The following is a 52667-nucleotide window of genomic DNA, read 5'->3' as shown; positions in this document are numbered from 1 at the left end:
ATTCGAACCCCCGCGCGGTCTTACCCGCCTGTCGGTTTTCAAGACCGATCCCTTCAGCCAAACTTGGGTATTCCTCCGTAAACACAAGACTTATTGTATCATGATTTTTTTCGTTTGCCAATACCTAAATTAAAAAATATGCATAAATTTTTTTAGAAGCGTATATCGCTAATTAGTAAAATTGGAGAAAGTTTATCAGTTCACATAATAGACTTATTTTAATAACATATGTTACAAAAAACGTTGCATCTGATTAAAAATAAACGTACAATTAAAGTATGTCTTATAACCAGAAGGTGGACTATAAAATGCAAGAAAAATTGATATCTAATGAGATTACGAGGCTTTTTTCGAAGGAAATTTTTCGTTTTGCCGAATTTTGGTTTGATAATTATTACAGTACAGGCATGAACGACCAAGTTTTGCAAGAGCACCTGGAATTTATGCAACTATATCGGACTACAATTGTCAGAACTGTCTCTAGCGGTTTAAGGGCCATTAGTGGTGGTGGTTATTCTCAACTAGATTATTATAATCTTGGGAAAGCGGAAGCGCAAAATGGGCTCAAGAAAGAAGATGCGTTGCGAAATCGTGATTCTTTTGAGGCGGCAATGGGGGCCTTTTTAATGAAGCGGAAACAAGAAGGTGCCATGGAAGTTACTAATCAAGAAATTAACTATTATTTAAACGAACTAAAGGCATTTCACGATACAATCATGCCGTTTATTCTGCAGGGTTATAGCGATTACGTAAAGGAATAGATGCGAAGAAGATAGCGCCAGATTATGCTCAGGCGCTATCTTCTTTTGTTCAACTATTAATCGTACTTGAATCCATATAAAATACTTCCCACAAATGTCCGTCCAGGTCTTGGAAACTCCAACTATACATAAATCCTTCATCCATAAACTCATTCGACTCGGTTCCGCCTGCAGCAAGCGCTTTTTTTACGAATTGGTCTACTTCTTCGCGACTATTGACTGAAATTGAGGTGATTGCTTCTGTTGTTGTACGTGAATCAGCAATTTTTTTCTTAGTAAATCCTTGGAAAAATTTCTCGGTTAGTAACATCAGAAATGCACCTTCATTAATAATCATACATGTAGCATCTTCATTGGTGAATTGTGGATTGAACTTAAATCCAAGTGCCGTAAAGAATTCGATGGACTTATCTAAATCCTTAACCGCCAAATTGACAAACAGCATATTTGGTTGGGCAGTCATGTTCTATACCTCCTCGTATATTGATTTACACCTATTAATATACCCGAAAATCAAGATTTCAATTCATGAATAAAAGCGTCTAGGCGGTTCGTGCTCTGAACATTACTACTACAAACGAGGCTATCTGCACAAATATACTGGCCAATCGCGCGAAAATTATCTGTACTTCCCTTTGTTTTAATATCTGCTTTAAACAGGCCTACACGCTCATTTTGATGGCAAAATGCACAGATTCCTTTTTTAGAAGTAGGGGTGAAATTGCCTTGAATGCCAGTTAATTTTCCATCATGTTTAGCGATAATAAATTTTTTCTGAGCGCTCGTATCATTCCAGCCAAGAAACACAAGCCGTTTTATTTCTTCATCAGATAGGGTAGGGAGCTTCAGTTTTTTCACTTTCGGGAACAGTTTTTTAATTGTAGCATCAGTCACAAGAGGAAAAGGAATCAGGAATTCTTGTAATTTTGCACCAAAAGCTTCGAGTTCTTCCTCTGAATGAATATGGAAGATTTCACCGATTAGTTGCTCCTGCTCCACCTCCAGTTCTTCAAAAATCGCCTGAGCCTTATCAATACACGAAAAACGTAAGGCATTCTTAACACCTTCATCGTTTGTATTTTGTGCACCGTAGAAAGCATTTGTAGCTTGTTTTACAATAAAATGATAATCAGCATTTGTTATAAAAGCGTTCATTTGTTACATCTCCTTTTGGACTCCTTGGAAGAAAAATCGCTCTGTTAAAGTAACAATCTGATCTTCTAGGACACCTTCTTTCAATAAATGGGCGAAGATAGCAGGATCAAATAAATGAATAAAATACGCAACTAAAAAAGGCGTAGGGTAAATAGCATGGAGCAATTTCTGCTCTTGTAAATGCGTAAATAGAGCGCCAAGCTCCTCCGTTATCTGCTCAAAAATCTTCACAAGTTCTGTTGTTTCGGTCATATCAGGTTTATTCTGCAAAACAAAGATAAAATAGGGGTTTCGAATAATCGTGCGAATCAATGTTTTCAATTTCATCATACTATCATCCACATTAATCATCGTCTCCCGCATCATCTGCAAAAAATGGTATGCATTCCTTTCCATAATCCGCGCGATAATCGCATCCTTATTCGAAAAATGATTGTAAAGTGTTCCCTTTGAAATACCAACAGCAAGCGCGAGTTCATCCATATTTAATTGGCTATCCACATTTTGAAACAACATATTTTCTGCCTGCGCTAGTATAAGTTGTTCTCGGTCGTACTTTTGTTTTTCCTTCCAATTCATTTAGAGGCCACCTTTAAACATTAAGTCATAATTTGACTTTAGAGTCATTTTTGTGAATAGTATAAAACGTGATTACTAAAATGTCAAGAATATCTAGCCATAGATACTAAATTTTGATAGGATAATAGTTGAAGAAGAAAGGGGTGTAACAGGTGTCAGAACAAGTGAGGAATATTACCTTTAGACAAGGCGTAAAAGATTGTATTCCAACGTTACTAGGATACATAAGCATTGGTATTGCAGCGGGTGTTGCTGGTGTGGCAGCCAAATTAAGTGTAATAGAAGTTACACTACTAGCCATCTTTATATATGCAGGAGCAGCACAGTTCATTATTTGTGCGATGCTTTTAACGAACAGTACGACGCTAGCGATTATTGTTACCACTTTTATCGTTAACTTTCGCCACTTTTTATTAGGTGCGACATTGGCACCACATTTTCAGAAAGATTCGATGCTCAAAAATATCGGAATTAGTCTTCTTGTTACAGATGAATCTTTTGGTGTTGCTGCGATGAAGCTGGCGAAAAAAGAGCCCATTTATGCATCCTGGATGAATGGCTTAAATATAACAGCTTATCTTGTTTGGATTGCCTCCTGTGCATTAGGTGGGCTCGTTGGTAAATTAATACCAAACCCAACTGTATTTGGTCTTGATTTTGCACTCACAGCGATGTTCGTGGCACTCTTTGTATTTCAGTTGCAAAGCGTACCAAAATTAAAGCTACGTCATATTTTATTCTTAATTCTGTATATGATTATCTTTATGATAGGCTTATCTTTCGTTGTGTCCACAAACGTTGCTGTTGTTTTATCAACGCTAATTGTTGCTACTATTGGGGTGGTGACTGACCGTTGAGCATTAGTTACGGATTTATTCTTATACTGGTAGGTTGTTGCCTCGTAACAGCAATTCCTAGAATGCTACCATTCCTCGTTATGCGGAATATGCAGATTTCTGAGTCAGTTCTCAAATGGCTAGGCTACATCCCGCTATGTATTTTCAGCGCACTAGTTATCGAAAGTTTCATATCAAATGGTGTCCAAGGATTTCAAGTTCATTGGCTAGAACTAATCGCGGTTATAGGAACTCTAATCATTGCACTGCTCACACGTAGCTTGCTTTGGACAGTGATTCTAGGCGTGGTGATGATGGCGTTGCTTCGACTCATTTTTTGAGAAATTATCATTAAAACCTTGCATTATTCTCGAATTCGTGCTATCATTAATGCCGTTGTTCAAAATAACATTATCGGTGGCGGAATAGGTAGACGCATTTAGTTGCAAAGAACTTCGAAGCAAAGCAACATTATAAAGTACATTTAAACAAGATAAGCTTTAAATAAGAGTTTGTGTGGTGCAAATCCACACCCGATGATCAATTAAAAAGATTAGCGAAGTTACTTCGCTAATCTTTTTTGTTAGGGAATTTTAAAAATATAAGATAGACAAGCGTCTGAATTACCATGAAACAAGCAATAAAATACACCATCTGATATGAAAACACAGCTATCATTTGCTGTATGGAATGAAGTGGGTCGGTGAACAGATGAACAGAGTGCAGTCGCGCAAATCGTCCCAAGTAAATCGCATACCCAGACAATACGGAAATACACACAAATGTAGCCCAATAAACCACATTATTCGTCGTTTTAAAACGAAGCAAGCACTCGTCCAACATCCATTTCAACGAAACAAACCCCGTATACAAACCGAAGCAAACGCCTACTGTCATCACGGTGAATCGTTCCCAAATGTAGGGATTATTCGAAAACACGCCAACCCCTGCTGCGTTAATGTGCAAATTCTCTAAGTGGAAAAAGTCCGTTAACAAATACGGCGAATTCGGGAAAAATAGTAACCATACAAATGCAATGGGCCAAAAAATATATGCTTTCCTTTCTTTTCGATAAACTAACACTGCTAATTCAAGAGGGATGTAGGCTAATGAAACATTCAGCACTAAAAAATAATAGCCATCCAAAATCAAAAATATATACATAACATACAAAACTAGAAAAAACCTACACCAATTCATCAATGGAATCACTCCTATCCTAGAATAGCTTACCAATAGAAATAACCCTAAACCATCGATTCACATGACAAAATAGGCTCTTGAAGTGACAAAATTGTAATAAAAAAAAGCAGTAGTAATAAAAAACCACCGCTCGCACTTATTATGCTGTTAATGATACCAAAAGTATGTCTTTATTTGAAATATCTAAGAAAGGCAGTTTTACACGTGTATCAAGACAATATGCATTATATAGGATTGGTTTTAGGTTGGTCTTTGTATTATCAACCGTACTAATAAAGCGAGTAATTTCTTGATACAGTATTTCAGGCTGCTTCAATGACGCAATTTTGGCATCAATCCGATTCTGACTGACATTCACATTTGAAACTTTAATCGCTTCATCAAACGCACTATTAATGGATTCGCGAGTCAGCTCAATCTGTGTATAACCATTATCTTCCCAGTCAATCTCAAGAATATGACAATCATCTAAAATCAGAAAATCACCGGTCCAAAGCTTTCCGTCCATCTCCACGACCATGCGTGTATTAGCAAAAAGCTCCTTATCAGCATATTTCTTCAAAACATAATCAAACATTTGTAAATGCGCGATTTCTTTTGTCATGTTAACATCTCCTTCATGTCTTTATTTTAACATGTTGTGATTATATGAACAAGTTTGAAAGTGTTAAAAATTGTGCGAAATAAGTAGCATATTTAGGAATTAAATAAAGTCTCATGTATAATGGAATTATGTGATAATAGGAGGGATACAATGCATACAGAGGTAAAGATAGAAACACACGACCAATTAGCGTTGCACGTACATATTTGGGAGCAAGTGACAGCACCAGTTGGTATTGTTCAAATTATTCATGGAATGGCAGAGCATGGTGCGAGGTACAGCCAATTTGCGACGTATTTAAATAAACAAGGGTTCATAGTGGTAGCGGATGATCATCGCGGTTTCGGTAAGAGTGCAGAAGATTCCTCTAAGCTCGGTCATTTGCCTTTTCCGGATGGCTTTGAAGCGATGGTGTCAGATGAAGAAATAGTCGCAACATTCATCAAAGCGCGATACCCAAATCTGCCGCACCTCCTCTTTGGGCATAGTATGGGAAGCTTTGTCACGCGTGTTCTTATCACACAGTACAAAGTAGATGCGGCGGTTTTAGCAGGTAGTGGTTTGCAACCAGATCCTCTGTTGAAATCCGGACTATTTTACGCTAAGCTTCGCGCAAAACAAAATGAAACTAAACGTAGCAAAATTCTGCATAAATTATCGTTTTATGGCTTTAATCGGGAGTTCATTGCAGAAAAACATCCATTTAGCTGGCTTTCTAGAGATAGAGCAGTACACGAAGCATATATGGAAGACCCGTTCGGCGGACAAGTCGTTGGTTCTCTAGGATTTTATCATAGTTTACTTTTAGGCGTTGAACGATCACAAAATCCAGATACTATCTCGAAAACACCAAAAAACCTACCACTGTTACTTATTTCAGGAAGTAAAGATCCGGTAGGTCACCTTGGAAAAGATGTACCTAAACTAGCAGTGAAATTTGAAAAAGCTGGTGTGGAGGATGTGACTTTAAAAATTTATGAGGATGCACGACATGAACTAACGAATGAAATCAATAAAGAACAAGTTTTTGAAGATGTTGCTTTTTGGTATAGAAAATATGTGTGAAAAACAGAAAACAGCAAATCAACTGGTAATCTGATATGCTCCCTATAAAGTAGACAATGGATAAAACAAAAATTCCAAATCTATTTAATAGGGAGCATATCAATCGCATTGTTGATTCGCTGTTTTTTTCTATTCTCGAATTTGGCCTTCTCCGTAAATAATATATTTTGTAGATGTCAACTCGTTTAATCCCATCGGACCGCGAGCATGTAATTTTTGAGTGCTAATGCCTATTTCTGCACCGAAGCCGAATTCAAAGCCATCAGTGAAGCGAGTGGAGGCATTGATATAAACAGCAGCAGCATCGACTTGCTGTAAGAATTTTTGACTCGTGAAATAGTTGTCCGTAACAATGGCTTCGGAATGTTTGGTGCCATATTTGTTAATGTGAGCAATCGCAGCATCTGTGCCAGAAACGACCTTAATTGCTAAAATATAATCGGCATATTCTGTTTCCCAGTCTAATTCAGTCGCTAGAATTACATCAGAAACAATGGAAGCGACAACCTCATCGCCGCGAATTTCGACATTCTCTGCACGCAGTTGGGCAATAATTGATGGTAAAAATTCGTGAGCTACAGCTTCGTGGATAAGTAGCGTTTCAGCGGCATTACAAACAGATGGACGACTTGCTTTTGCGTTTACGATGATTTTTGTAGCCATGCCCTGCTGCGCTTCACTATCAATGTATACATGACAATTACCTGTTCCCGTTTCGATTACAGGAACGGTGGCCTTTTCCAGAACAGTTTTGATTAAACGGGCGCTACCGCGTGGAATGAGCACATCGAGATAAGCATTTAGTGTCATCAATTGTTGTGCTGTCTCTCGTGATGTATCTTCTACAATCTGTACAGCGTCTGCAGGAAATCCAGAACTTGCTAGGGAGTCGCGAATCACGCGCACAAGGGCAAGATTGGAATGAAAGGCCTCACTTCCGCCACGGAGAATAGTTGCATTACCTGTTTTAAAGCAAAGAACAGCGGCATCCACTGTGACATTCGGCCGAGATTCATAAATAATACCGATGACGCCCAGTGGGACACGCTGTTTGCCGATTGTCAACTCAGCTTCGTTTTTCCACATATGCGTCACTTCACCAATTGGGTCAGCAAGAGTCGCTACCTGTTTTACGCCTTCTGCAATATCCACAATTCGCTCAGGTGTCAAGCGCAATCGATCGAGCATTGCATCACGAATACCGTTCTCAGAAGCAGTGGCTAAATCTTTCTCATTCGCTTCTAAAATCATCGTTGTGTTAGCGATTAGAGAAACGGATAGCGCCTGAAGAGCCTCGTTTTTTGCTTTTGTTTTTGCTTGTGACAAGATTAATGCTGCTGCTTTTGCTTGTTGTCCTTTCAAAGTCAGTTCACTCATCGTGTATTCTCCTCCTTCACGAGATTGTTCGTGGCAAACAATGTTCCAACCAAGTCGCCATTCATAATATCAAAAATAGTGCTAGGATTATTCCCGTTTGTTAGTACCATTTTCCCGCCATTTTTCAAAACTCTTTCAGCAGCATTGAGTTTAGTTAACATGCCACCAGTACCAAATTCAGAGCCTTTTCCGCCAGCTAAAGCCAACAATTCCGGTGTAATCTGATTCACTTCTGTGAACATTGTAGAATCTGGGTTTTCATTAGGATTACTATCATAAAAACCATCGATGTCAGACAACATAATCAACAAATCAGCTTGGATAACCTCAGCAACAATTGCAGATAAGCGATCATTATCGCCAAATTTTGTAAGATGTTCGATTTCTTCAATTGCAACCGTATCATTCTCATTGACAATCGGGACAATCTCGTTTTCTAATAGCTTGTTGAACGTATTAATAACGTTTTTGCGACTGACGGGATAATCAATGACATCACGTGTCAGCAAAACTTGACCAACTGTATGGCCGTACTCTCCAAAAAATTTACTATAAATATGCATCAATTCGCTTTGACCAACCGCTGCAATTGCTTGTTGTTCAGGAATCGTAGTAGGGCGGGTTGCCAATTGTAGTTTGTGACAACCAACACCGATTGCGCCAGAAGAAACGAGCACAACTTCTTTCCCTTCATTACACAGGTCGCTAAGAACCATCGCTAATTTTTCAATAGTTCGTAAATTTACATTCCCATTCGGGTACATGAGCGTACTAGTTCCGACTTTTATGACAATGCGCTGGCAGTTTTTTAAAGTTGTACGCATATAGTAATCTCCTTTTTAAGTCAAATTATATTTCATTCATTGTACACTATTTTAGCGTACAAAAAAACCCATTCTATCAAAAAAGATAGAACAGGTCGTGAATTTACGCTTTTGTAGGTTTTTTTTCTGAAATTTGACGTAAACCTTTGTTGATAAGTGAGAAGATAACGATCCAAGCCACAATGATAAGTAGGATTTGTTTGAAAGCGATTTGTGGCAGTGGGTTCCAAGGGCAATCCCAGACGAAATGTAGACCGATTGGAATGATGAACAGGCTAAGAAATGAACCAGTGAATATGTGGCGTATTTGAAGTTTTGGATCGGTTCCTTTTGCAATCATTAATGCTGCTCCAGAAATAGCGGCCCAAACGACATGCCCGCCAACTGACTGCCATCCACGAGAGAAGATAATATTTAGCATTGTATCACCTGCAAATTGGAGGTTTTTGAAAACTGCTGCTGCTTCAATGCTGTAGTTAAACGCATAACCGAGCGATTCAAAAGCGGCAAACCCAGCTCCCACAGCTGCACCAATTAGCAAGCCATTTAAAATATATTTCGGTTTTAATGCTACGATGAAAAGGGCGACAATGACCATTTTTCCAGTTTCTTCAATAATCCCAACTAAGAAAGCATTAAAGTAATTAAGTTTGCCAACTGGAATCAGATCATACAAGATTAGCGTAGCAACAAGCGCCGCAACTCCACCAATAAAGAACATTTTCAGTACATCAAAAAAACTAATATTCCGCGGAGCATTGATTTCGAAAAATAGAACGAGCACTGAAAAGGGCATTGTGAACGATCCGATGACCATTAGACCAGGAATCGTATTCGAGTTGGAAAAGAAGTAAGTACAAGCAAACAAAAGTAAATAAGTAATGGCTAGTGCGAAAAACACACGAGAGAATAGAAACGGTCTCGTCCATGAAGATGCTATGTCTGCTTCTTTCGGTGTCGTATAAGTGGTTCCTGCAATAAATACTTTTTCGCTGTCCGATTTTGAATGCTTTTTAAAAACATCAGCAAAAATATCGCCTAAACCTAAATGCTGTGCGCCTGTTTTTTTGTGCGAGTTGTGGTTTTGATTTGTTGGTTGTTTAGGTTCTTTTGTTGCATCGTGAATAGTTCGGAAGATAGATGTATCTTTTAATAGTAACCACGCTCCGTCTTTTTCTTGCCGTACATTTGTCTCGGCAGTTAATTCCTTTCTTTTGTAAAGTGTTCTAAGTTCATATTCTGTTAGTGGACCAATTGTCTTGTCATTTTTTTTGAAATACCAATGTGACAAGTGAGTCGCCTCCCTTTATTTATTATAGTCTCTACCTTCTTTCCACAAAACGAATCGGTTAAAACTTAATATATATAGAAAAACGAAGATTAATGGCTTTGTTAAAACGCTTTGTTGAGGTTTTTCGCCTGCTTCAACAGGAATAAAATCGTATCATTAATAAATTTAATAACTTCGGGATTCAGTGGCTTACCATCTAGGTATATATTGTCTTCAAAACGGAGATGTTGCCTAATTTGTTCGAGCTTTTTTGCGATATCTGGATGCTTTTCAACCTCACTCGGTTTGTAATCAGAATCCTCTTTTTGACCAACAAGATAATCAACAGAAACATCAAAAATCATAGAAATATGGCGCAACATGTCGATGTCGGGCTCGCGAATGCCGTACTCCCAATTACCGTATGTTGATGTTGCATTTAGACCGAGCCGCCTTGCTGTCTCTGCCTTTGACCAGCCTTTTTGTTCTCTTAAAATGGTTAATCGATGGCTTAACTTTGGCATCTTAATCACTCCTTTTAGAAGTTATTATATCATAATTTACACAATACAGCTATTTTGTTACACGAATTGAATCATATGCGTTTGACATAAACCATTAGAGTTGATATTATTGTTTTATAAACACAAATTGAGTAGAATGGAGCGATTCATATGAAAGCAACTGCAGACAAGAAAATCAATTGGGCGAAAGTGAGAAAGAGAAGAGAGTCTCTAGGTATTTCGCAAGCGTTTATTTCAAGGAAGCTTGGCTATAAGTACAGTTCTGGATACTCTAATTTAGAGAAGGGGATGGTTCGATTAACGGCTGAGAAAGCAGCGGTTCTAGCAGAAATTTTACGCTGTAAGCAAGAAGACTTTTTCAAATAGACTCCTTCAAATCGTCACAATTTGTCACGCTCAGATTGTAGGAAAGCTACTTTATAGATGTCCAACAGAATTCCAACGCGCAATAAATGATTGGATTTTAGGCGAAAGGAAGTACCAGCGTGAAGCATACTGGCGGGATAGCGCTGAAAATCGTGTATTAACAATGAAATGAATGTTTGCCGATATCTGGGCGTGACGATTTGTCACGTTTTTTTGTGTTCCAAAAAAATAAAACAAAAAAGAATATCAACTAGACAAAAAATCGTGTAAAATAGAGTCAAATGAAGACGCGAAAAGGAGCATTTATATAATTAAAGCGTTATGCGTTATAAAAATGGACTTATTCTGTGAGGGGTTTTTTTAGTTATGAAAGAGTCAAATATTATTTTCCCTACTATTGTAGAGCAGTTTCTAAAGAATGGCATCATGATTCTGAATGAAGATGAAGAATATACGGTACAGAAATTTTTAGAACAGGCGTATTTGGAACAACCGTGCAATGAAGAAGTAGTTTATGCACTGATTAAACTTTACAATGCTAAACAAGCTTTTGAAGAAGCAAAAGAGGTTGGGCAGGCTTTCTTAATGATGGATGGTTATAATAAGTCTATACTAGGAGAACTGTCGGCTACTTATTTAGCGGTAAACGAGATGGACACGTACTTTAGTTTGGTGAAACAGCACTTAGAAAAAGAGGCACAATTGAATGATTTTGAAACAAGTGGAATGCAAGCAGAAAGTAATGTCATTCCATTTCCGAAAAAAATCAAGCCGAGACGAAGTATTACGAATTTTTTTGAGTGGGGGACATCGGAGCAATTGGAATTTCTTCAACAGGCTCGATTTCATGATGTTGAGCCTTACTTAGAGTCTTTCACTTTATTTTTAAAAGATGCTACAACCTCACCGTTCGTGAAGTCAATGGTTTTTGAGCTACTACAGGAAAAAAAAGTGGATCAGAGTTTCTTAGTGAAGAAGATTGGAATGGAAGAACAGGTAAATCCGAGTGACATTCCGCTTCTGGGTGATGACACTTTTATTAAAGAACTGATCGAAAAGTTAGTGTGTCGCTGGGAGCATTCCAACCCAAGCCTTTTAGAACAGCTACAAGTGATTGTGCAGCAACATCTTTTTCTCATGTATCCATTTCAATTTCCGAAAACTGATACTAAGCTTTGGAGTGAAGCGTATAGCAAGTGGTTGTCACAGATGTACGGCGAATTTTGGCGGGACAACCCCGATATAAATCAGCAAGAACTAACAGAAGCAATCCAATTTATTGAGAAAATAGAGCAAGCACAGCAAAATTATCTGCTTTAACTAGTGGATAGTAGTTTTCAAGTAGATAAGTTTTATGTTATTATGGTGAGTGTGACTGAAATAAGTATTGAGGAATCAAGACTAATAACCAGTAAATAGATGTATGGAGGGAATACCATGTCAGTAAAATGGGAAAAAAAAGAAGGTAATGTTGGTACATTAACTTTCGAAATCAACCAAGATCAAATTAAAGTAGGGATGGATAAAGCATTCCAAAAAGTTCGCAAAAATCTAAATGTACCAGGCTTCCGTAAAGGAAAAGTGCCGCGTCAAATTTTCAATCAACGTTTTGGAGAGGAAGCATTGTATCAAGATGCCCTAGATATCATGTTGCCAGAGGTTTATGCAGCAGCTGTCGAAGAGTCTGGAATTGATCCGGTAGATAACCCGCAAATCAATGTAGAATCTATGGAAAAAGACGCAGCTTGGGTATTAACAGCAGAAGTAACTGTGAAACCTGAAGTGAAATTAGGCGACTATAAAGGTGTTGAAGTTGAAGCACGAGACGCGAAATTAACAGACGAAGAAGTGGATGCTGAACTTAAGAGCATGCAAGAACGTCAAGCAGAATTAGTTGTTCGCGAAGATGCACCTGCTGAGGATGGCGATACAGTTATTCTTGATTTTGAAGGATTTAAAGACGGTGTTGCTTTTGAAGGCGGACAAGCAGACAATCACTCATTAGAACTGGGTTCAGGATCATTCATCCCTGGTTTTGAAGAGCAAGTAGTAGGCTTAAAAGCTGGCGAAGAAAAAGACATCGAATTAACATTCCCAGAAGAATATCACGCAGAAGACCTTGCTGGTCAAGACGTTGTATTCAAAATCAAAGTGCATGAAGTAAAAACAAAAGAAGTTCCAGAACTTGATGATGAGCTTGCAAAAGACATTGACGAAGAAGTGGAAACACTCGTTGAATTAAAAGAAAAAGTAACAAAACGCTTACAAGAAGCAAAAGAAGAGAGCGTAAAACAAGCGAAACAAAATGATGCCATTGCAAAAGCTGTAGAAAATGCAGAAGTGGAAATTCCACATGCGATGATTCATCATGAAGCAGATCACATGATGAACCATTTTGCGCAAGATTTACAAGCACAAGGTCTAACTCCTGAGCTTTACTATCAATTCACTGGTCAAACAGAAGAAGCGATGCATGCACAAATGGAAACAGATGCTGAAAAACGCGTAAAAACAAACCTTGTTCTTGAAGCAATTGCTGAAGCAGAAGGCATTACGCCAGGAGAAGCAGACATTGAAGAAGAAGTAAAAACGCTTGCTGACAAATACAGCATGGAAGTAGAAGCAGTTCGTGCAGCACTAGGCGATATGAACGAATTGAAATCTGACCTTAAAATCCGTAAAGCGATTGATCTTTTAGTAGAAAATGCAAAAGAAGTAGAAGCAGCGGAGTAATTTTAAGAAATAAGACAATTCGCTAGTATGTTTGAGAAGGGGCATGAGTTTCGACTTGTGCCCTTTGTTTTGTTGCGACTCTTACGAAGCGAATTGTGCAGAGTTAGAGTCGCAATATGCATGAGAGCGAAGCGAGCATGTAATCCTTAAGAGACACTTACGAAGTGAACTGTGCTTCGTTAGAGCCGCAATATGCATGAGAGTGAAGCGAGCAAGTAATCCTCAAGAGACGCTAACAAAGCGAACTGTGCTTCGTTAAAGCCGCAACATGCATAAGAACGAGGCGAGCATATAACCCCCAAGAAACGCTTACGAAGCAAATTTCGCTAAGTCAGCCCCGCAACATACACGAGAACAGGGGAGTATGCAATCCGCTCAATGTTTCTTAATAGCATTTCTCACAAACTAGTGATATGATAAACGAACATAGGCTTGTTTTATAAGGCATAGAGCTTATGAAAACACTTAATTAGAAGGGGTGAAAACCTTGTTCAAATTTAATGACGAAAAGGGAACGCTGAAATGTTCTTTTTGTGGCAAAACACAAGACCAAGTTCGTAAATTAGTTGCAGGACCTGGCGTGTATATTTGTGACGAGTGCATCGAATTATGTAACGAAATAATTGAAGAAGAATTAAATGTGTCTGAATTTGTAGACTTTGGCGATGTGCCGAAACCTCAAGAAATTCGCCGCATTTTAAGTGATTACGTCATCGGTCAAGATCGTGCAAAAAAAGCGTTGGCAGTGGCAGTTTATAATCATTATAAGCGTATCAATTCTAATGAAAAATCAGATGATGCAGTAGAGTTATCTAAAAGTAATATTTGTCTCATCGGCCCAACTGGTAGTGGTAAAACATTGCTAGCACAGACGCTTGCTAGACTTCTAAATGTACCGTTTGCAATTGCAGATGCTACAAGTTTGACAGAGGCAGGATATGTCGGTGAAGATGTCGAAAATATTCTACTAAAATTGATTCAAGCTGCTGATTTTGATGTAGAACGTGCCGAAAAAGGTATTATTTACATTGATGAAATAGATAAAGTAGCGCGTAAATCAGAGAATCCATCCATTACGCGTGATGTTTCTGGTGAAGGTGTGCAACAAGCACTACTGAAAATTTTAGAAGGAACGGTTGCAAGTGTTCCCCCACAAGGCGGACGTAAGCACCCACATCAGGAATTCATTCAAATTGATACAGGGAATATTCTGTTCATCGTTGGTGGTGCTTTTGATGGCGTGGAGCAAATCGTTAAGAACCGCCTCGGTGAGAAAGTTATCGGTTTTGGTACAGAGAATGAGCAGTTGAAAGAGAATGAAACGTATCTTTCCAAAGTTGTTCCTGAAGATTTATTGAAATTCGGTCTTATTCCTGAATTTATTGGTCGTTTACCTGTTATTGCAACGCTTGAGCAATTGGATGAAGAGACTCTAATCTCGATTTTGACACAGCCAAAAAACGCTCTTGTGAAGCAGTATCAAAAAATGTTGGAACTTGATGATGTAGAGCTTGAGTTTACAGACGAAGCTTTATCTGAGATTTCCAAAGAAGCGATTGCTCGTAAAACCGGAGCACGCGGACTTCGCTCGATTATTGAGCATATTATGCTGGAAGTTATGTTTGAGATTCCTTCCCGTGATGATATCAAAAAATGCATCATTACGAAAGAAGCCGTTACTGGTGACGCTGAGCCTCAGCTACAATTAGAAGATGGCTCTATTATCCCAATTAAAACATCAGCTTAATGGAGTGAAAACGCTAAGTCCAGATTGTGGATTTTAGCGTTTTTCTTTTTGGAAATTGGGTAAACACTAGGTAAGATAGAGTTAGTAAATTAGAAATAGATTAGAATTACTCGAGCACGGTATATAATGCTGTTTTTTTTTAAGCGTTTCATGCTATACTTTAACTTGTGTTTAGTAGTAATTGTAGAGAGGAACTAGAGGATATGGATAGTGAGACTAATGAGACTAAAAAAACTGGTCGTGGCAAAGGTAAGGCAATATGGGGATGGGTTCAAGTAATCCTTGTGGCTGTAATTCTTTCTATGGCACTTCGCTATTTTGTGATTTCACCAGTTACAGTTTTTGGAGATTCTATGTACCCAACGTTGCATGATGGAGAGCACTTATTTATTAATAAAGTAACTGGTCCGGATCGATTTGATATCATCGTTTTTCCAGCTCCTGATGAGAAGGACACAGAATATATTAAGCGTGTGATAGGATTGCCAGGAGACACAGTGGAATATAAAGAAGATCAACTGTATATCAATGGTAAAAAATACGACGAACCTTATCTAGATGAAGCAAAAAAAGATTTGACGAATGGTTATTTAACAACCCTAAACGATGGTGCACAAGGTAATCCAAACTTCTCGTTGGGAACTATTCCAGCGTGTGGTGGAGCGACAAAGGTACCGGAAGGCAAATTATTCGTGCTGGGCGATAATCGTCCAATAAGCAAGGATAGTCGCTATATCGGCTTTATTGATGAAGATAAAGTGTTAGGAAAAGTCATCTCGTTTGGAAAATCGTTACAAAAATAAGAAATGCGGATTTATACCAGTTTTTGAAAAAGTTTGTGCAGATTATGTGCAAGCTTTTTTTATTTGTTTAGTGTATACTTAGAACTACGAGGATTAAGAAAATGATAAGTCTAGCAAGTGGTTTAGGGGAGATGGCAATTTGAGTGAGAAGACTTTAAAATTAGTATGGAGCTGGACTTGGGCGATTGTATTAGGTGTAATTTTAACGGTATTAATCCGCTTTTACTTTTTTGTGCCTGTCATGGTTGATGGTTCGTCTATGATGCCAACGTTGCATGATGGCGATCGGGTTATTATTAACCGCTTCGGGAATGTGAATCGCTTTGATGTAGTTATTTTTAAAGAAGACAAACGTGAATATGTGAAGCGAGTCATTGGAGTGCCCGGAGATAAAATAACGTATAAGAATGACGAGTTATTTATCAACGGGGAAAAGCAGGAAGAGCCCTACCTAGATGAGTATAAGAAGCAATTAGGCAATGCTTTATTGACTGATGACTTTAGTACAGAAGGCGCGCTTCCTGGTGGTGTTGTGCCAAAAGGAACAGTATTTGTTTTGGGGGATAATCGACGTGCTAGTAAGGATAGTCGCATTATGGGGCCAATTCCTGAGTCGAAAATACTTGGGACTACACCAATCTGCTATTGGCCGCTAGAACATGCGAAGTTTATACGATAAAAAGGAGTTTATTATGACAATACAATGGTTTCCGGGTCACATGGCAAAGGCCCGTCGTGAAGTAACAGAGAAATTGAAATTAGTGGATGTGATTTTTGAGCTGGTGGATGCGAGAATTCCTTATTCTTCGTCTAATCCGATGCTAGAAGAGATTATTCACCAGAAGAAGCGCGTAATCATATTGAATAAAGCGGATACGGCTGATGAGAAAGTGACACAGGAATGGATTGATCATTTTGCTGAGCGCGGGTTGCCAGCAGTTGCCGTGAATGCGCAAGAAGGAAAAGGAATGCATAAAATCGAGCGAGCTGCTGAGGCTTTGATGGCGGAAAAATTTGAACGTCAGCGCAGCCGTGGTATGAAACCAAGAGCGATTCGAGCGATGATTTTAGGTATTCCAAATGTAGGGAAATCGACGTTGATTAATCGCCTAGTAAAGAAAAATATCGCAAAAACAGGAAATAAACCCGGTGTAACGAAAGCACAGCAATGGATTAAAGTCGGAAAAACGCTGGAATTACTCGACACACCTGGGATTTTATGGCCAAAATTTGAAGATCAACGTGTGGGTTATAAACTAGCTTTGACAGGTGCGATTAAAGATGATTTGTTACATATGGAGGAAGTTGCTGGATTTGGTTTGCGTTTTTTAGAAGAAAATTATCCAGAGAAGCTACACAATTGGCTACAAATCGAGGTTTTACCAGAGGAAACAACAGAGGTACTTGCAATGATTGCTGAGCGTCGAGGTATTTTTGATCGATATCGTGATCCAGATTATTCACGGGCAGCTGAGCTATTAGTCAGAGAGATGCGGCAAGAGAAAATGGGACGTGTTTCCTTTGATTTTCCAAGTGATTTGTTAGCGGAGGACGATGAGAATGGCCGAGAAAATAGCGATAATTAAAGAACGATTGAAATCGGTTGCGTCCGAGTCTGACCCATTTTTCCAGTCCTGCCTTTTGGATGAGCGAAAAGGTGTGGCGAAACTAGTTGCTTCGTTTAGGCGGGAAAAGATGAAAAAAGAGGCACTACTTACGCAACTTGAGGACATGAAGTACTATGAAAAAGAAGCGAGAGCCAAAGGGTTTAACGCAATAGCTGGGATTGATGAAGTTGGTCGTGGCCCGCTTGCTGGACCAGTGGTTGCTGCTGCAGTCATTTTACCAGCTGATTTTGATGTTATTGGGGTCAATGATTCCAAACAGTTGAACGAGGCGAAACGCGATCAATTATTTGATGACATTTTGGCTAAGGCGTTAGCTGTTGGAATAGGTGTTAAGTCTCATGAGATTATCGATGAGGTGAATATTTACGAAGCGACAAAGTTAGCGATGGTTGATGCGATTGATTCGCTAGAACTGACACCTGATTTTTGTCTGATAGATGCGATGCCTTTAAATCATTGTAAACACGAGCTTTCCTTAATAAAAGGAGATAGTAAAAGTGTATCGATTGCTGCAGCTTCAATCATTGCAAAAGTCACACGCGATAGAATGATGGTAGCGTTTGATTCAAAATTTCCTGGTTACGGTTTTGCAAATAATATGGGGTACGGGACGAAAGTGCACCTAGAAGGGCTTTCAAAACAAGGAGTTTGTCCTATCCATCGTTTAACTTTTGCGCCAGTGAAAAATATTTTTTTAGCCCATAAAGAGTAGTTGAAAAAGCAGTGGAATAGCTAGAATTATCTTTTCAAATAAGGAGAGATGATTTTGCTGTTTGAAACTGCTTTTTTTCCATTGTTAACACAATTTACAAAAACGTAAAGGAGGAATAAGATAGGAGAAACGTAAAGGAGAGAACAGAGTATGAAAAATTGGTTATTGCAGATGAAATATTGTTCAGCGGTATCTGTTAAACAATTAGGCAAGTTGTGGCGAGAGCTTCCTAAAGAACAATTGAAAAGAATGGAAGCAGAGGAAATAGCAGAATATTTAGCGTTGTCTGCGCAACAAAGCGAGCGGTTTAAACAGGAATTTTTTGAATTCCGTTTAGCAGATGTATTGCTAGAGCTAGAGCATTATAAAATTCTGCTAATCTCTATTGAAGACTTGTGCTACCCTGAATTATTACAAGAAATATATGATCCACCACTACTTTTATTCGCTAAAGGTGACACGTCTTTGCTAGCGTCAGAAAAGCTAGCCATTGTAGGGACACGAAAGATGACGGATTATGGGAAGCAAATAATTAATCAACTTGTTGCGCCACTGTGTCAAGAATCGTTGACAATTGTTAGTGGATTAGCAGTGGGAATTGATGCTGAATCACACCATGAAGCTCTGCGCGTTGGAGGGAACACAATTGCGGTAATTGGTAGTGGCTTTTTCCAATTCTATCCTCTTGAAAATAAGCTGCTATTTGAAAAAATAATAAGGAATGGCCTTGTACTAAGCGAGTATGCCCCGCATGTTACGGCACGCAAATGGCATTTCCCAGAACGAAATCGAATTATTAGCGGTTTATCTTTGGGAACATTAATTGTACAAGCAGAAAAAAGAAGTGGCTCTCTTATTACAGCAGATGCTGCCTTGAATCAAAATCGAGAAGTCTTTGCAGTTCCTGGAAGTGTTTTTCAGCTTAGTTCTGCTGGGACGAATAAATTGATTCAAGAAGGAGCAAAATTAGTAATGGAAGCTTCTGATATAACGGAAGAATTGTGCTAATTAGGATAAAATTCTACATTTTAAGTGATTAGACTTGCATTTCTCGTGTATTTGATATAAGTTGGCTAGAGAATCATCGTTATTCCACATGTGCAAAAAAAGTAATTGGAATAAAATGAATTGACAAATAGCACAACTAAGGATAACATTTACTACTGATTACAAGTTTCGATATGTAATTAGAGTTGGAGACTATTTAAAATCGGAAGCTGATTGTCAGAAAAATATTCTGGCGCGCTCCGCCGTCTTAAATGCGTATCCCAAATTAGGGAGGAATGAACAATGGCTGATTATTTAGTAATAGTAGAATCACCCGCAAAAGCGAAGACAATTGAAAAGTATCTTGGCAAGAAATATAAAGTAAAAGCCTCCATGGGACATCTTCGGGATTTACCAAAGAGCCAAATGGGAGTAGATACAGAAAATAATTTTGAGCCGCGCTACATCACGATTCGTGGCAAGGGACCTATTTTAAAAGAATTAAAGCAAGCTGCAAAAAAAGCGAAAAAAGTCTATCTTGCAGCCGATCCGGATCGCGAGGGTGAAGCAATCGCTTGGCACCTTGCGACAAGTCTTGGTTTAGACCAAACAGACGATTTACGTGTTGTTTTCAATGAAATCACGAAAGAGGCAGTGAAAGAATCATTTAAACATCCGCGTAAGATTGATATGGATTTAGTAGATGCACAACAAGCGCGTCGTATTTTAGATCGACTAGTAGGATACAATATTAGCCCTATTCTATGGAAGAAAGTGAAAAAAGGTTTGAGTGCTGGTCGTGTTCAATCCGTTGCGCTTAAACTTGTTATCGATCGTGAGAATGAAATTAAAGCCTTTGTACCAGAAGAATATTGGACGATTGATGGCAATTTCAAAAAAGGCAAAAAAGAGTTCCAAGCTAATTTTTATGGTATAAATGGGAAGAAAAAGAAACTATCTACAGTGGATGATGTGAAAGAAGTCATGTCTACAATTAAAGGCAAACAGTTCGAAGTTATAGATGTAGTAAAGAAAGAACGGCTACGAAATCCGGCAGCACCATTCACAACATCTTCGTTACAACAGGAAGCTGCACGCAAACTTAACTTCCGAACACGTAAAACAATGATGCTAGCACAACAGCTTTATGAAGGGATTGCTCTAGGACGCCAAGGAACGGTCGGTTTGATTACGTATATGCGTACAGACTCTACACGTATTTCAGATACGGCTATTCAAGAGGCATCTACATTTATTACAGAAACTTACGGTAAAGAATTTGGACGAACCCAAAAGAGGAATGATAAGAAAGCCAAAACGTCCCAAGATGCGCATGAAGCTATCCGGCCAACAAGTGCTATGCGTACACCACAAGATGTGAAAGAATATCTAAGCCGTGATCAATTACGCTTATATCGTTTGATTTGGGAACGTTTTATAGCAAGTCAAATGGCTCCAGCAGTTTTGGATACGATGCGCGTTGATCTAGATAATAATAGTGTGATGTTTCGAGCGAATGGTTCGAAAATAAAATTTGCTGGGTTTATGAAAGTATATGTGGAAAGTAATGATGACAATAAAGAGGAGAAAGAAAATATCTTGCCCGACCTGAAAAAGGGTGATAAAGTAGAATCCCAATCGCTCGAGCAACGCCAACATTTCACGCAGCCGCCGCCACGCTTTACAGAGGCAAGGTTGGTAAAAACGTTGGAAGAGGTAGGGATAGGAAGACCATCAACTTATTCGCCTACACTTGATACAATTCAACGTCGTAATTACGTATCCTTGGATAATAAACGCTTCGTCCCAACAGAGTTAGGTGAGATTGTGCATGAATTGATTCGAGATTACTTCCCTGAAATACTAGATGTCCAGTTTACGGCTAATATGGAGGCAGAATTGGATGAAGTCGAGCATGGAGCAATACAATGGGTAAAAGTTATCGACCAGTTTTATCAAGGTTTTGAGAAGAACGTGGAACGTGCGGATAAAGAGATGGAGAAAATTGAAATTAAGGATGAGCCAGCAGGAATTGACTGTGACCTGTGCGGGGCGCCAATGGTTTTCAAAATGGGTAAGTATGGCAAATTTTTGGCTTGTAGTCGTTTCCCAGATTGCCGCAATACAAAGCCTATTGTTAAAGAAATTGGTGTGACTTGTCCAAAATGTAACGAGGGTCAGGTAATTGAACGTAAGAGTAAAAAGAAACGAATATTCTATGGTTGCGATCGGTACCCTGCATGCGATTACGTTTCTTGGGATAAACCAATTGCACGGCCATGTCCGAAGTGTAATGAAAAAGCACTTGTTGAGAAGAAACTTAAAAAAGGCGTCCAGATTCAATGTACGAACTGTGATTACAAAGAACAACCACAACAATAGAATGAGTTATAAAATAGCTAGACACAATAGCAACGCGCGATTAATCGTTTGTTGCTATTGTTCTGGATTGGAGAATGGAAATGGATAAAAAAGTAAATGTAATTGGCGCTGGTTTAGCGGGAAGTGAAGCGGCTTGGCAACTTGCAAAACGTGGCATTAAAGTGGATTTATACGAAATGCGCCCTGTAAAGCAAACACCAGCACATCATACGGATAAATTTGCAGAGCTAGTTTGTAGTAATTCACTACGGGCGAACACGATGACGAATGCAGTAGGTGTCATTAAAGAGGAGATGCGATTACTCGATTCGATTATTATCGAAGCAGCAGATCAAGCTTCTGTGCCAGCTGGTGGAGCTCTTGCTGTTGACCGCCATGAATTCGCAAGTTACGTAACAGAAAAAGTGAAAGAGCATCCGAATGTAACAGTGTACTATGAAGAAATCACAGAGATACCTGATGGCCCAACAATTATTGCAACTGGGCCACTTACAAGTGAAGCGTTGGCTGGTAAAATTAAAGAGCTTACAGGCGAAGAGTATTTATATTTTTATGATGCTGCTGCTCCAATTATTGAGCAAGATAGTATTGACATGGATAAAGTGTACTTGAAATCTAGATACGACAAAGGAGAGGCGGCTTATTTAAACTGTCCAATGACAGAAGAGGAGTTCAATGCATTCCACGAAGCATTGGTAACTGCGGAAACGGCCGAATTAAAAGAGTTCGAAAAAGAAATTTTCTTTGAAGGTTGTATGCCAATTGAAGTCATGGCAAAGCGTGGTATTAAAACAATGTTATTCGGTCCTATGAAACCGGTTGGATTAGAAGATCCAAAGACTGGTAAGCGCCCATATGCCGTATTACAGTTGCGTCAAGATGATGCGGCAGGAACGCTATACAACATGGTAGGTTTCCAAACACATCTGAAATGGGGCGATCAAAAACGTGTATTCCAAATGATCCCAGGTTTAGAAAATGCAGAAATCGTTCGCTATGGTGTGATGCATCGTAATACTTTCATTAACTCACCGAAAGTTTTGTTACCAACCTACCAATTAAAAGCTCGTCCAGAACTATTTTTTGCTGGGCAAATGACAGGTGTAGAGGGTTACGTTGAGTCAGCCGCTAGCGGTTTGGCTGCAGGAATTAATGCAGCGCGACTTGTTTTAGGCGAAGAGTTAGTAGTGTTTCCCCCTGAAACGGCGATTGGGAGTATGGCGTATTATATTACGAACACGAATACAAAAACGTTCCAACCGATGAATGTAAACTTTGGACTATTCCCAGACTTGCCAACAAGAATTCGAAATAAACAAGAACGAAATGAGAAACATGCGAATCGAGCAATCGAAGCTGTGAAGGAAGTAATTCCAAAACTATAAAAAATGAAGAGGTGCGGCTTTGTTGAAACAGAGCCGTATTGTCTTGCTTTAAAACATAAAAGGAAAATATTTCTGATAGAATCTAAACAAATAAAAAAAGTATTATTTTTCTAAATCGCATTAGAACAAGTTTTATCCTTTAATTTACACTTTCTCGGTTCAATTCGAAAGGTTGCGAAAAATGTATAAAATTATTGCAACATCATACCATGTGTGATACGATGGACTTGTTTGAGAGGTGTATAAATGTGGTGACTGGGCGAAATTGGGAGCAGGATTTTAGCAATTATTTAAGTACTGAGCGCAATTATTCAGAACATACTAATATTAATTATCTTCATGATATTCGCGACTTTCGTTCATTTATGATAGAAGAAGCCATTAATCATTTTACAGATGTGACATACACGGAGGTCAGATTATATCTCACATACTTACGCAAGCAGGAATTTGCCCGTTCAACAGTAGCTCGAAAAATTTCAAGCTTGCGCAGTTTCTACACTTTTTTAGTAAGAGAGAAAGCGATGACCGATAACCCGTTTGCATTTGTTTCGCACGCGAAGAAGCAGTTGCGATTGCCAAAGTTTTTTTATTCTAAAGAAATGGAGGCGCTATTTGATGTCGTTTACGCGAATAATAATCCGTTGACTTTGCGAGATCGTGCTTTGCTTGAATTATTATACGCTACAGGAATTCGGGTGAGTGAGTGTGCTGGGATTTTATTGCCTGACATCGATCAAACCTATCAAACTATTTTGATACGAGGAAAAGGGAATAAGGAGCGATATGTTCCGTTTGGGGCGTTTGCGTTAGACGCTGTGAATGATTATACAAAAGGTGGACGCGATATATTAATGCAACATCATGCGAAAGAGCACCCGGCGCTACTAATTAATCATTACGGCGATCCGTTGACAGCGAGGGGTATTCGTTATTGTTTGAGCAAAGTGATTGAAAAAGCTTCTCTTACAAGAAAGATTCATCCCCATATGTTACGTCATACATTTGCGACGGACTTGTTGAACAACGGTGCTGATATGCGAACAGTGCAAGAACTATTAGGACACGCTAGTCTCTCCTCAACGCAGATTTATACACATATAACAAAGGAGCATTTAAAGGAAACATATATGAAGCATCATCCAAGAGCTTAATTTTTTAAGAAATGGAGGCGTATCGAAATTGACAACGATTTTTGCAATTCGTCACAATGGCAAATCTGCTATGGCTGGGGACGGACAAGTAACATTAGGAAATTCTGTCGTGATGAAGCATACGGCTAAGAAGGTAAGACGCCTTTTTCATGATAGAGTGGTGGCTGGTTTTGCTGGTTCTGTTGCAGATGCTTTTACGCTTTTTGAAAAGTTTGAAGGGAAACTAAATGAATATAATGGCAACTTAGAACGAGCTGCGGTTGAACTAGCGAAGCAGTGGCGTAGTGATAATGTTTTGCGCAAATTAGAAGCGATGTTAATTGTCATGAACGATGAGAAGCTGTTATTAGTTTCGGGAACTGGTGAAGTTATTGAACCTGACGACGGAATTCTTGCTATCGGTTCAGGTGGAAATTATGCATTGGCTGCTGGGCGAGCTATGAAGCGCTTCGATGGTGAGCGACTGGAAGCGAAGGAAATTGCGAAAAATGCGCTAGATATTGCATCTGAAATTTGTGTCTTTACGAATGATAATATTATTGTAGAACAAGTGTAAGGAGGGCTAGATTTGTCAACTATTAATTTAACGCCACGCCAGATTGTAGAAAAGCTAGATCAATATATTATTGGGCAAACAGGTGCGAAAAAATCGGTCGCTGTTGCGCTTAGAAATCGTTATCGCCGTTCGCTGATGTCAGATGAGATACGAGATGAAGTCATTCCTAAAAATATTCTGATGATTGGTCCAACTGGTGTCGGAAAAACAGAAATTGCGCGTCGTATTGCTAAAATCGTTCGTGCACCATTTTCCAAAGTCGAAGCAACGAAATTTACAGAGGTTGGATATGTTGGACGTGATGTAGAGTCGATGGTTCGTGATCTCGTGGAGGTTTCCGTTCGACTCGTGAAAGAGGAAAAGATGCAACTTGTTCGTGTGAAAGCGGAAGAAAATGCGGAGAAACGATTGGTAAAGTTGCTTGCGCCGTCTAAGAAAAAACAAAAACAGTCCTCACAAAACCCTTTAGAGATGCTTTTTGGTGGTGGGAATCAGCAGCAAGAAGAAGAGGTGGAACCTGAGGACGAAACTGTACGCTCCAAACGTAGTCAAATCGAATGGAAGCTAAAAAGCGGCGACCTTGATAATGATTATGTAACTGTTGAGGTGAAGGAGCAACAAAATCCTATGGCTGATATGTTCCGAGGTACTGGAATGGATCAAATGAGTGGTATGCAGGACGCTTTTTCAGGTCTATTCCCATCAAAAATGAAAAAACGCAAAGTGACTGTAAAAGAAGCGCGCAAAATTCTTTTTGAGGATGAAGCATCCAAACTAATCGATCAAGAGGAAGTGTCCTCAGAAGGCATTTTACGTGCAGAGCAAATGGGTATTATTTTTATTGATGAAATAGATAAGATCGCAAGCGGTGGTCAAGGTGGTGGCAATGCGCAAGTATCACGTGAAGGTGTACAGCGAGATATTTTGCCAATTGTAGAGGGCTCACAAATTACGACAAAATATGGTACGGTGAACACGGAGTATATCCTCTTTATTGCTGCAGGAGCATTCCACATGTCGAAGCCATCTGATTTAATACCGGAATTACAGGGGCGCTTCCCAATCAGGATTGAATTAGACAAATTATCCCAAGAAGATTTCGTAAAAATTTTAACAGAGCCAGATAATGCGCTAATTAAGCAATATAAAGCATTGCTGAAAACAGAAGATATTGAACTTATTTTTACAAAAGAAGCTGTGGAGAGGTTGGCTGAAATTGCCTTTCATGTCAATCAGGAAACAGATAATATCGGTGCTAGAAGACTGCATACTATTCTAGAAAAACTACTAGAGGACTTGCTTTTTGAAGCGCCAGAGATTACACTAGAAACTGTCACGGTAACGGAAAGTTATGTGAACGACAAATTAGCTACTATTATGATGGATAAAGATTTAACGCAATTTATTTTATAAAAATTTTAGGAGGACTAATAATGAACTTATTAGCAAAAACACGAAAAATTAATGCAATGCTACAAAATGCAGCAGGTAAAACGGTTAACTTCAAAGAAATGGCGGATACATTAGCCGAGGTAATTGAAGCTAATACGTATGTCGTGAGCCGTAAAGGGAAGCTTCTTGGTTATTCGGAAGTTTTACCAATCGAAAATGCACGTATGAAGCAAATGCTAGTAGAGCGCCAATTCCCAGAAGAATACACGAACAGCCTTTTCAATGTGAACGAAACTTCTTCTAACTTAGAAGTTTCTAGTCAATACACTGCTTTTCCAATTGAGAACAGTGATCTTTTCGTAAAAGGTTTAACGACTATTGTTCCTATTGTTGGTGGTGGAGAACGCCTTGGCACATTGATTCTTTCTCGTTTGGAGAATGATTTCACAGATGACGACTTGTTGCTTGCTGAGTACGGAGGAACAGTTGTTGGTATGGAAATTTTACACGAAAAAGCAGAAGAAATTGAAGAAGAAGCCCGTAGTCGTGCGGTTGTTCAAATGGCAATTAGCTCACTTTCTTATAGTGAATTAGAAGCGATTGAGCATATTTTTGATGAATTAAATGGTAAAGAGGGACTTCTGGTTGCATCTAAAATTGCTGACCGCGTAGGAATTACCCGTTCTGTTATCGTTAATGCGCTTCGTAAATTAGAAAGTGCAGGCGTTATCGATTCTCGTTCCCTAGGTATGAAAGGTACATTTATTCGTGTCTTAAATGATAAATTCCTAGTAGAATTGGAAAAATTAAAAAATCATTGATTAAAATAATATATTTGAGAAACTTCTGCGATTATTATCATTGTGGAAGTTTTTTTGTCGTGGTAGAATGAGTAGTGTGAAGTGAGGAGGGAATTGTATGAAGTATCATGAGTCGACAATTGTTGTCAGATATGCAGAAACGGATCAGATGGGTATCGTCTACCATGCGAATTATTTGGTTTGGATGGAGATTGGTCGTACAGATTTTCTGGAAAGCATTGGACTGCGCTATTTTGACATGGAGCAAGAAGGTTACATCTCACCTGTTCTGGACGTGCACATTTCTTATAAACAGGCAATGAAATATGGGCAAAAAGCGGTAGTGAAGACGTGGATTAACTCTTATGATGGTTTTCGAATCGTGTATGGCTATGAAATTAGGCAAGAAGGCGGCGAGGAAATACATATTTCAGGTGAAACAGAACATATTGCTGTACGGAAATCTGATTTTAAGCCAGTGAGTACAAGACGAGCTTTTCCTTCATGGCATGAGGCTTATTTAAAAGCAATGAAATCGTAATGGTAGGTGAGGATAATGGCTTTTGGAGTAAAACGTGCGGAGCTTGAAGCGTGGAAAAAAAGAGCGGATAGTGGCGAAATAGCCTTTTTGACACATTATTGGTTAGATGAGCGTTTTCCTGATTCAAAAACAGTGACAAAGGTTGCTTGTGCAGATTTAGCAAAACTTGAGGCATGGGGGGCGGCATACGGGCTTAACCCGGAGTGGATTGATAGGCGCCACGGAGCTTATCCTCATTATGATTTATTTGGAGATATACAAAGAGCAGCATTAAAAAAAGAGGGCAAATGGGACCAAATAGAGCGGTTTCATTTGAATGGTGATGAATGATGTTAAGATTAGAAAATGATGCAATATTAGTAGAGCTAAAAGAAGACGGCGCGGAGTTAACACGAATACTCGATAAGAACTCGCAAAAAGAATTTTTATGGCATGCAGATGGTGCTTTCTGGGCGAGACATTCCCCTGTGCTTTTCCCAACAGTAGGTCGGTTAGTGGAGGATACGTATTTAGTTGATGGCAAGCCGTTTCATTTAGGGCAACATGGATTTGCGCGTGACCGTTTATTTGATGTTACGAAACAAGGCGAGCAGTCGATTACATTACGTCTTGAGGCGGATGCGAATTCACTTGCGATTTATCCATTCCGATTTGCTTTAGAGATTTCTTATCGCATTGAAGGCGGCACAATTAATGTTGGCTATCATGTAGAAAATTTGGATGATAAGACAATGTATTTCTCAATTGGTGCGCATCCGGCTTTTAATGTGCCATTTGTACCAGGTGAGGTGTTTGAGGATTATTATCTGGAATTTGGTGCAGAGGAGCAACTGGAGACCTTGACGCTTACTGGTCCGTATTTATCAGGAGAGAAGAAGAAAATTGCGAACGGAAAAAAAGTAGCGCTGAATTACGAGTTGTTTGGAAATGATGCTTTGATTTTTGAAGGATTGACGAAAAATGAAGTGACAATTCGTTCACGGAAAAATCGCCATTTTGTGAAGGTTACGTTTCCAGATTTTAAATATGTTGGCATTTGGACGCCTAAACCCGGTACACCGTTCTTATGTATCGAGCCATGGTTTGGTATTGCGGATGCGGCAGGTGAGTCTGTGGAATTAAAAGATAAGCGAGGAATAGAAGCATTGGATATTGGTGCTAATTTCTCAAGTGAATACACGATTACAATTGGGTAATATAAAAAGTAGAAGTTGGGCGCACTAACTTCTACTTTTTATATTACATCCAGCTTATTTTCGGTTCTTCGCCTTTTTTGATGCGTTTTATATTCGGTATATGGCGGTAAATGATGAAAATGGCGATGGCAGCTATAATACCAACTAAAATCCAGTCTTGGAAGAAGAGTGAGATAATTAGAGCACTTCCAGCAGCTATCATCGAGCTAAGAGAGACGTACTTGCTGATTTTTAGAGATAGGACAAAAATAACCAGCGCCACTAAAAACAGCCAAGGTGCGTAGGCTAGCACGACTCCTGCTGATGTTGCGACGGCTTTTCCACCTTTGAATTTTGCGAAAAGAGGAAAGCTGTGACCGATAATTGCGAAAACCCCAGTTAATAACCAAAAATGATGATTGATATCTAGTTGGAAAAAGAATGGTAGTAGTGTAGCGACAGTTCCTTTTAAAATATCCATCAATGTCACAATGATGCCGGGCTTGACACCGAGAACGCGAAAAGAATTCGTTGCCCCTAAATTACCGCTTCCAAAATTACGTATATCTTTTTTATAGAAAATTTTTCCGATCCATAAGCCTGATGGAATCGAGCCAAGAATATAGGCGATGAGACAAATTAAAATAATCATTTCCATTAGTTGAGAAACTCCTTTATTTCGAACTATGTATCTTTCGCCATTATAGCACAAAAACGGAACACAGAATACCGTAATTGCTTTTTTATTTCATGGACTTTTTTGATAAACTGGCGTAAAATAAAGAATTGGGTAGCTTTTATTTTGGTTTGAATAATTAGAAAATAACACAAAAAGGAGTGGTTTTGTATATGAAAATGGGAATTGCAAGCTTGCAATGGATGATTTTCATGATAGCGGCCGGTATTGTTGCACCGATTGCAATTGCCGATTTGTATCAATTAAGTCCAGTAGAGACAGCAGGTTTTATGCAACGGACAATCTTTGTTTTGGGGGCTGCGGGTTTGTTGCAAGGTTTGCTTGGGCATCGTTTGCCGATTCATGAAGGACCTGCGGGGTTATGGTGGAGTGTGTTCACGATTTATGCTGGATTTATTGGGGTTTTATACACGTCAAATATTGATGCATTGCAAGCTTTATCAGGTGGATTGCTCGTAAGCGGTGTATTCTTCGTTATTTTGGCTGTCACTGGGTTTATTGGGGTTTTGGCCAAATTATTTACACCAACTGTGACATTTGTCTATCTGATGTTACTCGTACTACAACTGAGCGGTTCCTTTATAAAAGGGATGTTTGGAATTTCAGCAGACCATCCGCTAATGGACCCTTGGATGGCGTTGCTAAGTATGATTGTTGTTATCGCAGCTTATGCTTTTGGCCGGTCGAAAGTGATGTGGCTTCGTCAGTATTCGGTGATTTTCAGCTTAATTCTTGGTTGGGGGTTGTTTTTAATAGCTGGAAAAGCACCAAACGTTGGAGAGGCGCATTCTTGGTTCAGTTTACCGAAGCTTTTTGTATTTGGAATGCCAACTTTTGATTCCGGTGTGATTACAACTGCTATTTTTATTACTTTGTTGTTAATTACAAATTTGGTTGCATCAGTACGTTTAATGGAGGGAATTGTAGCTGGGAATAAACCGAGCGATCCTAAAAAATATAAACGCGGTGGCTTGATATCAGGTGTTAATCAGTTATTAGGTGGCGGTTTTTCAGCGATTGGCCCCGTTCCAATTTCAGGAGCAGCTGGATTCGTTACACAAACAGGGCAGAAATCAATTAAACCGTTTTTGATAGGTTGTTTGCTTGTCATTGGAATTACCTTATTCCCACCGGTTATGAATATTATGAGCGCATTGCCGGCACCGGTTGGCTACGCTGTAACATTTGTGATTTTTTCTAATATGGTAGTTATGGCTTTAAAGGAACTAAAAAAAATCACAGCTGGAGAGGAAAATGCTTATCTTGTTATCGGAATATCGATGATGGTTGGCGTGGGTGTGATGTTCTTGTCTCCTTCTGCTACAAAAGGATTGCCAGCAGCAGTCATCGCTGTTTTAAATAACGGGCTTATTGTTGGAAGTGTTTTTGCTATGTTTTTAGAACAGTTTTTCTTATTTCGAGAAAAAGCGAATAGACAGCTAGAAAAATAATTCACTGTTCTCGCTTGCTATTTCGCCTTCTAATCCGCTATGATGGAAGTGTAGGAGGGGATTTAGATGGCAATTTTGAACCCTGAAAGAAGTGTTATCCATCAAATTTTAAAGCGGGCAAAGCGGATAGCGGTGGTTGGACTTAGTGATAATCCAGAACGTACATCCTATCAGATATCAGAACGGATGCAGCAAGAAGGCTACACAATTATTCCTGTAAACCCTCGTGTAGATGAGGTGCTTGGCGAGAAAGCCGTGGCAAGTCTAGCTGAAATCGAAGGCCATATTGACATCGTGGACATTTTCCGGAAATCCGAATATCTACCCGAGTTAGCTAAGGAATTCGACAAAATTGATGCCGATGTCTTTTGGGCCCAATCTGGTATATCGAGCGAAGAAGCTTATGATTTCCTTAAAGAAAGAGGCCATACAGTCATTATGGATCGCTGCATTATGGTCGAGTATTTGCTTTCTGACAAAGGATAGTGTTAGACTATACAAATAGCTTGTAAACGAAGCCTCTGTTAAAAGGGGCTTTTGACTTGCAAAAAATACATAAAGTTGCTTACCAATTCAATCCTAATTCACGATAAATCCGCGTGGGTGTCATAAAAGAAATCACTTGTGTCCTAGAAATGATTAGTTCCTTAGTCTCAAGAAAGACGAGATGGGTTTATTATTTGGATGTTAAGTGCTATTCTGTTAAAGTAGTTGTTGCCAACATATGTTTGGATAACAGGTTGAAATGGGTAAACAGCAAGGTATATAAGCAAAATCGGAAGGAGAAAAATAAAATGAGTCGTTCAAAAAATGAGTATAATGATGATTCGATTCAGGTGCTAGAAGGACTTGAGGCAGTTCGTAAACGCCCAGCGATGTATATTGGTTCGACAGATACGCGAGGGTTACATCACTTAGTCTATGAAATCGTGGATAATTCCGTGGATGAAGCATTGGCTGGATATGGTCATAAAATAAAAGTTGTTTTACACGCAGATGATAGTGTCAGCGTTTCAGATGAGGGACGTGGTATGCCTGTTGGAATGCATAAAACAGGAAAGCCGACCGTCGAAGTTATTTTAACAGTGCTCCATGCTGGTGGTAAATTTGGTCAAGGTGGTTATAAAACGAGCGGAGGCTTGCACGGTGTAGGATCTTCGGTCGTGAATGCCTTGTCAGAATCGCTTAAAGTAACTATTCACCGTGATGGTTTTACGTATGAAATGGATTTTGCAAATGGTGGGAAGCCAGTCGGAACATTGCGTAAGCTTGGTAAAACGAATAAAAGAGGGACAACGATTCGTTTTAAACCAGATAAAGCGATTTTTCCGATGACTTCTTATAATTATGAAACATTATCGGAACGTCTGCGTGAATCAGCATTCCTGTTGAAGGGGATGGAGATTGAGCTTGTCGATGAGCGTGTTGGAATGGAAGAGAAATTCCATTTTGAAGACGGTGTGAAAAATTTTGTGGAATATATTAACGAAGGCAAAGATGTGTTACACCCTGTTGTATCCTTTGAAGGAGACAACAATACGATTGAAATTGCGACAGCTTTTCAATTTAATGACGGGTATGCAGAGAACATTTTGAGCTTTGTTAATAATGTACGTACGCGTGGGGCCGGTGCGCACGAGGCTGGAATGAAGGCTGCGATGACGCGTGTGTTCAATGAATATGCTCGTCGCGTCGGTATGTTAAAGGAAAAAGAGAAGAATTTAGAGGGCAGCGATATCCGTGAAGGGCTCTCAGCGGTGCTTTCGGTCCGCATTCCAGAGAATTTGTTGCAATTTGAAGGACAAACGAAAGAAAAACTCGGAACGCAAGAAGCTCGACCTGCCGTTGATGCTGTTGTAGCAGAGCATCTAGGCTATTATTTGGCGGAGAATCCGGAAGTGAGCGCTTTGCTCGTTAAGAAGGCTGTGAAGGCGCGTGAAGCACGTGAGGCAGCTCGGAAAGCGCGTGAAGAGACTCGAAATGGGAAAAAACGCAAGCGCTCGGAAACATCACTTTCTGGTAAATTAACACCGGCACAATCGCGTAACCCGCAAAAAAATGAGTTATACCTTGTCGAAGGAGACTCAGCGGGTGGATCAGCTAAGCAAGGCCGTGATCGCCGTTTTCAAGCTATATTGCCGCTGCGAGGTAAAGTTATAAATACCGAAAAAGCAAAACTAGTGGATATTATGAAAAACGAAGAGATTAGTACGATAATCCATACAGTTGGTGCTGGTGTTGGTGCTGAGTTTGAAGTGGAAGATTGTAATTACGATAAGGTCGTGATTATGACTGATGCTGATACGGATGGCGCGCATATTCAAGTATTGCTCCTAACATTTTTTTACCGCTACATGCGTCCGTTAGTGGAAGCCGGCAAAGTATATATTGCATTACCACCGCTCTATAAGGTAAGTAAGGGTGTTGGAAAGAAAGAAGTGATGGCTTACGCGTGGACAGATGAGGAGCTTGATTTAGCCATCAAAAAAATCGGCAAAGGCTACATTATCCAGCGTTACAAAGGTTTAGGCGAGATGAATGCTGATCAACTGTGGGATACGACGATGAATCCTGATTCGCGAACGCTGATTCGTGTACGGATTGATGATATCGCTCGGGCTGAACGACGTGTGGCGACATTGATGGGAGATAAAGTAGAACCAAGACGGCATTGGATTGAGAAAAACGTGGAATTCTCGCTAGAAGAAGATCAAAGCATTTTAGAGAATGAAAACATGATTATTGAGGAGGCAGGCGAGTGAGTACTCCAGATGAAAAAATTCAAGACTTAGCCTTGGAAGAAGTTTTAGGGGATCGATTTGGTCGCTATAGTAAATATATTATTCAGGAGCGGGCGTTACCAGATGCGCGTGATGGTTTGAAACCTGTGCAACGTCGGATTTTATTTGCGATGCATGTGGAAGGTAATACCGCCGAAAAAGGGTTCCGTAAATCTGCGAAGACAGTCGGAAATGTAATTGGTAACTACCATCCACATGGTGATTCGTCTGTGTATGAAGCGATGGTACGGATGAGTCAAGATTGGAAAGTTCGAAATACCTTGATTGAGATGCACGGAAATAATGGTAGTGTCGATGGTGATCCACCGGCTGCGATGCGTTATACAGAAGCTCGCATTTCTAAAATTTCATCGGAGTTATTGCGTGATTTGGATAAGGAAACTGTTGATTTTGTATCAAACTTTGATGATACGGCAAGCGAGCCGACTGTTTTACCTAGCCGTTTCCCGAATTTATTGGTCAATGGTTCGACAGGGATTTCAGCTGGTTACGCGACCGATATTCCTCCTCATAATTTGACAGAAGTAATCGAAGGTGTTATCAAGCGCCTGGATAAGCCTGATTGCACGACGATGGATATTATGAAATTAATAAAAGGTCCAGATTTTCCAACAGGTGGTATTATTCAAGGTATTGATGGGATTCGTAAAGCGTATGAAACCGGAAAAGGGCGCGTGGTTGTGCGCTCAAAGACGGCAATTGAGGATATGCGTGGTGGACGTCAGCAAATTGTGATTACGGAAATTCCGTATGAGATTAACAAAGCAAATCTTGTAAAACGGATGGATGATTTACGAATCGATAAGAAGATTGAGGGTATTTCAGAAGTGCGTGATGAGACAGATCGCTCAGGACTCCGTATTGTGATTGAGTTGAAGAAAGATGCGAATGCAGATGGTGTACTGAATTACCTTTTCAAAAATACGGATTTGCAAATTTCCTATAATTTTAATATGGTTGCGATATTTAATAAGCGTCCGCAATTGATGGGTGTTCTCTCGATGCTGGACGCGTATATTGCCCATCAAAAAGAGGTTATTACGAAGCGCTCGGAATTCGATATTAGACGTGCCAAGGCGCGCCAACACATTATTGATGGTTTGATGAAGGCCTTATCAATTTTGGATGAAGTGATTCAAATGATTCGTGCTTCTAAAGACAAACGTGATGCCAAATTGAATTTGCAAACCACGTATGATTTTAGTGAGAAGCAGGCAGAAGCAATCGTTTCCTTGCAGCTATATCGTTTAACGAATACAGATATTACGCAATTGCAGCAAGAAGCAGAAGAACTAGCAAAACAAATTTCAGCTCTAGAAGCGATTTTAGGCGATGAAAAAAACTTGATTGCATGCTTAAAAGATGAATTGAACGAGATTAAGAAAAAATATAAAACGTCGCGGCTGACTGTTATTGAAAACGAAATTTCTGAGATAAAAATTGATACCGAGGTTCTTGTTGCAAGCGAAGATGTTGTTGTTTCAGTGACGAAAGAAGGTTATGTGAAGCGTACGGCAATGCGATCTTATACCGCCTCTAATGGAGAAGATTTATCGATGAAAGAAACAGATCATGCTATCTTTATTCAGACGATGAACACAATGGATTCGCTATTACTTTTCACGAACAAGGGAAATTATATTTATCGTCCGGTGCATGAGTTGCCGGATATCAAATGGAAGAGTTTGGGTGAGCATGTTAGCCACCTCGTTTCAGATACGTGTGGAGATGAAGAAGTAGTTGCAGCAATTTCGATGAAAGAATTTCTGGAAACCGACTATTTCTTGTTCGTAACGAAGCAAGGGATGATAAAAGCATCTGCCGTACTGAACTACAAGCCACAGCGTTACTCGAAAACGTTGATGGCGATTAATTTGAAAGGCGATGACAGTCTGATTTCGGTGGAAACGGTTATTGGGAATGAAGATGTATTTTTGGCTAGTCATAATGGGTATGGTCTACGTTATTCTATTAGTGAAGTGCCGCTATCTGGTGCTAGGACAGCGGGTGTGAAAGCAATGAACCTGAAAGAGGGGGACTTTATTGCTGGAGCTAACGTCATTGCTCCTAGCGAGAAACGTGACCTTGTCTTGTTAACACAGCGAGGCTCGGCTAAACGAATGAGGTTGGCTGAGTTTGAACCAATTTCTAGAGCAAAAAGAGGCTTATTAATGCTACGTGAGCTTAAAAATAGCCCGCACCGTTTTATTAGCTTGAATTTAGCTAGCGATAGCGATATTATTCATGTCGCGACAAATAAAGACGTTGTGGTCGACCTGAATGTTTCTAAATTACGTGTAACGGATCGTTATTCCAATGGCTCTTTCATTATGGATGAGCAGTTGGAAGGTGTGCCAGTAGAAACTTGGCTAGCACTTGCCACGATTACTGAAAGTGCGGTAGAATAATTTATTATATAGATTCCTAGGTAGGCAAGATTGAAGCGCTAGCCTAGGAATTTTTTAGAAGGGATGGATTATAGTGACTGAAAAAATGAATGTAGAGAGTTTTAACTTGGATCATACCCTAGTGAAGGCGCCTTACGTGCGTCTTGCTGGGCAAAAAACAGGGGAGCATGGTGATGAAATTTATAAATATGATATTCGCTTTATGCAACCAAATAAGGAGCATATGGAAATGCCGGCGCTTCACTCGTTGGAGCATTTAATGGCAGAACTGTCGCGAAATCATTCAGATAAAATTGTAGATATTAGTCCGATGGGTTGTCAAACTGGCTTTTATTTGTCGGTTATCAATCATGATGACTATGAAGATGTACTTGCTATTTTAGAAAAAACACTGGTGGATGTGTTACAGGCTAACGAGGTTCCGGCTTGTAACGAAGTACAGTGTGGTTGGGCTGCTAGTCATAGTTTGGAAGGTGCTAAAGAATTAGCTAAAAACTTCTTGGATAAAAAAGAAGAATGGCCTCATGTTTTTGGAGAATAGCCTGTAAAATCATTTACACACAAGTGAGAATGTGTTAAATTGTATATATATGCACGGGAATGAAGGTCGCTATGATGTGGCCTTTTTTTTATAGCGACTTGAAAGCGGAAACAATTACTTATATCAAGCAGTTTATGGAAAGGAAGATAATGATGAGAAATATGTTATTTATGCATCAAAATGAAATGGATGTGAAATTACGCAAATTTAATGATGCGATAAATAAATTACAAGAACTATCAAAAAAAGAAGCATATCCAAAAAAGCCAGGAAAATATATTGTAATAGAACCGTTTGAGTCAAACTTTGAGGGAGCAATAAAGCACAAGGATGCGATTGACTATAAATTTGGTAAATACTTGAAAGGGCGTATACATGTTGAAAAAGAATTATGGATTATTGCATCAATTAAGAATTTAATTGATTACGGGTATTTAAAAATAGAGGAGTAACAGTGCTAGAAAGGAATATTTTATATGGAATTAGAGCGTATTTGTCGATTGTTGAGGCAGCGTGGAGAGCGAATTATCGTGAAGGATAATAGTATTGAGACGTTTCATGAGCGCGATGAGGATTACTACCAATTAGAACGCGAACTGATGGGTGGTAGAGAGCAGTGGCATTATTTTTACGTGCGTAGTAAGTACGAAAACGTTGTGGAAAGAGAACATTTAGCGAGTTATACCGATGAGCGTGAAGGTGCAAGAATATTTTATTTATGGACAATGCGTCGCCACTACCGGCAAAAATACATTCGGAAAATTCACGAGTATTTGCGTGACACAAAATATGATATTAGTCCCGATGTCGCAACTGTGGAACGAGCTTTAGCGATTTTATCAAAATTACATATACCGAGGCATTTATATAGTCTAGAAAATGAACAAAAACCAGATTCAATCAACCTTGAAACGGATTTGGATTATGGTCGAAGTTTTTATATCGATTTAACAGGTAAGAATCACCGTGAAACATTGATTCGGCCGAAGAGCATCGCTGTTAGTATTGCTTTCGATAGGGTACTGATGTTGTATTTATTCTATCAAGAGCAAGATGCGTTGTTTCAATCTAATGAGATAAAGGCGCTTTTTAATGAGCAAGAGCGCCTCGTTTTTCTATAAATAAGTAAAAAATCCATCGAATCCGCTGTGAATAAAGGATTCGATGGATTTATTAATGTACCATTTTGTTCGTCAATAAACCAACATAGGCAGATACCCCTTTTTTCGTTAGATGAACGCCATCGCGCCCGAAGTACTCCGGATGATCGATAGCAAGGCTGTACCAGTCAACGCGAGTAACATTATCGTATTCGGCATCGATTTTGTCGATTGATTCATTGACTTCGGACTCCCATTGGCGTGGTACGCGGGTGTTTACGAGATAGATGCTTGCTTGATCAAACATTTGCACGAGTTCCTCCATTTTTTTGAGAGCAAAAGGGCCATTTGTGCCAAGTTCCAAAATTACTGCGCTTCCTTTGGCGTTATATTTCTGATACTGCGTTGCGGTGTTTAGTGCGTCAGCCATTTGGCGTCCCACCAAGCCGTCAATCGCGATATTTGGAACCGATTCTTCTAAGACGGGTTGAATGTCAATCATAAGCGAGTCGCCAATTGCCAATGTTTGTTCATACTTGATTTGATCCGGTGTGACAGGTGCTTTTGCGGCATTCTTTTTTTGTGTTTGCGTTGGTTCTTTTTTAGGCGTAGCTGGAGGTGTAGGCGTTTCTTTTTGTGGTGTTTTTACCTCGGTAACTGTTTTTACATGGGTTTTTTGTGTGCCTTCTGCGTTCGTTTTTACAGTAATCAGATTGCTCATACCGAGTGCGAAGAATCCAAGGATGAGAACAAGACTACTAATGAACGCCCATTTGCCAACAGGATAGCCTCGCCAATGTAGCAATCCTTTAAAATGGAAGGATTTGATATACGCGATAAAACCCTTTTTGCGAATTGGTGTTTCTACAAAACGATAAGATAGTTCTGCAATAGCCAATGTCGCTACTACTTGAAGTGCCGCACGTACTATGTTTGGAGTCCCGACTTCCGTAATAGGTGTTGTAAGGGTAATAATCGGGTAGTGCCACAAATAAATACCGTAGGAACGAGTCCCAACCCATCGCAGTGGTTTAAAACTAAATAATTTGCTTAGATAAGAGGCGGGGTGAGCAATTGTAGCAATCATGACAACTGCATTAATGGCGATTAAAAACATGCCTCCACGGTATAAAAAAGAATCGTATTCGTTTACTGTTGCGATACAAAACAAGAAGATGGCAACACTGGCTGTTCCTGCGAAGTTAACAGCGACTTTTGCAGATGTTGGTATGTGTGGTGACAAGCGAGTAAATGGCCATACGAAAGCAAGTGCTCCACCAAGTAGTAAGCCAAAAGCTCGTGTGTCTGTTCCGTAATAAACACGACTTGGATCACCATCTGGGGAATATAGAACTGCCATTAAAATAGCGGAAAGAATAGCTGCAATCACGATGATACGTAAAATAATCGTTGGTTTTTTGATGAACTTTAAAGCACCATATAAAAAGACGGGCCAAATAATATAGAACTGCTCTTCAATAGCTAAAGACCATAAATTTTTGATGGGAGATGCTGTTCCGAATGAATCAAAATAAGATACGTTGTGAAAAATGAACCACCAGTTGCTCAAGTAAAGGAAGGAAGCGGTAGCATCCCCTCGTAATGTTGCAAGAAGTGGTCGATTAAAAATAACAGCAAATACAACGACAATAATAATCATTAAGTATACAGCCGGGATAAGGCGCCTGAAACGACCTATCCAAAATTGTTTCAAATCAATACGTTCATTTTTTTCCCATTGTGATAGTAAAATGTTGGTGATTAAATAGCCTGACAAAACAAAAAAGATGTCAACTCCTAAAAAACCACCAGAAGCCCATCCAAAACTGAGGTGATAGGCAATGACAGCGATAACTGCCAGTGCTCGAAGCCCATCGATACTAGGTACATATTTTCTTTTATATCGAGCGGATCTCTCCATATAATCTCTCCTAACCGCAAATACATAAGGAAAGAAAGTTTCCTAATTTTAATTGCTCATAATAAGTAGTAGGAATAAAAGGTTGCTACTGAAACGATGTTGCTTATGTCCACTCATTCTCTACTTGACTTATCATAACACATGTTCTTGGTGCTGTAATTCGATAGGCGACAAAAAAACAGGAATTTAATAAATTTGAGACAATGGTCTTATTTATGTATAATAAAAAGAACAATATGTCACAGAAATGAGGTAAGAAATTTGACGGAAATATTTGCCCATAGAGGTAGTAAGGGAACGCATCCTGAGAATACGATACCAGCTTTTCTTGCTGCGGTTAGAGCTGGTGCAGACGGTATTGAGCTTGATGTACAGCTAACGAAAGATGGCGTTCCAGTTGTGATTCATGATGAAACAGTAAATCGAACAACAAATGGCTCCGGATTAGTAAAAGATTTTACGTTACGAGAGCTACAAAAATTGGATGCGCACCAAGGTTATAAAAAGCGATTTCGGGCATTGTTTAAGAAAACGAAAATACCTACTTTAGAAGAGGTTTTGGTTGTGCTGGGGCGTTATCCACTAATTTTAAACGTTGAGTTGAAGACGGATACATATGATTACGCGGGGATTGAGGAGAAAGTGCTAGAACTTTGCCGGAAAAGAGCAGGGAGGCTTACTTTTTTATTTTGTTCGTTTAATTTAGAGACGTTAGCGCGTTTACGGGGGCTGGATGCCACAATTAAGCTTTCTGCAATTACGAAACTGGATGTAGAAGAAGCATTAGCGCAGTTTGCTAGCTTACAGTTAGATAGCATTAATCCACCGTACTCTATTCGTAATCAAGAAGTACTTGAAAATGTTGCTACGCGTTGTTGGACTGCGAATAAGATTAGTCAGATGGATACCCTTTTTGATGAAAATGTTCGAGGATTCATGACTGATTTTCCAGAAAAGGCTGTAGAATTGAGAAGAAAGCGAAACAAATAGCTTTACATTTTAGGAACGACTGTACTATAATTGGAGACAAGTTAATATTAATCATTGTCTGAGATACGGAGAGACTACAAATAGCGAGCGCAATCGCTTGTTTTGTAGTCTCTCTTTTTTTGTGTAGCGTTTTAAATTCGCTGAAAAGTGGAAAACAGATGGTGATGTATAGACTTCAATCAGGTCCTAGAGGGGGAAAAAAGATGGTACAATTATTTTCAGCTTTTGACAGAGAAACAATTCAAACGAAGATGGCGGAGGAGACATTTGATTTAGTTATTGTAGGGGGCGGAATTACGGGTGCGGGAATTGCGTTAGACGCCGTTTCACGTGGCATGAGTGTAGCGCTCATAGAAATGCAAGACTTTGCTGCTGGAACTTCAAGTAGGTCGACAAAACTTGTTCATGGTGGCTTGCGTTATTTGCAACAATTTGAGATTAAAGAGGTAGCTGACTTAGGAAAAGAACGTGCAATTGTGTATGAAAACGGGCCACATGTGACAACGCCAGAATGGATGATGCTACCTTTTCATAAAGGTGGTAACATGGGGAAAGTGAGCGCTTCATTTGGAATTCGGCTCTATGATTATTTAGCGGGGGTGAAAAAAGATGAACGCCGTAAAATTTTATCAGCCAAAGAAACACTTGCTAAAAACCCTTTTGTGAGGAAAGAAGGTTTGAAAGGATCGGGTTACTATGTGGAATACCGCACGGATGACGCACGCTTAACGATTGAGGTTATGAAAAAAGCGGTAGAGCTTGGTGCAAAGGTGATTAACTATACGAAAGCTGAGAATTTTTTATATGATTCGAAAAAGCAGGTTAGCGGTGTTGTAGCACGCGATTGTATTACAGGTAAAGTCTTTGATATTAAAGGGCGTCGAGTGATTAATGCAGCAGGTCCTTGGGTTGATAAGGTGCGTAAAATGGATTATACAGTGAATAATAAACATCTACGCTTAACGAAAGGTATTCATCTTGTCATCGATAAAAAGAAATTCCCGATGGAACAAGCCGTTTATTTTGATACCCCTGATGGTCGTATGGTTTTTGCAATTCCTCGTGAAAAAAAGGTATATGTTGGAACTACGGATACGGTGTATGATGAAATGGTTATCAATCCAAAAGCGAATGAAGAGGATCATAAATATGTAATTAAGGCGATTAATTATATGTTTCCAGATGTTCATATTAGTGAAAATGATATCGAGTCAAGCTGGGCTGGTGTGCGTCCGTTAATTTATGAAGAAGGGAAAGATCCGTCTGAAATTTCGCGTAAAGACGAAGTGTGGTTCTCTGAAAGTGGCTTGATTACAATGGCTGGTGGGAAATTGACAGGTTATCGCAAAATGGCCGAAAAATTATTAGATGAAGTTTCCAAAGCACTTGCAAAAGAAACTGGAAAGAAATTCAAAACCGTGCAAACGCATCATTTACCAATTTCAGGTGGGGATGTTGGCGGCTCAGAAAATATTGATGCTTTCATTGAGAAGAAAGCTAAAGAAGGGAATAATCGGTTTGGCTGGTCATTAGAAGAAGGCCGTGAGTTAGCAAAACGTTACGGTTCCAATATTGATTTGGTGTTTACTTACGCGCAGGAGCACAAGGAGAAAGGAACGTTAGCATTACCGAATAGTTTGTATGCCCAACTTCATTATGCTATTTATCATGAAGCGGTCATTCATCCAGTTGATTTCTTGTTACGTCGCACGGGGTATTTATTATTTGATATGCCATACTTGTTAGAGTGGAAAGATGAAGTCATAGCAGATATGGATTATCTATTCCAGTGGGATGACGAGACAAAAGAGCAATTGGTTACGGAATTACAAACACAAATTGATGATGCACGTGAACCAGCAGATTGGCATTAATTCTGTTAAGGTGAACCTCTTGAGTTAGTCTTCAGGAGGTTTTTTGTTATGTTTGAGGCTAAAATAACTGTTTATATAGGCAAATTTAAAAAAAAATAGTAAAATGATGAGGTAATTTATTATACATAGCATTGCAACCAAAAGTTGGTGCTTATTGAAGGAGATGTTTACATGCCAACTGTTGTGACGTTTATAAATGAGCATGTGGAAGAAGTTGTGAATTATTGGATCAGCACCTATTATGTGAATTCGGATGAATACCAATTAAGGAGACATGATCCTAATTACGTGGAAGCGCATCGGTATGAAACAATTGCGCTCTTGAGGCAAGCTTTAATGAACGAGAGTAGTATCGCTTCTAATGCCAAAAATATGGGGGAGGACAGGTTTGATATGCGAACGAGTTTCAAGGATGCTCTTACAAATCATATGAGTTTTTATAGGGCGATTAACGAGTTCTTAATTATCCATTACAAGAAGCGAACGCTCATTTGTACAGAGGAAGAGATTTTTGATATGCTACTAAAATTTCGAGAATATGAAGCTACTTCACTAGGCGAACTTTTTGCTGGTTACACATCAAAAGAAGCTATTCGGTGAAGGCGTGCAAAAAACACCAATTGGTTATGCAGTTGGTGTTTTTAATAGTGACCACTGAGACAGTTTGATGGTACAATGGAGATATGGAAGGGGAGGTTTTTTTGAACAAAATTCCCGTAATTGTTATTGTTGGCCCGACTGCGGTGGGGAAAACAGCGCTCAGTATTGAAATGGCGCAAGAATTTGAGGGCGAGATTATCAGCGGAGATTCCATGCAAGTTTATCGCGGACTCGATATTGGCACGGCAAAAGTGACGAATGAGGAAATGGCTGGTATTACGCATTATTTGATAGATATTCGCGAACCTGCCGAACCGTATGATGCGTCTGAATTTAAAAAGGAAACACATCGATTAATACGCCAAGTCTGGAGAGCGGGGAAGATACCGTTTATAGTTGGCGGAACGGGACTTTATATACAGTCGGCTCTCTACAATTACGCTTTTTCAGAAGTGGCTAGTGACGAAGCTTATCGAGATTCTTTAGCTGCGGAGTCCGGCGAGTCCTTGTTGGAGAAACTTCGCAAAGTAGATCCCGAGAGTGCCATGAAATTACATGCAAACAATCCGCGGCGCATTATCCGAGCATTGGAAGTAAACCATTTGTCGGGCAAGAAATTTTCGGAGTTGCAAAATCAGGAACAACAAGCAAGTGAATTTAATCCACTGTTAATTGGCTTGGAAAGGGATCGTGCGGAACTTTACGAACGAATAAATTTGCGAGTAGACATCATGATGAAACAAGGCTTGTTGGAGGAAGCGCGTACTTTTTATGATTCGGGTGTGCGTGATGTACCAGCAGCTCGAGGGATTGGCTACAAAGAGCTGTTTACATATTTTGATGGAGATATGTCGTTAGATGAGTCTGTAGAACTACTTAAGCGCAATTCTAGGCGTTTTGCTAAGCGACAATTGACCTGGTTTCGCAATCGCTTAGATGTCCAATGGTTTAACGCGGACGACGCGGGGCTAAAGAATACAATCGTGTGCGAGATAAAGCAGTTTCTAGAGGCGAATCGTGTGTTTTAACTTCTTATAAAAAGGGTATTTGAAGTTAGCAGAGAAAAATATTCTTCTTTTTTGGAATGTCATTTGTAGTTTTTGTACATTTCGTATAGAATGAAGATAACTGAAAAAGATAGAGAATAGGAGCGATTCGATATGAAACAAGGTGGGCAAGGGTTACAGGATCATTATTTAAATCAATTGAGGAAAGAGAAAATTTTGGCAACTGTCTTTTTAACAAATGGGTTCCAGCTACGTGGTCGGGTTATTAGTTTCGATAACTTCACGGTTTTGTTAGATGTAGATGGTAAGCAACAACTTGTATTTAAACATGCGATTTCTACGTTTTCTCCACAAAAGAATGTGGCTTTGAAATCGGATGATGAATAGGCAACTTGTATTTTAAAAACGAAAGCCGAATGTTTTGTGCCAAATGTGCGGTGCAAACATTCGGTTTTTGCGTGGCTTAGCAACTTTCTTTGTAACGCTATTTATGCTACGATTGACTTTGGGTAAACGATGGGAGTGCAGATGATGGTAGAAAAAGCGATCTTAGTTGGCTGTGAATTACCGAAACAGACAGAGGAACATTTTTACTACTCTATGTTAGAATTGGGTAGTTTAGCGAAAACAGCGCAAGCAGAAGTTGTCGGAGAAGTGACTCAAAAGCGGGAACGAGTGCATCCAGCTACTTTTGTTGGTTCTGGAAAAATAGAAGAGATTGCAGCTTTTGTCGCAGAAATGGAAGTCGATATAGTGTTGTTTAATAGCGAGTTAAGTGCGACGCAGGTTCGAAATATTTCTAAGATTGTTGATGCGCGGATACTTGATCGGACGCAATTAATTTTAGACATTTTTGCCATGCGTGCAAAAACTCGAGAAGGCAAATTACAGGTGGCGTTTGCGCAATACCAATATTTGTTGCCAAGATTAAGTGGACAAGGGGTTTCGTTGTCGCGCCTTGGTGGTGGGATTGGAACACGCGGACCGGGAGAAACGAAACTAGAGATGGATCGGCGTCATATCAGGCAGAAGATGGTGGATATTAAGAAACAGTTGGATACAGTGGTGAAGCATCGTGAACGGATGACGGCAAGACGGAATGATCAAGCTATTTTTAGGTTCGGTTTGATTGGCTATACGAATGCAGGTAAATCGACGCTTTTTAATCGGTTGAGTGATGCTAAGGCGCTGGAAGAGAACCAGTTGTTTGCGACGCTTGATCCGACGACGAGGAAGTTGGTTTTTTCAGAAGGATATACAGCGCTTTTGACAGATACAGTTGGTTTCATACAAGACTTACCTACAACGGTTGTCGCAGCATTTCGTTCGACGCTTGAGGAGACGGCGAATGTGGATGTTCTTTTGCATGTGGTTGACAGCTCTAATCCTGATTACGTGCAGCATGAAAAAACGGTTTTGGAATTGTTAGAGGAATTGAACATGCAACATATTCCGGTTTTGACAGTATATAATAAAAAAGATCAGCAGTTACCTTATTTTATACCCACACAGCCGAATTATGTCGAGGTGAGTGCGTTAGAAGAATCTTCGCAGTACTTTTTGATGGAGAAAATGTTGTGGGAAATTAAGCAACTGTGGCAACCTTATGTGGCGCGTATCCCAGCAAGTGACGGAAGAATGTTGCATAAATATAAGCGGGAAACGGTCGTCATTGAAGAAATATTTGATGAAGAAGCAGAAAGCTATCAATTAAAAGGCTATCAAGCACGAAAGGAAAAATAAGATGACAGCATTTTTTGAGCAAATACCAGCAGAATTACGCAAATTAGCTAATGTTGTGGAGGACGAGTTGCGTTCTTTGCAGCAGGAGACGGAAAATATTGCGGAAGAAAACCAATGGAAGGTTATGCAAGCTTTTCAGAAAAATCGAGTGAGTGATTTCCATTTTACCCCATCGACGGGTTATGGGTATGATGATGATGGTCGCGACACGCTAGAGCAAGTGTATGCGGACGTATTTAAAGCAGAGGCAGCGCTTGTTCGCCCTCAAATTATTTCAGGCACGCATGCCATTTCAACAGCTTTGTTTGGTGTGTTACGACCAGGAGATGATCTTTTATACATTACTGGAGCGCCATATGACACATTGGAAGAAATCGTCGGTATTCGAGGTTCTGGAAAAGGCTCGCTTAAAGAGTTTCAGATTGGTTATGACAAGGCATCATTAAAAGCAGATGGTTCCGTTGATTTTGAGTTGATACGTGCTAAAATAACACCAGCGACAAAAATGATTGGGATTCAACGTTCTCGAGGTTATGCAGACCGTCCTTCGTTTTCGGTTGCTGAAATAAAAGAGATGATTGTTTTTGTTCGTGAAATAAAGCCAGACATTCTTGTTTTTGTCGATAATTGTTATGGAGAGTTCGTGGAAATTTTAGAGCCAATTGAAGTAGGTGCGGATTTAATTGCGGGTTCGTTGATAAAAAACCCAGGCGGTGGCTTGGCCAAAACGGGTGGATACATCGCTGGAAAGGCTGAATTGGTGGAGTTATGCGCTTATCGACTAACCACTCCGGGTATTGGTGCAGAGGCAGGGGCTTCCTTATATAGTTTGCTGGAAATGTATCAAGGGTTTTTCTTAGCACCGCATGTTGTTTCCCAGGCGGTAAAAGGAGCGCGCTTTACTGCTGGCATATTGGATGCTTTTCAAATCGAAACTGACCCTGCTTGGAACGCGCCTCGGACTGACTTGATTCAAAGCGTTTCGTTTCATGATAAGGAAAGGATGGTTGCTTTTGCTCAGGCCATTCAGGCAGCCTCTCCAATTAATGCGCATGTTGTTCCAGAGGGGGCGTATATGCCAGGATATGAAAATGACGTTATCATGGCAGCTGGAACTTTTATTCAAGGTGCGAGCCTCGAGTTGACGGCGGATGGTCCTATTAGGGAGCCTTACCAGCTTTATGTGCAAGGAGGACTAACTTACGAACATATAAAACTAGCGGTTCTAGTAGCGATAAAGCGTCTTATAGATCAGAATCTTTTAATGCTATCAGAAATAACACCGAGATGTTAATAAATTCAAAAAACAGCGAAAATATTTTTGCTGTTTTTTTGAATTTAGTTCAAAGTGGTTGATACATAAGGTTTTAAAACGTGTTAGATTATCTGACATAGATTTGACAAAAGATATATCATACATTATAATGCAACTAACATATGAAAAATAAAGCGTTTTGAAAGGGGTAAATTGTCGTGAGTGAAAAAGAAATTAGAAGATCGATGCCTCTTTTCCCGATAGGTCCTGTCATGAAACTAACAGATCTTACTGCGCGACAAATTCGTTATTATGAGGACCAAGGTTTGATTCATCCTGCGAGGAATCAAGGGAATCATCGGCTGTATTCACTACAAGACATCGATGTATTGCTTGAGATTAAAGATTATTTGAACGACGGTCTGAATATTGCGGGAATTAAAAAAATGTACCAAATGCAGCAGGATGAGCAGAAAACGCCACTTACAGATGAAGACGTACGCAAAATTTTACGAAAAGAAATGCAGCAAGCTGGTAGATTCGTGAAACAAGATGCTTCTGGAAAGCAACAATTGCCAAGGTTTTGAAACAAGATATTTACTTTTAAAAAGTTTATATAATATCAATTATTGGGAGGATTTAATTATGACATCGTATACTAAAGAAGATATTTTTCGCTTCGCAGACGAACAAAATGTGAAATTCATCCGCTTGCAATTCACGGATATCCTAGGAATCATTAAGAACGTGGAAATTCCGGTAAGCCAGTTAGCCAAAGCTTTGGATAATAAAATGATGTTTGATGGCTCCTCTATTGAAGGTTTTGTGCGCATTGAAGAGTCTGATATGTATTTATTTCCGGATCTTGATACGTGGGTTGTCTTTCCTTGGACAGCTGAAAAAGGGAAAGTTGCTAGATTGATTTGCGATATTTATAATCCGGATGGAACAATTTTTGCGGGGGATCCTCGTGCTAACTTAAAACGTGTATTAGCCGAAATGCATGATTTAGGATTTACAGATTTTAACTTAGGACCAGAACCCGAATTTTTCCTTTTCAAACTAGATGAAAAAGGAAAGCCTACACTAGAATTAAACGATAATGCAGGATACTTTGATTTAGCGCCAACCGATTTAGGTGAAAATTGTCGTCGCGATATTGTTTTGGAGTTGGAAGAGATGGGCTTTGAAATTGAAGCTAGTCACCACGAAGTAGCACCTGGTCAGCATGAAATTGATTTCAAATACGAGGATGCGGTCACAGCGTGTGATAATATCCAAACATTCAAATTAGTCGTAAAAACAATTGCTCGTAAACATGGCTTGCACGCAACGTTTATGCCAAAACCGTTATTTGGTGTGAATGGGTCGGGGATGCATTTCAATATGTCGTTATTTAATAAAGATGGGAATGCGTTCTTTGATGCAGATGGCGAGGAGCAACTGAGTCAGACGGCATATCACTTCTTAGCTGGTATGATAAAACACGCAAAAGGCTATACAGCGGTAACCAATCCGACTGTGAATTCTTATAAGCGCCTAGTCCCTGGATACGAGGCGCCATGCTACATTGCTTGGTCTGGTAAAAATCGTAGCCCGCTTGTTCGAGTTCCAAGCTCTCGTGGCTTGAGTACGCGGTTGGAACTGCGTAGCGTTGATCCAGCGGCAAACCCATACTTAGCAATGGCTGTGCTACTTCGCGCCGGACTAGATGGCATCAAGAATGAGTTAACGCCACCAAAACCAGTGGATCGCAATATTTATGGCATGAATGAAGAGGAGCGTCATGCACATGGTATTTACGATCTTCCGGAAAGCTTAGCGCTTGCACTGAAAGAACTGACAAATGATGATATTATTGTCGATGGCCTGGGTGAGCATATTTTGGAGCATTTCGTAGAAGCGAAAACAATCGAATGCGACATGTTTAGAACCGCAGTTCACCAATGGGAACGAGATCAGTACATGGAAATATACTAAATATCGCCATTCCAAAAAAGAGACTACAATTCTGTAAGATATAGAAAAGCAGGAATCTTGTATAGAGCCATTTATGAAGATGGCATATACAAGATTCCTGCTTATTTTATTTTTGAAATCCTTGTTTCAGCCACTTTCTATGGCTAACGAATATCACGATACAAGCCAATAACTTTGCCTAAAATAGAAACATTTCTTAGGCGGATAGGTTCTAAAGCATCGTTTTCTGGTTGCAGACGGAAATGGCTAGCTTCTCTAAAAAATCTTTTACAAGTAGCTTCATTATCATCTGTCATCGCTACAACGATATCTCCGTTATTAGCGGAATTTTGTTGTCTTACAATCACTTTGTCGCCGTTCAAAATACCAGCATTAATCATACTTTCGCCATCAATTTCTAACATGAAAATCTCTGTTTCTCCATTGGCCATATATTCAGGTAAAGGAAAATATTCATCGATGTTCTCAACGGCTGTAATTGGAACACCGGCAGTTACTTTACCGATAATTGGAATGTTGATAACGTTTGGAGCTACCATCTCGTCTTCTAACGATAGGATTTCGATGGCTCTGGGTTTTGTAGGGTCTCTGCGAATGAGTCCTTTTCCTTCGAGTCGTGCTAGGTGTCCATGGACTGTAGAGCTAGAGGCTAAACCAACTGCTTCACCGATTTCACGCACGGAAGGTGGATATCCCTTATCTTTTACTTCAGACTTGATGAAGTCATAAATATCTTGTTGTCGTTTTGATAGTTTCATTTGTTTCACCCCGTTCACTCTTTCATTACTTCTTTATTAAACCCAGTATATCAAAGATTTTTTAGATATGCAAACAATTGTTCGTTTTTTTATTGACACATCAGAACGAGTGTTCTATAATAATAAAAAAGCGAACATATATTCTTCGGGAGGGATAAAGATGACTTTGAAAACTATTTGGGATCGATATTATATTGCAATTATATTTATTATTACATGTTTTGTTTTGGGATTAGTGTTAATGGTCGTGACAGTGAATCAAGCGAGTTCAGAATACAATGAGGTGAGCGTTGCAAGTGGGGATTCTATTTGGAGTCTTGCAGATGAGTATGCCGGTGACTACAAGATGAGTAAGCAGGATTTTGTATCGTGGGTCGAGAAAGAGAATCAAATTATAAATGGGAAGCTGATTGCTGGTGAGACAATTACGATTCCAATAAAAAAAGGTGCTGAGAATATAGATCGTTCTATTCAGTTAGCGAATGAATAATAGAACACAATACTTTAAAAATCTCTCGTTTTATTGTAGAATAGGCGTTGATTAATAATGAAAGAGGTTTTTCGATGTTGAAAGATTTTAAAGCATTTATTTCGAAAGGTAATGCATTAGGAATGGCAATTGGGATTGTCATTGGTGCTGCATTTACAAGTGTTGTTAACTCGCTTGTGAATGATATTATTATGCCTCCACTAGGCTTGCTAATTGGGAATGTTGATTTTGCTAACTTGTTTGTCAGTTTAAATGGAGTGCATTATGATACTTTAAAAGCCGCTCAAGCAGCAGGAGCCCCAACGATTAATTACGGGTTATTTATCAATAATATTATTAGTTTTTTTATTATTGCTTTCTCGGTGTTTCTAATTATTAAGATGGTGACTAAGTACATACCGCTAGAACCAAAGAAACCTGCTACGAAAGAATGCCCTTATTGTTTGTCAGCTATCCCAGAGAAGGCTAGGAAATGTTCACAATGTACATCGGACTTATCTCAAAATGGAGAGACTGGATTATCTGAATAATATCGTTTGAGGAGGAGAATAATGTTAGAAAAGGCTAAAATAGACCGTATTAATGAATTATCGCATAAGAAAAAAGCAGGCACAATAACCGTGGATGAGAAATTAGAACAAGAAGTTTTGCGTCAAGAATATATTAAATCATTCCGTAATCAAGTGCGAAGTACGATTGAACATACTACTTTTATTGATCCAAATGGCGATGACGTTACGCCTGATAAGATAAAACGTATACGTGATGAGAGAAAAAAACTATGAAGAAAATGGGGGAGATGAACTGCTCCCTGTCAAGTAGACAGGTTAAAAAACAAATGAAATAGTTTTTATATGATGGCCTTATTCCGGTATTCGCTCGGGGTAAGGCCTTTAAATTTAGCGACCACGCGCTCATTTTGATAGAAATTGATATAGCTATGAACCCCTTGGATTAGCTCTTTTTCAGTTTCAAAAGAATGAAGATAATAATATTCTGCTTTCAATGTTCCCCAGAAACTTTCTATCGGTTGATTATCCAAACATTTTGCGACACGTGACATGCTTAGCCTAAATTGAAATTTCTTTTTCAAGCGCCTATAGGCGCGACTAGTATATTGAAACCCACGGTCACTATGAATCATGGGCTTTACTTTTGGATGTTGCTTCATTGCTTTTTTGATGGTATCCATAACTAGCTTATTATCATTTTTGTTACTTAGAACGTAGGAAATAATGGAGCGGTCGTATAAATCAATGATTGCGCTCAAGTATTGTTTTGTGCCGTTTCCATATTTTAGTTCCGTGACATCCGTACACCATTTTTCATTTGGGCGTGTGGCCTTGAAATTGCGCTGTAACATATTTTTAGCGGTATGCTCGGCAGTCGATTGAAACCACTTTGGTTTTTTTCGCCGAATGATAGCGTATAGTTGATTGATTCGCATGATTCGGCGAATTCTTTTCCAATTATACTGGCTGTTTAAAGCCCGATTCACCGCTAAGGTCATGCGACGGTAGCCATAAATATGATTCACTTGTTCCGCGATTTCGATTATTTTTTCCTCAATCTGTTGATTGACTCGTTCACTTGCAGATGCTTGACGGCGTAACCATTTATAATAGGATGATCGAGCGATTTTTGCGACATCACATAATTTTATGATGGAATATAGCTCTTTTAATGCTGTGATGGCAACGTATATATCCTCTTGACGGACTAACGAAAGTCTTGGTACCTTTGCTCGATCTCCTGCAACTTTTTTGCGATGGCGTTCTCTATTTCTAAGCGTTCGTTCTGTGCCTCTAATTCTTTGATACGTAGTGTTAACCGTTCTGTTTCTGTTAATTCTTCTTTTCGTTTGGAACGACCACGGCGATCTTGCAGCGCCTCTTCTCCTAGTTCCTGATATTTCTGTACCCAACTGTATACTTGATTGTAGGAAACCTGATAGGTTTCCATAGCGAGTGGATAGTCTTTGTCATTCGCGATGGTGAATTGCGCAATTTCTAAACGTTCTTTAAAGGTCGTTTTTCGGCCTGGATAATACATGTTGGATTTCCCCCTACTCGGATTCGTCAGTTGTATGACTTCTCCACTAGTATACTTGGAAATCCATGTATATAGAACACTCGCGCTTGAAATCTGGTAAGAACGGAGAATTTTTTGTATTGGAATGCCTTCTAGGAGATGTGCTTCCACCGCTTTTTGCTTGATCGCTTGACTATATTTTTTGTTCGTGTGACTCTCTTTTAAGCCGTCTAAGCCATGTTGCTCCCATTTTCTTATCCAAGTTTTTATAGCTCCAAAACTGATCCCCAAATCTTTAGACATGCCGCTAATAGATGATGTGCCTTCCTTACATTGTTTTACGGCTGTATATTTCTCCTCAACTGAAAAATGTGTGCGTTTTGACATGCAAAAAAACTCCCTTATAAAGTAGATTTGGAATTTTTGTTTTTTCCATTGTCTACTTTATAGGGAGCATATCA

General features: G+C 39.5%; 55 protein-coding genes. 41 read left to right on the top strand and 14 right to left on the bottom strand.

From position 1 onward, the window contains the following. Positions 1–308: 308 nt before the first annotated feature. A complete protein-coding gene (locus R8925_RS10355; RefSeq protein WP_430535790.1) occupies positions 309–761 on the top strand; it encodes a hypothetical protein in 453 nt (150 codons plus the stop codon). 49 nt (positions 762–810) lie between these two features. Here the strand turns inward: R8925_RS10355 and R8925_RS10350 are convergent, their stop codons facing one another. The 3 genes from R8925_RS10350 to R8925_RS10340 are packed head-to-tail and all read right to left on the bottom strand — an operon-like array spanning position 811 to position 2495. Further along, on the bottom strand, positions 811–1224 hold the full coding sequence (locus R8925_RS10350) for a VOC family protein (RefSeq protein ID WP_430535789.1): 414 nt from the start codon (positions 1222–1224) through the stop codon (positions 811–813). Between the two features lie 50 nt (positions 1225–1274). Continuing rightward, a complete protein-coding gene (locus R8925_RS10345; RefSeq protein ID WP_430535788.1) occupies positions 1275–1916 on the bottom strand; it encodes a FusB/FusC family EF-G-binding protein in 642 nt (213 codons plus the stop codon). 3 nt (positions 1917–1919) lie between these two features. After that, a complete protein-coding gene (locus R8925_RS10340) occupies positions 1920–2495 on the bottom strand; it encodes a TetR/AcrR family transcriptional regulator (RefSeq protein ID WP_430535787.1) in 576 nt (191 codons plus the stop codon). A gap of 152 nt (positions 2496–2647) precedes the next feature. On the opposite strand from R8925_RS10340, the gene R8925_RS10335 reads away from it, so the two are divergent. Then, positions 2648–3352, top strand: coding sequence for an AzlC family ABC transporter permease (locus R8925_RS10335; RefSeq protein ID WP_430535786.1), 705 nt, complete (start codon positions 2648–2650; stop codon positions 3350–3352). Continuing rightward, the gene (locus R8925_RS10330; RefSeq protein ID WP_430535785.1) at positions 3349–3672 is read left to right on the top strand and encodes an AzlD domain-containing protein; all 324 of its coding nucleotides are present in this window, start codon (positions 3349–3351) and stop codon (positions 3670–3672) included. The genes R8925_RS10335 and R8925_RS10330 overlap by 4 nt, the downstream gene beginning before the upstream one ends. Positions 3673–3901: 229 nt before the next feature. On the opposite strand, the gene R8925_RS10325 is transcribed toward R8925_RS10330, so the two are convergent. Beyond that, on the bottom strand, positions 3902–4531 hold the full coding sequence (locus R8925_RS10325) for a DUF1361 domain-containing protein (protein WP_430535784.1): 630 nt from the start codon (positions 4529–4531) through the stop codon (positions 3902–3904). A gap of 142 nt (positions 4532–4673) precedes the next feature. After that, positions 4674–5138 carry a hypothetical protein gene (locus R8925_RS10320; protein WP_430535783.1) on the bottom strand — a complete coding sequence of 155 codons (465 nt, stop codon included), beginning with the start codon at positions 5136–5138 and terminating at the stop codon, positions 4674–4676. 150 nt (positions 5139–5288) lie between these two features. On the opposite strand from R8925_RS10320, the gene R8925_RS10315 reads away from it, so the two are divergent. Further along, a complete protein-coding gene (locus R8925_RS10315; protein WP_430535782.1) occupies positions 5289–6203 on the top strand; it encodes an alpha/beta fold hydrolase in 915 nt (304 codons plus the stop codon). A 129-nt stretch (positions 6204–6332) separates the two neighbouring features. Here R8925_RS10315 and R8925_RS10310 read toward each other — a convergent pair whose 3' ends face one another. From R8925_RS10310 to R8925_RS10295, 4 genes are all read right to left on the bottom strand, one after another. Further along, positions 6333–7580 carry a glutamate-5-semialdehyde dehydrogenase gene (locus R8925_RS10310; RefSeq protein WP_430535781.1) on the bottom strand — a complete coding sequence of 416 codons (1248 nt, stop codon included), beginning with the start codon at positions 7578–7580 and terminating at the stop codon, positions 6333–6335. Then, entirely contained in the window at positions 7577–8404 is an 828-nt protein-coding gene (gene proB, locus R8925_RS10305) for a glutamate 5-kinase (RefSeq protein ID WP_430535780.1), read from the bottom strand. Before proB ends, R8925_RS10310 begins: the two co-directional genes overlap by 4 nt. 103 nt (positions 8405–8507) lie before the next feature. Then, a complete protein-coding gene (locus R8925_RS10300) occupies positions 8508–9695 on the bottom strand; it encodes a PrsW family glutamic-type intramembrane protease (RefSeq protein ID WP_430535779.1) in 1188 nt (395 codons plus the stop codon). A 101-nt stretch (positions 9696–9796) separates the two neighbouring features. Beyond that, positions 9797–10198 (bottom strand): helix-turn-helix domain-containing protein, encoded by a 402-nt coding sequence (locus R8925_RS10295; protein WP_430535778.1) that lies wholly within the window; start codon positions 10196–10198, stop codon positions 9797–9799. A gap of 150 nt (positions 10199–10348) precedes the next feature. Between R8925_RS10295 and R8925_RS10290 the strand changes: the two genes are divergently transcribed. From R8925_RS10290 to R8925_RS10205, 18 genes are all read left to right on the top strand, one after another. Next, on the top strand, positions 10349–10564 hold the full coding sequence (locus R8925_RS10290) for a helix-turn-helix domain-containing protein (RefSeq protein WP_430535777.1): 216 nt from the start codon (positions 10349–10351) through the stop codon (positions 10562–10564). A gap of 366 nt (positions 10565–10930) precedes the next feature. Next, entirely contained in the window at positions 10931–11884 is a 954-nt protein-coding gene (locus R8925_RS10285) for a hypothetical protein (RefSeq protein WP_430535776.1), read from the top strand. Positions 11885–12001: 117 nt separating this feature from the next. Further along, on the top strand, positions 12002–13297 hold the full coding sequence (gene tig, locus R8925_RS10280) for a trigger factor (protein ID WP_430535775.1): 1296 nt from the start codon (positions 12002–12004) through the stop codon (positions 13295–13297). A 487-nt stretch (positions 13298–13784) separates the two neighbouring features. Next, complete coding sequence (clpX, locus tag R8925_RS10275; RefSeq protein ID WP_036069496.1) at positions 13785–15044, top strand: ATP-dependent protease ATP-binding subunit ClpX; 1260 nt, start codon at positions 13785–13787, stop codon at positions 15042–15044. A gap of 203 nt (positions 15045–15247) precedes the next feature. Continuing rightward, positions 15248–15847, top strand: coding sequence for a signal peptidase I (lepB, locus tag R8925_RS10270; RefSeq protein ID WP_133620180.1), 600 nt, complete (start codon positions 15248–15250; stop codon positions 15845–15847). A gap of 139 nt (positions 15848–15986) precedes the next feature. Beyond that, entirely contained in the window at positions 15987–16526 is a 540-nt protein-coding gene (sipZ, locus tag R8925_RS10265; protein ID WP_430535774.1) for a type I signal peptidase SipZ, read from the top strand. Between the two features lie 13 nt (positions 16527–16539). Then, a complete protein-coding gene (gene ylqF / locus R8925_RS10260; protein ID WP_430535773.1) occupies positions 16540–17433 on the top strand; it encodes a ribosome biogenesis GTPase YlqF in 894 nt (297 codons plus the stop codon). After that, positions 17408–18187 carry a ribonuclease HII gene (gene rnhB, locus R8925_RS10255; protein WP_430535772.1) on the top strand — a complete coding sequence of 260 codons (780 nt, stop codon included), beginning with the start codon at positions 17408–17410 and terminating at the stop codon, positions 18185–18187. The genes ylqF and rnhB overlap by 26 nt, the downstream gene beginning before the upstream one ends. A 150-nt stretch (positions 18188–18337) precedes the next feature. After that, entirely contained in the window at positions 18338–19195 is an 858-nt protein-coding gene (gene dprA / locus R8925_RS10250; RefSeq protein ID WP_430535771.1) for a DNA-processing protein DprA, read from the top strand. A gap of 282 nt (positions 19196–19477) precedes the next feature. Further along, positions 19478–21556 carry a type I DNA topoisomerase gene (topA, locus tag R8925_RS10245; protein ID WP_430535770.1) on the top strand — a complete coding sequence of 693 codons (2079 nt, stop codon included), beginning with the start codon at positions 19478–19480 and terminating at the stop codon, positions 21554–21556. 80 nt (positions 21557–21636) lie between these two features. Further along, the gene (gene trmFO / locus R8925_RS10240; protein WP_430535769.1) at positions 21637–22941 is read left to right on the top strand and encodes an FADH(2)-oxidizing methylenetetrahydrofolate--tRNA-(uracil(54)-C(5))-methyltransferase TrmFO; all 1305 of its coding nucleotides are present in this window, start codon (positions 21637–21639) and stop codon (positions 22939–22941) included. A gap of 248 nt (positions 22942–23189) precedes the next feature. Beyond that, positions 23190–24095 carry a tyrosine recombinase XerC gene (gene xerC / locus R8925_RS10235; RefSeq protein WP_430539434.1) on the top strand — a complete coding sequence of 302 codons (906 nt, stop codon included), beginning with the start codon at positions 23190–23192 and terminating at the stop codon, positions 24093–24095. A gap of 28 nt (positions 24096–24123) precedes the next feature. Next, on the top strand, positions 24124–24651 hold the full coding sequence (hslV, locus tag R8925_RS10230) for an HslVU peptidase proteolytic subunit (RefSeq protein ID WP_036069505.1): 528 nt from the start codon (positions 24124–24126) through the stop codon (positions 24649–24651). Positions 24652–24663: 12 nt separating this feature from the next. Then, complete coding sequence (hslU, locus tag R8925_RS10225; protein WP_430535767.1) at positions 24664–26064, top strand: ATP-dependent protease ATPase subunit HslU; 1401 nt, start codon at positions 24664–24666, stop codon at positions 26062–26064. Positions 26065–26084: 20 nt separating this feature from the next. After that, positions 26085–26864, top strand: a complete 780-nt coding sequence (gene codY, locus R8925_RS10220; RefSeq protein WP_036069509.1) for a GTP-sensing pleiotropic transcriptional regulator CodY — start codon at positions 26085–26087, stop codon at positions 26862–26864. Between the two features lie 97 nt (positions 26865–26961). Further along, positions 26962–27384 carry an acyl-CoA thioesterase gene (locus tag R8925_RS10215; RefSeq protein WP_430535766.1) on the top strand — a complete coding sequence of 141 codons (423 nt, stop codon included), beginning with the start codon at positions 26962–26964 and terminating at the stop codon, positions 27382–27384. Between the two features lie 15 nt (positions 27385–27399). Further along, positions 27400–27714: a hypothetical protein gene (locus tag R8925_RS10210; RefSeq protein ID WP_430535765.1), complete on the top strand. Its 315-nt coding sequence runs from the start codon at positions 27400–27402 to the stop codon at positions 27712–27714. Beyond that, the gene (locus R8925_RS10205) at positions 27714–28580 is read left to right on the top strand and encodes an aldose 1-epimerase family protein (RefSeq protein ID WP_430535792.1); all 867 of its coding nucleotides are present in this window, start codon (positions 27714–27716) and stop codon (positions 28578–28580) included. Before R8925_RS10210 ends, R8925_RS10205 begins: the two co-directional genes overlap by 1 nt. A 43-nt stretch (positions 28581–28623) precedes the next feature. Here the strand turns inward: R8925_RS10205 and plsY are convergent, their stop codons facing one another. Next, positions 28624–29217, bottom strand: coding sequence for a glycerol-3-phosphate 1-O-acyltransferase PlsY (plsY, locus tag R8925_RS10200; protein WP_430535764.1), 594 nt, complete (start codon positions 29215–29217; stop codon positions 28624–28626). A gap of 191 nt (positions 29218–29408) precedes the next feature. Between plsY and R8925_RS10195 the strand changes: the two genes are divergently transcribed. The 7 genes from R8925_RS10195 (at position 29409) to R8925_RS10165 (ending at position 37578) form a co-directional block, all read left to right on the top strand. Next, entirely contained in the window at positions 29409–30707 is a 1299-nt protein-coding gene (locus tag R8925_RS10195; protein ID WP_430535763.1) for a purine/pyrimidine permease, read from the top strand. 66 nt (positions 30708–30773) lie between these two features. Then, positions 30774–31193, top strand: a complete 420-nt coding sequence (locus R8925_RS10190) for a CoA-binding protein (protein WP_430535762.1) — start codon at positions 30774–30776, stop codon at positions 31191–31193. 308 nt (positions 31194–31501) lie between these two features. Further along, positions 31502–33469, top strand: a complete 1968-nt coding sequence (gene parE / locus R8925_RS10185) for a DNA topoisomerase IV subunit B (RefSeq protein WP_430535761.1) — start codon at positions 31502–31504, stop codon at positions 33467–33469. Further along, a complete protein-coding gene (gene parC, locus R8925_RS10180; RefSeq protein ID WP_430535760.1) occupies positions 33466–35916 on the top strand; it encodes a DNA topoisomerase IV subunit A in 2451 nt (816 codons plus the stop codon). The genes parE and parC overlap by 4 nt, the downstream gene beginning before the upstream one ends. Before the next feature lie 73 nt (positions 35917–35989). Then, entirely contained in the window at positions 35990–36457 is a 468-nt protein-coding gene (locus R8925_RS10175) for an S-ribosylhomocysteine lyase (RefSeq protein ID WP_430535759.1), read from the top strand. Between the two features lie 149 nt (positions 36458–36606). Beyond that, positions 36607–36909, top strand: a complete 303-nt coding sequence (locus tag R8925_RS10170; protein ID WP_430535758.1) for a hypothetical protein — start codon at positions 36607–36609, stop codon at positions 36907–36909. A gap of 24 nt (positions 36910–36933) precedes the next feature. After that, positions 36934–37578: a hypothetical protein gene (locus tag R8925_RS10165; RefSeq protein WP_430535757.1), complete on the top strand. Its 645-nt coding sequence runs from the start codon at positions 36934–36936 to the stop codon at positions 37576–37578. Between the two features lie 52 nt (positions 37579–37630). Here the strand turns inward: R8925_RS10165 and R8925_RS10160 are convergent, their stop codons facing one another. After that, entirely contained in the window at positions 37631–39478 is a 1848-nt protein-coding gene (locus R8925_RS10160; RefSeq protein WP_430535756.1) for an acyltransferase family protein, read from the bottom strand. Positions 39479–39739: 261 nt separating this feature from the next. On the opposite strand from R8925_RS10160, the gene R8925_RS10155 reads away from it, so the two are divergent. From R8925_RS10155 to glnA, 9 genes are all read left to right on the top strand, one after another. Further along, on the top strand, positions 39740–40468 hold the full coding sequence (locus tag R8925_RS10155) for a glycerophosphodiester phosphodiesterase (protein WP_430535755.1): 729 nt from the start codon (positions 39740–39742) through the stop codon (positions 40466–40468). A 203-nt stretch (positions 40469–40671) separates the two neighbouring features. Further along, on the top strand, positions 40672–42342 hold the full coding sequence (locus R8925_RS10150) for a glycerol-3-phosphate dehydrogenase/oxidase (RefSeq protein ID WP_430535754.1): 1671 nt from the start codon (positions 40672–40674) through the stop codon (positions 42340–42342). Between the two features lie 171 nt (positions 42343–42513). After that, positions 42514–42942: a hypothetical protein gene (locus R8925_RS10145; protein ID WP_430535753.1), complete on the top strand. Its 429-nt coding sequence runs from the start codon at positions 42514–42516 to the stop codon at positions 42940–42942. A 101-nt stretch (positions 42943–43043) separates the two neighbouring features. Continuing rightward, positions 43044–43970 (top strand): tRNA (adenosine(37)-N6)-dimethylallyltransferase MiaA, encoded by a 927-nt coding sequence (miaA, locus tag R8925_RS10140; protein WP_430535752.1) that lies wholly within the window; start codon positions 43044–43046, stop codon positions 43968–43970. 132 nt (positions 43971–44102) lie between these two features. Continuing rightward, positions 44103–44336 (top strand): RNA chaperone Hfq, encoded by a 234-nt coding sequence (gene hfq / locus R8925_RS10135; RefSeq protein WP_036064844.1) that lies wholly within the window; start codon positions 44103–44105, stop codon positions 44334–44336. A gap of 141 nt (positions 44337–44477) precedes the next feature. Further along, a complete protein-coding gene (hflX, locus tag R8925_RS10130; protein ID WP_430535751.1) occupies positions 44478–45692 on the top strand; it encodes a GTPase HflX in 1215 nt (404 codons plus the stop codon). Between the two features lies 1 nt (position 45693). Continuing rightward, positions 45694–46986 carry a methionine gamma-lyase family protein gene (locus R8925_RS10125; protein ID WP_430535750.1) on the top strand — a complete coding sequence of 431 codons (1293 nt, stop codon included), beginning with the start codon at positions 45694–45696 and terminating at the stop codon, positions 46984–46986. Positions 46987–47165: 179 nt separating this feature from the next. Next, complete coding sequence (locus R8925_RS10120; protein WP_181676649.1) at positions 47166–47534, top strand: MerR family transcriptional regulator; 369 nt, start codon at positions 47166–47168, stop codon at positions 47532–47534. A 58-nt stretch (positions 47535–47592) separates the two neighbouring features. Continuing rightward, positions 47593–48927: a type I glutamate--ammonia ligase gene (gene glnA / locus R8925_RS10115; RefSeq protein ID WP_430535749.1), complete on the top strand. Its 1335-nt coding sequence runs from the start codon at positions 47593–47595 to the stop codon at positions 48925–48927. A gap of 143 nt (positions 48928–49070) precedes the next feature. On the opposite strand, the gene lexA is transcribed toward glnA, so the two are convergent. After that, on the bottom strand, positions 49071–49685 hold the full coding sequence (gene lexA / locus R8925_RS10110; RefSeq protein ID WP_036069654.1) for a transcriptional repressor LexA: 615 nt from the start codon (positions 49683–49685) through the stop codon (positions 49071–49073). Positions 49686–49845: 160 nt separating this feature from the next. Here lexA and yneA point away from each other — a divergent pair, with 160 nt between their 5' ends. The 3 genes from yneA (at position 49846) to R8925_RS10095 (ending at position 50960) form a co-directional block, all read left to right on the top strand. Further along, positions 49846–50175, top strand: a complete 330-nt coding sequence (yneA, locus tag R8925_RS10105; RefSeq protein ID WP_430535748.1) for a cell division suppressor protein YneA — start codon at positions 49846–49848, stop codon at positions 50173–50175. A 74-nt stretch (positions 50176–50249) separates the two neighbouring features. Further along, positions 50250–50705: a large conductance mechanosensitive channel protein MscL gene (mscL, locus tag R8925_RS10100; protein ID WP_430535747.1), complete on the top strand. Its 456-nt coding sequence runs from the start codon at positions 50250–50252 to the stop codon at positions 50703–50705. A gap of 21 nt (positions 50706–50726) precedes the next feature. After that, a complete protein-coding gene (locus tag R8925_RS10095; RefSeq protein WP_036069533.1) occupies positions 50727–50960 on the top strand; it encodes a DUF896 domain-containing protein in 234 nt (77 codons plus the stop codon). Positions 50961–51025: 65 nt separating this feature from the next. On the opposite strand, the gene R8925_RS10090 is transcribed toward R8925_RS10095, so the two are convergent. Both R8925_RS10090 and R8925_RS10085 read right to left on the bottom strand, forming a co-directional pair. Then, positions 51026–51985, bottom strand: a complete 960-nt coding sequence (locus R8925_RS10090) for an IS3 family transposase (protein ID WP_430535791.1) — start codon at positions 51983–51985, stop codon at positions 51026–51028. Continuing rightward, entirely contained in the window at positions 51895–52593 is a 699-nt protein-coding gene (locus tag R8925_RS10085; protein ID WP_430535746.1) for a helix-turn-helix domain-containing protein, read from the bottom strand. Before R8925_RS10085 ends, R8925_RS10090 begins: the two co-directional genes overlap by 91 nt. Positions 52594–52667: the final 74 nt, after the last annotated feature.

It is taken from the genome of Listeria rocourtiae subsp. hofi (genome assembly GCF_963575615.1).
Taxonomy (GTDB): Bacteria; Bacillota; Bacilli; order Lactobacillales; family Listeriaceae; genus Listeria_A; species Listeria_A hofi.
This window is presented reverse-complemented; position numbering and strand designations above follow the sequence as displayed.

Bases quoted from the DNA above. Each gene is read 5' to 3' on its own strand.
- tig (WP_430535775.1), top strand. From the start codon at position 12,002: ATGTCAGTAAAATGGGAAAAAAAAGAAGGTAATGTTGGTACATTAACT.
- yneA (WP_430535748.1), top strand. From the start codon at position 49,846: ATGACTTTGAAAACTATTTGGGATCGATATTATATTGCAATTATATTT.
- R8925_RS10145 (WP_430535753.1), top strand. From the start codon at position 42,514: ATGCCAACTGTTGTGACGTTTATAAATGAGCATGTGGAAGAAGTTGTG.
- glnA (WP_430535749.1), top strand. From the start codon at position 47,593: ATGACATCGTATACTAAAGAAGATATTTTTCGCTTCGCAGACGAACAA.
- R8925_RS10085 (WP_430535746.1), bottom strand. From the start codon at position 52,593: ATGTCAAAACGCACACATTTTTCAGTTGAGGAGAAATATACAGCCGTA.
- ylqF (WP_430535773.1), top strand. From the start codon at position 16,540: ATGACAATACAATGGTTTCCGGGTCACATGGCAAAGGCCCGTCGTGAA.
- R8925_RS10290 (WP_430535777.1), top strand. From the start codon at position 10,349: ATGAAAGCAACTGCAGACAAGAAAATCAATTGGGCGAAAGTGAGAAAG.
- rnhB (WP_430535772.1), top strand. From the start codon at position 17,408: ATGGCCGAGAAAATAGCGATAATTAAAGAACGATTGAAATCGGTTGCG.
- topA (WP_430535770.1), top strand. From the start codon at position 19,478: ATGGCTGATTATTTAGTAATAGTAGAATCACCCGCAAAAGCGAAGACA.
- R8925_RS10215 (WP_430535766.1), top strand. From the start codon at position 26,962: ATGAAGTATCATGAGTCGACAATTGTTGTCAGATATGCAGAAACGGAT.
- trmFO (WP_430535769.1), top strand. From the start codon at position 21,637: ATGGATAAAAAAGTAAATGTAATTGGCGCTGGTTTAGCGGGAAGTGAA.
- R8925_RS10210 (WP_430535765.1), top strand. From the start codon at position 27,400: ATGGCTTTTGGAGTAAAACGTGCGGAGCTTGAAGCGTGGAAAAAAAGA.
- proB (WP_430535780.1), bottom strand. From the start codon at position 8,404: ATGCGTACAACTTTAAAAAACTGCCAGCGCATTGTCATAAAAGTCGGA.
- R8925_RS10340 (WP_430535787.1), bottom strand. From the start codon at position 2,495: ATGAATTGGAAGGAAAAACAAAAGTACGACCGAGAACAACTTATACTA.
- R8925_RS10295 (WP_430535778.1), bottom strand. From the start codon at position 10,198: ATGCCAAAGTTAAGCCATCGATTAACCATTTTAAGAGAACAAAAAGGC.
- hfq (WP_036064844.1), top strand. From the start codon at position 44,103: ATGAAACAAGGTGGGCAAGGGTTACAGGATCATTATTTAAATCAATTG.
- hflX (WP_430535751.1), top strand. From the start codon at position 44,478: ATGATGGTAGAAAAAGCGATCTTAGTTGGCTGTGAATTACCGAAACAG.
- R8925_RS10355 (WP_430535790.1), top strand. From the start codon at position 309: ATGCAAGAAAAATTGATATCTAATGAGATTACGAGGCTTTTTTCGAAG.
- dprA (WP_430535771.1), top strand. From the start codon at position 18,338: ATGAAAAATTGGTTATTGCAGATGAAATATTGTTCAGCGGTATCTGTT.
- R8925_RS10350 (WP_430535789.1), bottom strand. From the start codon at position 1,224: ATGACTGCCCAACCAAATATGCTGTTTGTCAATTTGGCGGTTAAGGAT.
- R8925_RS10160 (WP_430535756.1), bottom strand. From the start codon at position 39,478: ATGGAGAGATCCGCTCGATATAAAAGAAAATATGTACCTAGTATCGAT.
- R8925_RS10190 (WP_430535762.1), top strand. From the start codon at position 30,774: ATGGCAATTTTGAACCCTGAAAGAAGTGTTATCCATCAAATTTTAAAG.
- R8925_RS10320 (WP_430535783.1), bottom strand. From the start codon at position 5,138: ATGACAAAAGAAATCGCGCATTTACAAATGTTTGATTATGTTTTGAAG.
- lexA (WP_036069654.1), bottom strand. From the start codon at position 49,685: ATGAAACTATCAAAACGACAACAAGATATTTATGACTTCATCAAGTCT.
- lepB (WP_133620180.1), top strand. From the start codon at position 15,248: ATGGATAGTGAGACTAATGAGACTAAAAAAACTGGTCGTGGCAAAGGT.
- codY (WP_036069509.1), top strand. From the start codon at position 26,085: ATGAACTTATTAGCAAAAACACGAAAAATTAATGCAATGCTACAAAAT.
- mscL (WP_430535747.1), top strand. From the start codon at position 50,250: ATGTTGAAAGATTTTAAAGCATTTATTTCGAAAGGTAATGCATTAGGA.
- R8925_RS10325 (WP_430535784.1), bottom strand. From the start codon at position 4,531: ATGAATTGGTGTAGGTTTTTTCTAGTTTTGTATGTTATGTATATATTT.
- R8925_RS10165 (WP_430535757.1), top strand. From the start codon at position 36,934: ATGGAATTAGAGCGTATTTGTCGATTGTTGAGGCAGCGTGGAGAGCGA.
- parE (WP_430535761.1), top strand. From the start codon at position 31,502: ATGAGTCGTTCAAAAAATGAGTATAATGATGATTCGATTCAGGTGCTA.
- R8925_RS10095 (WP_036069533.1), top strand. From the start codon at position 50,727: ATGTTAGAAAAGGCTAAAATAGACCGTATTAATGAATTATCGCATAAG.
- R8925_RS10205 (WP_430535792.1), top strand. From the start codon at position 27,714: ATGTTAAGATTAGAAAATGATGCAATATTAGTAGAGCTAAAAGAAGAC.
- R8925_RS10195 (WP_430535763.1), top strand. From the start codon at position 29,409: ATGAAAATGGGAATTGCAAGCTTGCAATGGATGATTTTCATGATAGCG.
- R8925_RS10170 (WP_430535758.1), top strand. From the start codon at position 36,607: ATGATGAGAAATATGTTATTTATGCATCAAAATGAAATGGATGTGAAA.
- plsY (WP_430535764.1), bottom strand. From the start codon at position 29,217: ATGGAAATGATTATTTTAATTTGTCTCATCGCCTATATTCTTGGCTCG.
- R8925_RS10150 (WP_430535754.1), top strand. From the start codon at position 40,672: ATGGTACAATTATTTTCAGCTTTTGACAGAGAAACAATTCAAACGAAG.
- R8925_RS10125 (WP_430535750.1), top strand. From the start codon at position 45,694: ATGACAGCATTTTTTGAGCAAATACCAGCAGAATTACGCAAATTAGCT.
- R8925_RS10315 (WP_430535782.1), top strand. From the start codon at position 5,289: ATGCATACAGAGGTAAAGATAGAAACACACGACCAATTAGCGTTGCAC.
- R8925_RS10285 (WP_430535776.1), top strand. From the start codon at position 10,931: ATGAAAGAGTCAAATATTATTTTCCCTACTATTGTAGAGCAGTTTCTA.
- R8925_RS10345 (WP_430535788.1), bottom strand. From the start codon at position 1,916: ATGAACGCTTTTATAACAAATGCTGATTATCATTTTATTGTAAAACAA.
- R8925_RS10310 (WP_430535781.1), bottom strand. From the start codon at position 7,580: ATGAGTGAACTGACTTTGAAAGGACAACAAGCAAAAGCAGCAGCATTA.